Origin of the sequence: Chryseobacterium sp. S90, from assembly GCF_047444895.1 — a bacterium.
Lineage (GTDB): Bacteria > Bacteroidota > Bacteroidia > Flavobacteriales > Weeksellaceae > Chryseobacterium.
The window spans coordinates 1-57,671 of sequence record NZ_JBLGCX010000011.1; the positions used below are offsets into that span (position 1 = coordinate 1).

A 57,671-nucleotide genomic window follows, 5' to 3' on the forward strand; every position below is an offset into this window, starting at 1 on the left:
TTCAGTGGGGCAAAGATAGAAACTTATACTACACCCTGCAACTTTATTTAACATAAATTTTACCGTTTCGTAATATTTAACCCTAAACTACTGAAACAAAGGAGCAAAAATTTTAAACATTTGTTTGGAAGGGAAGGAAAGTTGGAGAATGGTAGAGTTTGAGAGTTGGAGAGGGTTGTAAGGGTACGGGATACGAGATGCGGGGTGTGAGTCAGAGGGTGAGATGTGGGGTTTTAGGGTTTAGAATGATCAAAATAAGATATACATAATTATTATATAGAATAGCTTTTTAAAAGTTTTGGCTTCGCTATAGTCTTTATAATCATTATTATTCTATATCCCCAGATAGCATTGTCACTCCGTAGGAGTCTGGATAAAACTCTTCCGTAAAATTAAAATAGCAGAAATATAATTCACCTTAATTAAAATGCTTCGACTCAGCTTAGCATGACACTGCTAATACTAACTGCTAAAAAAAACCTTAAACATTATCCTGTCAGCTTACTTCCTTTAAAGGCTGTTTGGATTCCTGCGGAATGACACAATGGGAACAGAGGTTTATACTCACTAGCCTCCTTCCATAAAAATCAGGAAGGTGAAAATTCAACACCAATGTTCCTTTTCTACATAGAAACCTGAAACCCGAAAATCAATACCCCGAACAACTGTATCCTTCTACCCCGAAACTCATCATTCATCATTTATCATTTATCATTCATAATTTATAATTCATCATTCGTCTTCCTAGCCCTGATAGGAATGGTTACCCCGCAGCTTAGATTGGAGAGTTGGAGGGTTTGAGTGTAGGAAAGTATCGGCGCGAGGAGTATGAATGGATAGCAGGAATTAGCTCCTAATTAAGTTTGAGAGTTTGAAGGTGTAAAAGTTTGAGAAAACTTTAATGTTATTGTGTAGAAGGAAAAGTTTGGGAAGGAAGACCCTCCTTTTTTAAGAGTGGAATTAAAAAAAGCGTTTGATTACTATCTTATATATATAGTATCCAAATAGACATCCGATAGTATCTGCTACAATATCTAATGTTTCCATTGATCTGCCTAATCCCATTTCTTCCTGGAGAATTTCGGTAAGAAAAGCATAGATAAGGATGATCTGAAAAAAGTATGAGAATTTTATTTTAGGAAATGTAGCAATGAAAGAGAAACCCAAGGCTGCGAATATGCTTAGATGTAAAATTTTATCAATCCCGCTGAACATGAACCAATATTCATGATTCTCTTCTCCGGGCTTGAGAAGCATATAAGTAAGAAATGCCCAATAAATGGGCAATATCTTACTAAATATTTTTGAAATCTTATCCAATGATAGCTTTGTAATCATCTGCAGAAAGTAACTCAGACTGATCTGCCCCATCAGCAATTTCCAATTTGATAATCCATCCGTCTCCATAAGGATCTGTATTTAACAGTTCAGGCTGAGATTCTAATTCTGAATTGAACTCAATAACCTTTCCAGCAATAGGTAAGAATAGATCTGAAACAGTCTTTACCGCTTCTACACTTCCGAAAACATCTCCTCCATTAAGATCATCATCTACAGTATCGATGTCTACGTATACGATGTCTCCAAGTTCTCCCTGAGCGAAGTCTGTAATACCGATTGTAGCAACGTTACCCTCGATCTTGATCCATTCGTGATCTTTGGTGTACTTTAATTCTGATGGTGTGTTCATTTTTTAATTTTTATTTTGTACAAATGTATTCAAAAATATAGTAGCTTCAAATATTGGATATAAAAAAAGTCCTTCAAAACTGAAGGACTTTTAAGTTTGTATCATTTTTAGAACCCACCTCCGGATTCACCAAATGTAAATGTGGCAGAAATACCTGCTCTTACTGTAGACAGTGGGAATGCTGTAGAGATCTTGTACTTTGAGGTCATCTGTTCATAGAATACTCTCAGGTTCAGATTCTCGGAAACATTATAGTCTGCGGAAAGTTTGATGTTCATCAGTCTTTGTCCTCCTGTTACCTGTGCATCATTCAGCAGAATATTCATAATGGAAGTCTTGCTGTCTCTTAATGAAATATCTCCTCTGATGTTAAGGTCGCTTCCTTTTCCTCTTGTTCCTCTACCTCTGATGTTGGCTGTTCCCAATCTGAAGTTTCTGACAATATATCCAAGTCTTACTACATATTCTGTATTAGCATCTTCGGTAAGAGTCTGGTTGACTAATCCCAGTACCATCATTCTTGTTCTGTTGTATTGTATCCCGAACTGCATATTGTTTCTCATTGTAACATCTACCCCGATAAGTGGTGAGAAAGATTCTACGTATCCAACCTGTGCGAATGTATATGGGTTAATCTTGTCTCCATCATTCTTTTTCACATTACCAGCATCATCCACCGTTTGATAATATCCATTTGGGTTACCATGATAATCAACATTGCTTTGGATACCTGTTGCTGTATAGGTCGCTGTATAACCATGTAAGATATCAAACTTTGTGAACTGTCCACTGATTATAGGGATATTTTTTAATCCCGAGTACGTAATTCTCCAGTTTGGTAACGGGAATCCTGTTTTCTTAGGACTACCCATAGGAGCCACTGATTTTCCTTCCATAGCTGCTTTAAAGGCAGGAATCAATACATAGGCATTTCCAATGCTGTAATGCTTCGCAAATCCATTGTTATCCAATACCGCTCCCGGGCCACCCAACTGTTGTGAAAGTGCTCTTGCATTTTCTCTGATCGCCTGGTAAACTGCCTGCCCATCTTTAAATGATGTATTAAGAAGTACTGCAGAGTTGGAATACGTTATCATTTCGCTGGCAAATGTAAAGTCAGGATCTGCAACGCCATTATTTGTATAATTAAATCCTGTATGTGAAAAATTACTATTGTAATTGTGCAACACATTAAGATCAATTCTTAAATCATTCATTGGCATCATCTGTAAGTCTGCTCTCAATTCTTTGGTAGACATTCTTACATATGGATCTGTCATATAGTTGGAGTCGCTCACCCATCCGTTTTCCATTACTGTTCTTCTGATGTCAGCCTGTGATCCAAAAAGGAATCCTAGTGTTGGACCACCCAATGTCTGTCCGTATCCATAAAAGTTTGGAGCTGATATTAGACCTGGAAGTACTGTTCCATTCGTTTCGTTATAGCTTACGTTTAACTGTTTGAAAGAAGTAAGGAAGAATGCTGCACTTTGAAGTGGAGTAAGTTTATTTTTAAACTTATACTTTTTGTATCTGTATCTGTTTTTCTCCCATTGCTTTGTATACACATTGTTTAGAGAATCCATCTCCTGTCTGCGTTTTTGCAGTTTTGCGTTGATGTTTTTAAAGTAATTAAACTGTCCAAAGAACTTAGGTAAATCCGCTGAAGCTGTTGCCTGGATAACATTGGTATTCTGTCCTACGGATCCCAAACTTGCAGTCTGGTTTGTATTAGGATCTACAAATCCAGTCAAAGAAGTAGATCTTGCCGCCCAATTATAGGTAAATCCGTATCCAACTTCTGCATCAATGAAATCCAGGTAAGGCAGATACTGGAATGGCAGTTTATAATTCAACTGCGCTCTGTGGTTATACAATACCGGCCTTCCTGCTCTGAATACATTTCCGAAGATCGATTTATTATCCATTGAATTTACATCCAGATTATCATTAAGAGTTCTGGTTGCTGAATTGATTTCCAGTTTTAATGATTTTGTGAAATTGAATCCTAACCCATACTGCCATCCAAAGAAGAAGTTTCTGTTTCTGATCGCATCAAAGTCACTATTCATATTTCCGTTCAGGATCGCTTCAACATTTCTGAATTCAAGTTCGTTGTAATTTCTGTCGATTTCAGTTCTGAAAGATATTCTTGTAGGAATCGGATTAAAGTTGAATTCTTTAACCCATCTTAAATATTTCGTAGACTTTGCAGTATCACTGATCATTTTATTGAAAGGCTTGACTACCCACGGCTTAAACGTATAGTTATAATCAACATATCCTCTCAGATACTGTCTGTAATTTCTCTTGGTATAAATATCTCTGAAATAGTCATCGTTATAAACCGCCGTTACCGAAACGTTTTCGATATCATAAAACTTAGGCTTTTTATTCGGATTTACTCTTTCCTTATGCATATTCACAACTCCTATACTTCTTTGCTGAGTATAGGTTCTCGCTACTTTTTTCAATTGCTCCCTGTTTGGCGCCTTACTGAATTCTACGTCGGTATCCAGAGGATTGTATTTCGGATCTTCAATAGTCTGTGAGTAAGAATAGTTTAAAGGAATCTTCACCCCTGTTTTTTCAGGAAGGAATTTATCTACATTGATCGCCGTATTAATACTAAACGCTGATTGAGTAGACTGAGTTCTTTCCGCAGGTTTTGAATCTATATTTCCGAAACCGACAGATGTATAAGAAGCATTGGCGTTAACTGTTGCCAAATCTCCCATATTAAAGTTCAAACTGGCATTTCCTGCATATCCTCCATCATTCTCAATTTCAGAAAGTCGGATTTCATTTACCCAAAGAACCCTTGTTATAGTGGATGCATCTCTTGGATCCGAATTTCTTACCCCAATCATAATTGTAGTAATATTTCCTAAACTAGGTCTACCTTTGATATAAATATTTTTAAAAGGTTGCTGATATCCCGGGTCAACCGTTCTATTGGTGATAACAACACCTGATTTGTCTCTTCTGATTTTAGCATCTACAAAGTTCTGAACATCAAAATCGACCTCATTTTCCATTGGCCAGATTTCCATAGGAGCTGTAGCTGTAGTAGGAGTCAAGTTTAATGACGATTCATACTCGTAATAGTTATCAGTAGCATCACTTCCGAAACGGATAAAGAATTTAGTTTTCTCATCCATTCCTATTACTCTGTTCAATGGATCATGAGCGTGTACAAATAACTTAAGCTTTTTGTACCTTCTCATATCCAAAGTCGTGTTTTTGAAAACTCCTCTTGCCTCAGTTTTAAGGTTTGTTACTTTCATGTAAAGTGAAGCTTCATTCTGTCTTTGCGCCCCTGCATTTCCACTTAATACCTGTCTGTCAATTCCCGGTGGCAATACATATGGAGGTTGGTTCAATGCATTTTCTTCAATGTTTACACTTCCTACTTCAAAATTTGGATCTGTCACAGAACCTACTCCTTCGTCAGAACCAGGAACATCATTACTGGCAATTTTACTATCATACTTTCTCCAGTCTGATCTTACAAGATCCATTGTTCCGAATCTTAGAGTAGAGGTCTGATCAAATCCAGCCAACATTAATCTTGCAAACCTTACATTGTTCAATACAGATGGATCTGCAGTACCTTCAGCTAGATCATAATTCGCCACAGGAATTCTGAACAAGTACCATTTTACATCTGCAGATTGCCCGTTCTGGAAACTTGCTTTTACTGTTTTTACATCTACAATATTATTTGATCCAAGTGATAAACTTGGCTGGTCAAGCTTAATCACATACTGATTATAGTTTTCAGTCTGATCAAGGTTGTAATCTTTATTGATATCTTCGGCATCCGGGGTTTGTGAAGCCACATTCAGAGAATTTGCTTCTGAGTTTCCTTCCGGGTTTCTGAAATACTTGTATCGTTCCACCACTGAAGCAGCCTGGCTTCCTGTAAATTTATCTGAAAGATAGAATACGAAGTCATCCACTGCAGGGTCAGCAATATTGGTAACCGGATTTACAAAAGTATTCCCGAATCTCATCGCTTCCTGATCAGAAGTAAGACCATCATATCCGGCATCCTGTACTTTTCTGTCTTCTCCTTCCGTAGAGAATGCATAGAGAATTGGGGGTTGTTTTGGCTGTATTCCCCAGTTTGAATTCGTGGTAGAAGATGGTGTACCCGGAGTTGGCAATCCGTTTTCATACTGCATTTTCCCATCCTTCAATACATCTTCAGAAACGTTTCCTAAGTGAAGTAATAATTTTGGATCAGTACCCAGTGTTTTACCATCTGCGTATGGGTCCATCATCCAGAATTCCACATATTCAATGTTTGAAGTAACAAAGTTTGGAACGCTGATTGACCTCATGATCCCTGCCCATCTGCTTTGTGCCTGTTCTGTTACTGGGTTTACGTTGTATGGCCCCTTTTCTTTAGGGAAATAAGAGATATCGAAAGTATTGGTGAAAGTTTGTTCACCTGCTACAAAATCTCTGTTGTTATAAATCTCAGAATATTGTACTCTTCTGGAAGCGTGGTTGGATACAGACTGCGGTGTAATTCCTGCAGGTGCTTTACCTCCAACACCCCAGAATCTAGGGTCGATATTATACCATGTTAATAGTCCTCTTCCATATCCACTTGTTATATCGTCATTTCCTGGTACTGTATTAAATGGCGGCAATTTATTTTTTTCCGGTTTTGAAGCTAAGCTCCATGCTGCCGGTTCTTTTAATGATATTTTGGAAGTTGTCTGTTCAAAATCGTCAATGTATGACTGATTATTTGTTCCCTTATTTAATCCAGGCATCAGATACGCAGCTTCCATCTTGAAGTTCAAGTTGGATGGCGCTTCAGTTTTTACCATCGGAAGTTTATTGGTAAGCCTTGTCAGATAAGGAGCCTGATTGTTGTACATCAAGTTGATCCCTGCCATGGTATTGTTTACCGCTTCCTGTCCGAAGTTTACTTTTTGGGTAAGCGGCGACTCTGAATAGTTGATCACCGTTCCTCCTAAAATAAAGTTCTCACTGAATCTTCTTTCTAAATTTAATCCTAAGAATCTTTTTCTTTGGGTATTAAATGTCAATTGGTTTTCCAGTGAAATATTGATAGCCTGTCCGGACTGTTTTACATTTTCATTGATAATGGTAACGGTCCCCAGCATATAATCTACCGTATAGTCTACCCCTTCTGTAAGCTGTACTCCGTTTGCCGCCACTTTTACTGATCCTTGAGGTACATTTACTGCGCCTAAAGATATACCCTGCCCCTGAACACCTTTATAACGGCCTTCCATTGTATACCTCTGTGCAAGATTACTGGAGAGAGCCTGTTGTTTTTGCTTGGTATAAAGATCCTGGAAAACGTATTGAGGATCAAATGTTCCTCCTAAAACCTTTTGCATATAGCTACCAAAAGGCTGTACTTTGGTAAAGATTATTCTTCCGGTTTCCGGTCTGATGGTAATTCCGTTGACAAAGTCAAAAATACCATCTCCTTTGCTTCCGTCTTTATTATTCTGGATATCTCCGTTCATGTTAAGACGATCCCAGTTAAATAATTTCAGTAAGTTCTGATCTTTTACAGGAGTATCCGGAAGGTAATTTACTTTACCTCCTGTTTTCGGGTCTCTATAGTAGGCATTAAGTATAAACCCGTCCTGTGCTACCTGTCCTGCATCTATCGAATAGATATTCTTCATCATCAGGTCCCACATCGGAGATTGAGTGTTCACTTTATTGTTTACTCTCAATACTTTAGTAACCAATACAGGACTTTCTTCAGAAAATTCCCCTACTTTGTATACTTTGTTACTTCCGTTAACGGTGTAGGAATATGAAACTGCTAAAAGCTGTTGGTCATTAAGCTTTTGGTTTAATGAGATATATCCTAATTGCGGCTGAAAAGTAAATTCATTAGCATTCAGCTTTCTGGCTTTTGTATTGTATATGAATTGTTCTCCATTATCATATGGAGTTGGATCTGTACCAATTACTTGTCCCTGGAAAATAGTACCATAGTTTTTCCCGGCTTCTCTGGTTCCGGCTACTGTTGATACAGCATCATATAATCCGTTCAGAGAGTTATCCGGTAAAGTAGCTCCTCCTGCCGCTTCCCCCAAATCTCTGATCCCGATAATACTTTTCTGATAAGCCAGGTTACTGTTCCCTTGATCCAATACCCATACCTCTAATCTGGTAATATTAATGGTTGAATTGATCTGTGGATAGTTAAGTAACGCATCATCATACTTGTTCAGGAAATAGTGTCCTAAAAAGTAGTGCTGGTTTTCTTCATAGTCAATAGCGTTGACTTTAAAGTTATTCATAACACCACCACCCTGTACTACAATATTACGGGCCTCCCCTTGTTGTTGTGAAAGGACAACGGTTCCAAAAGTTTTTCCAAGCTGGAATTCTGTTTTCACCCCAAACAGTGATTGTGAACCACGGATCAGACTGGTTGAAAGCGGCATATTTACATTACCAAATTCAACTCTTTTGATGATTTTATCTTCTCCTCCTTCGTTAGGCTTATCTACATTTCCAAGGCCTTTGCTCTGAAGATCTTTCCAGCTTCCTTTTGCCTGCCAAACGAGATTCATTCGGTTTTCAAAGGCAAAACCACTCTGAGTATCATAATTAGCTTTCAGCTGAAGGTTTTCTCCTACTTTACCCAATAGTCCCAACTGAATTCTCTGATCAATATCAAAAGTAAAACTGGTCCTGTTTTGTGGCAGGATCATCGGGTTGTCTATTTTCTGGTAAAGTCCGGCAAAATCCAGAGATGCATATCCTGAAGGAATGATTTCAATTTTATTACCTCCGAAAATCGTTTCAAAGAGCCTGTTATTAATCAACAATGAAGGGATAAGTCCCTTCTTCCTTGCATCTGATCTGTCTTTTCTGAAAAGGAGATTGTATTTATCAGATTTCTCCTTGTAGTAGGCTTTAGTCTGGGTAGCGAGCATATATTCTTTATACTCTTCCGGAGACATGGCTGTAGGAGGGCCTGTGATGGTATTTCCGATTTTGGGATACACATAGTACATCCCGGTTTTTATATCGTAATAGGCTTCATACCTCGTAGGGTCTGCCACTTCGTATTTTTTTCTTATGATCGCCGTATCTTTCTGTACCTGCGCAAAAGCACTGACAGACATACACAGGAACGACAGGAACAAAAATATGTTAAGATGCTTAATATTCGCCACCAAATGTTAAATGTTTTTTAAGATTTGTTTAACCAATTCTTCTACCGAGATGCTTGGATTTTGTTTTATAATTTTATCCGCAATCTTCTCGCTCGCTCGTTTAGGAATCCCTAAAACTTCTAATGCAGATAACGATTCTTCCTTAATTTTATTATCCACTATCATAGAAATATTCGCGTTCGGATCACTGTATTTCTGTACTTTATCTTTAAGATCTACGATAATTCTTTCAGCAGTTTTTGCACCAATTCCTTTTGCTTTTTGAATCAATGCACTGTTTCCGGAAAGGATTGCAGAAGCGATCTCATCAAGGCTCAACGTAGACAGCAGAATCAATGCTGAAACAGCCCCTACTCCGTTAACGCTTATTAACAGATTAAACATTTCTTTTTCTGAACGTGTGTTAAATCCGAAGAGAAGATGGGCGTCTTCACGGATGATCTGTTGGATAAATAAAAAAGTCGGCTGATTCAAAACCAGCGTCTGTGAGGTCATCAAACTGATTCCCACGTAGTAACCAACACCTTGTACATTGATGACAGCGTAGGTAGGCGTAAGTTCTTGAACGTTGCCTTGTAAAGAAAATATCATTATTAATTTTTAAAACTCCCAAATATAGCAATTTAAACTAATTAATGTTTTCATTTAACGTGCGAATGATTTTTAACTTAAATTTTGACTCAATATTCAATCTTTTAATTATAAAGGTAAAAGATTTTAAAAATCAGAAGTTTTGCATTCTATAGTTTGGGAATTGATCTCAATTTTAACTATTTTTTCTTTTTCTTACCACCATATTTCAAGCTGAAGACCAAATGATATTCCATTATTTTTCTTTAGAAGCCTTGTATTAAAATCTGAGCCCCCAATCAGCCCGCTAAAATTTTGAGACCAATGGGCATAGGTTATAAAAGGTCTTAAAACAGGTCTTGAGTAATAGCCATAATCCCAGGAAATCTGAGGTGAAAATGTAATTTTCTGCAGACTGCCTTCTATTCCTGATCTATTATTTTTCATATAATCATTTCCTGCCTCCAGAGCCAGATTAAAATGTTTATCAAGGTAATACAGGTATCGAAATCCTATACTAAACCAGTTTCTTGAAATATTATTCAATAGTATGTTACTTCCATCTGTATTTTTCACACCTAAGTTTCTGTATTGATAAGTGAGAGCTACCTGTATGGCATGTTTCCTTTTATCGTCATAAACAAAGTTATTGATAACATCAAACGAACTGGAATTATCAAGCTGATAAATTGATGTACCATCTATGTTTTCAGGCATTGTTTTTCCGGTATATGCACTTTCTGTAATTGAACTTCCCTTCCTAAATATTACAGTTGAAGTATGAGTAATGTTCTTCTTAGAATACGTCCACCAACCACCAAGTGAATATCCTGAAGATTTGGGTGTTACTTTTATATTATTACGATTTTTAAAACTAAACTGACCCAGAAAATTAAGTTTAGAATATTCTGAAAGTGGTAGGTCAAGATACCTGAAATCGGTCACATATGAATGGGCATCATTATTCCCATATTTAAATCTCATCAAAGCAAGATTCAGATTACCGGAATTTTTAACCTGATAATTCTCTATTCCAATTCCCAACTGGGAGTTTTGCCCAGAGTTAAGCCAAAAATAATCCAGCATTTCTACGTTTCTGCGATCATAATATCTTTTACCCACCCATAGATTAGCATTTTTAATGACTTTATTTATTTTTCCATATAGCTGTGCCGTTTCCGGAAATTGCTTATAATCATTACTCCCGTAGGGAATAAATTTTGACATCATGTAAGAGACTTCATAGAGATTGACAGAGTCTCTATTTTTATACCTGTAATTAAACTGAAGTTCACCATAGTGATTAGCCTCATTGCCCAATCTGAACTTATGTATACTCTCCGGGGCATTAAAATTTACCATCTGTCCTCCACCGGACCATCCAATGCCCGTTCTCAGATAACCATTCACTGAAAGTTCATGAGAATGCAAATTGATTTTTTGTGACTTAAACAAGACTCCTGTTATAGCAAACAAAGAGAATCCGATCTTTGTAAATATATTGTTTTTCAATAGTTTTATTTCTAAAAGAATCAACTAAAAAACAATACAAATCCTTAACAGATATTTACCTGTTATTGATGAAAGAATAAAATATTACTGCAGTTTTTTATTTAAAGACTTTTCCTTTTGTTCTATCCTTCATTTTATCATAAGGAGGCAAACAATAAGCTTATGGAGTTAATGTCTATATATTTGAATATTTTTTCATGCATTTGTATTTCTGTGTTCTAGTATATCTTGTGTTTTTACAGTGTCTAAGATATCAAATAATCCTATTGACATTAAAAAAAACAACACTATTACATTAAAAACACAACACTATTGTAAATTTTACACCTTTATTCATAAATCTTAAATAACAACTAAAAAAACAACGTATAAAAAGTAAAAAGATAAAGCGCTATTTCTTTAGAAAATAGCACAAAAACAATCTAAAAGACTTGTTTTTTACCAGCAAGTAATAAAAAAGCCAGATGAAAATATTCATCTGGCTGTGATCCAGTCCTTAGACCGTTATAATTTATGATTTCTTTTCTCTTCTTTGAGCATCAAGAACAGCAATCGTAGCAAGGTTTACGATCTCATCTACGCTTGAACGCATTTGAAGAACGTGTACCGGCTGTTTTAATCCCATTAAGATAGGTCCGATAACCTGTGCTACTTTCATTCCTCTTAGAATTTTGTAAGAAAGGTTCGCGCTTTCCAGATTCGGGAAGATGAAGGTGTTTGCCGGAGTTGTTCCTAATTTTGAGAATGGATAATCGCTCAGGTGATCTGCATTCATTGCAAAATCCGGTTGAATTTCACCATCTACAACCATTTTAGGATATTTCTCATGAAGGATGCTCACTGCTTTAGCAACTTTCTTGGAAGTTTCAGAAATGGCAGCGAAGTTTTCAAATCCAAGCATCGCAATTCTTGGTTCTATAGCAAACGATTTTACTGTAAATTCTGCCATTTTAGCAATATTCACAAGATCTTCTGAAGTAGGATTCTGATTGATGGAAGTATCTGCGAAGAAAATAGGTTTCTTTTCAGACAGAATCATCATCATTGCCGCTACTTTGTCTACTCCTTTATCTTTTTCAATAACTTCTAAAACAGGACGTAAAACTGAAGTATAGTTTTTAGAGAATCCTACGATAAGACCATCGGTATCGCCATGTTTCAGCATAAGAGGTCCGAAATAATCTCTCTGACGAACATATCTTTTCGCTTTGTACTCGTTCATTCCTTTTCTCTGACGAAGTTTCCAAAGGGTTTCTCTGTATTTTTTTCTGTTTTCTTTCTGATCGTCATCACTTGGATCAATGATTGGAACATCCAGAGTAATTCCGTAACGTTCCATCTGCTCCTTGATGTATTTTTTATCTCCTAAAAGGCTTGGGAAAGCAATTCCTTCCTCGTAAAGGATCTGAGCTGCTTTCAATACATTATATTCTTCAGCATTTCCAAGAGTGATTCTTTTCGGATTAGATTTAGCACGGCTCTGCATCATTCTTACCAGTCTCTCATCTCTTCCCATTCTGTCTAAAAGCTGGTGCTCATATTCCTCAAAATCCGTAATGGTTTTTCTGGCAACACCACTTTCAATAGCCGCTTTTGCTACAGCACTTGATACTTTTGTGATCAGTCTGTTATCAAACGGCTTCGGAATGAAGTAATCTCTTCCGAACTGCAGATTCTGAACATTGTATGCTAAAATTACAGCTTCCGGTACCGGTTCTTTTGCTAAATCAGCAATCGCGTGTACGGCAGCCAGTTTCATTTCTTCATTAATTCCTGTAGACTGTACATCCAATGCTCCACGGAAGATATAAGGGAATCCTAATACGTTGTTTACCTGGTTAGGATAATCACTTCTTCCTGTTGCTAAAATCACATCTTTACGAGTTTCAATGGCAAGATCATAAGCAATTTCAGGATCAGGGTTAGCCAAAGCAAATACGATAGGATTTTCGTTCATGCTTAACAACATTTCCGGAGTCATTACATTTCCTTTAGACAATCCAACGAAAACATCAGATCCTTTTACAGCATCTTCTAATGTTTCAATATCAGTCTGAGCGATGAAGTCTAATTTTTCAGGAGTAAGGTTTTCTCTTTTATGGTTGATAACCCCTTTACTGTCACACATCAGGACGTTTTCTTTTTTCAATCCCAATGAAATATAAAGCTTGGTACATGCAATAGCTGCTGCACCTGCTCCATTGACAACCATTTTCACTTTATCAATATCTTTATTGGCAATCTGCAGAGAGTTGATCAATGCCGCTGCTGAGATAATTGCAGTTCCGTGCTGGTCGTCATGCATCAAAGGAATATTCAATTCCTCTTTCAGCCTTTGTTCTATATAAAAAGCTTCAGGAGCTTTAATATCTTCAAGGTTGATTCCTCCGAAAGTAGGAGCAATTCCTTTTACGATTTCAATAAATTTATCAGGATCTTTCTCATCGATCTCAATATCAAATACGTTGATATCTGCAAAGATCTTGAACAAAAGTCCTTTCCCCTCCATTACCGGTTTTGAAGCTTCAGCCCCGATATCTCCCAGTCCAAGTACGGCAGTACCGTTAGAAATTACTGCTACCAGGTTTCCTTTTCCTGTATAATCATAAACAGTTTCCGGTTTATCATGAATTTCCATACAAGGAACTGCTACTCCCGGAGAATATGCCAATGATAAGTCTCTTTGAGAAGAGTGTGGCTTTGATGGGATTACTTCAATTTTTCCCTTTGGTTCTGCTTTATGATAATCCAGCGCTGCCTGGCTAAAGTTCTTTTCGTCACGATTGTTGTTACTTGACATAAAATTTGGTTTTTTGTTAAAGTATGTATTTAATGTGGTAATCTACTAAGCTTTCAATTGGTTTCTGCACAACATGTCCCACATTTAAATTAAGTTCTGTAGCTACAGAACGTAGTATATTTTCATAATAATAAGCAATAGAGCCAATGAAATTGATCTCGGCATCTTTTGCTTCCTCATAAGGGAGAACCTGATATTCAAAGAAACTTTTCATTTCTTCAAACACCATATCTCTGAAATAAGGATGATCTTTTCTCTCGATCACAAATTTGGTAAAGTTTGCCAAATATGCATTTGGTCTTGGGGTATGATACATGTTTTTCAATGCATCTTCTACGGTAAGCTGATAGTTGGCTTCAAATTCTGTATGAAGGTCTGAAGGCAGTTTTTTCATGAAATATCTGCGCACCAATTGCTTTCCGATAGCACTGCCGCTTCCTTCATCTCCGATCAGGAATCCCAGTGAAGGCAATTCTATCTTCAGATTGTCACCGTCAAAAAAACAGGAATTTGATCCTGTGCCAAGAATGCACACGATTGCAGGTTTTCCGCTGTATGCTGCATAGGCTGCAGCCATCAGATCTTCCTTCACAATAATTTCCGCTTTTCCAAAAACTTTTGTCAGTTCTTCTTCTATGGTTTCACAGTTTTTTTTCACACCGCATCCGGAACCATAAAAAAAGACCTTGGTAATTGAATTTTTAACCGACACCAGATTGCTATTTTTCTGTATCTCAGGAGCGATAAGTTCTCTGTTGATAAAATTCGGATTGAAACCGATTGTTTCTGTTTTCAGAAAAACCTTCTTAAAGTCATCAAGTATTACCCAATCTGATTTAGTAGAACCACTATCTACAATAGCAACCATATTTTAGATTTTAATTTAAGGGTGCTAAATTAGGAATTTATCTTCAATTAGCGTTTAAAAACAACCTGGAAGCTGTCTAAAATCATTAATGTTTAATTTGTGTTTTTTTTTCGTTGAATTGCAAAAGCCAATCTTCTATTTCATCTTCCAGATAGGAAGTCTGTAATACCATAGCATTGATAAAATCGTCAGGCACTGGTTCTCCGCTGGAGTTTTCAAGATTCCACAATTCATCTGACATATTTTCATATTCTGAATACACTCTTTTGAAGCGGGAATTTTCTTTCTCAAGAGCCTCAATATTTTTCTGTTGAAGCTGGAATTTTCTGTATTTGTTTTGACTTTTCATACAAATATTATTAATAATTGGGTCATAAAATGTAGGGGTATATGCTCTTAATCGCGCACTACAAGATAGAAAAAACCATCAACACAAGAAGTTGAAAATGAATTTATTATCAGGTCATTATTACATCATTCTGAATATTAAAATTAGAAATAATTTTTATTAAAAAAAATATTTTAACAACTTTTTTCAGTGTTTAACATATAGTTATAAATTTGCATATTCATATTGTGAAGGTTCGGTATTATTGACCAACTAAAACGTTTATTAACAGCCGGAATGCAGTAAGACCTTTATATTCTGAGATATAAATCACTTCAGTCATTATACAATATGTATTTATATATTTAGTTTTATAATCATTAAATGAAAGAAATACTCATACGCCAGAAACAGGTTCTGTTCTTCGTTATTGCAGGAGGACTGAGTGCCGTTGTAGAAATAGGCAGCTTTAAAATTTTCAGCACTTATCTTCCACATTTCTTTGCAAAGGAAATCAACTTCCATGGTGTACATTATCCTTTAAGTAATATTTTTTCTACAAGCTGCGGGATTATTACCAATTATTTCCTGAGTATCTGGTTTGTGTTTGAAAGAGGAAAACACTCGAAGAAAAAAGAGTTTGTTTATTTTATGGTGGTCTCCTTCTTTTCAACGTTACTGAGCTTAGGTTTTTTCCAGATATTTTACAGTTTCATATTTAAAGATAATATCAATTTATTTTTTTATACCTTGAGCCCGGAAATGATCAGCAAAATTGCAGCAATATTGCTGGTTTCCATTCTGAATTATTCGGTAAAAAAGAAAGTAATTTTTAACGGTTAAGCTGTGACAAAAATTTTAAATTATCTCTGGAGATTCTGGCTGCTGCTGTTAGCATTTTTTCTGACAGTTACTATTGGGATCCCTGTTTATATTTTATCTTTTAACAAAAAACATTATAAATACGGTTATAAACTCGTCAGGCTCTGGTGTTTCGGAATGTTTTACGGAATGGGTTTCAGATATGACCTCATTAAACTTTCAGAACAGGAGAAAGACAAAAGTATACCTTATGTTTTTATCTCCAATCATACATCCATCATGGATATTATGCTTACCTGCATTGTATTTCCCGATCATCCGATATGTTTTGTAGGGAAGAAAGAACTGGTAAAGATTCCTATTTTCGGAACCATTTATAAAAGGATATGTGTGATGGTAGACAGAACGAGCGCTAAAAGCCGTGCGGATGTATACCGCAGATGTGCTGAAAAGATGGAGGAAGGCAACAGTATTGCCATTTTTCCTGAAGGCGGTGTCCCGGACGACACCTCTATCATCCTGGATGACTTTAAGGACGGAGCATTTATGCTGTCCTCAAAACATAACTCTCCTATCGCTGTTTATACCTTTATCGGACTGAAAGAAATGTTCCCTTTTGAAAACTCAAAAGGCTATCCCGGAAGAGTAAAGGTGTATTTCAACGGAATCATTGAGCCTACCGATTCGCCAAAAGACTTAAAGACAGAGGCTTACGAAGAAATAAAAAAAACCTTAATCAGGTATTCCGTTGAAAGGAAATAGTTATATTTGTTTGTGAAATCTATAATAAATATGTCAAATTATTCTAAACAAACCAATTGGGCCCAATTCATTCCATTGGTTACTGTATTCTTCTTTTGGGGATTTGTAGCAGCCAGTAATGATATTCTGATCCCCGTTTTTCAAAAAGCCTTCAATCTATCTCAAACTGAAAGTATGCTGGTACAGATATGCTTTTATGTAGCGTATACTGTAGGTTCTTTAATTTATATGATTGTATCAAGGAGCCTGAAACAGGATTTGATCAATAAAATCGGGTACAAAAACGGCCTTATTGTTGGGCTTCTTATTTCCGCATTGGGAACCCTGTTGTTTTATCCGGCAGCCAATATGCATTCTTTCCCTTTAATGATCTCCGGATTATTTATTGTAGGTTTAGGATTCTCTCTTCAGCAGATTGTTGCCAACCCGCTTGCTATTGAAGTAGGTCCTACAGAAACAGGATCTCAGAGGTTAACAATGGCTGGAGGAATCAATAACTTAGGGACTACAATAGGACCGCTTATTGTTGCATTTGCCATTTTTGGTTCTGCAAGCGCAGGCAACACGGAAGCGAGTATAGAAAGTGTAAAAACTCCTTATCTGATATTAGGAGCAGCTTTTGCTCTTGTAGCTTTAATGCTTAAATTTTCTTCTCTTCCTGCTGTAACTCCAACGAATACTGAAAACACTGATGATTCAACTCCTGGAGAGCACAGAAAATCAGCATTTCAGTATCCTCAACTGGTGATGGGAATGATCGCGATCTTCGTGTATGTAGGGGTAGAAGTTTCCACTGCCAGTAACCTTCCGGCTTATATGGAAAAAAACTTAGGATTTGAAACCAAAGATGTAGCTCCTTATATTTCTTTATACTGGGCATCATTGATGATTGGCCGGTGGACAGGTGCTGTAGAAGCATTTGATGTAAATGCCGGATTCAAAAAGATTTTAAGGTTCTTAGCTCCTTATCTTGCATTTGGTGTATTTCTATTCGTGAATGCTATTGCGAAGCATGATTTGTCTCCATTCTATGTATATGGATTCATTATTATTGCAATGATTATCTGTGATATCTTAAGTAAAGGAAACCCGGCAAGAATGCTTTTGATCTTCTCATTGGCAGGGATTACCGCTTTATTGGTAGGAATGTTCACTACAGGAATGGTATCTGTATATGCATTTACCAGTGTAGGTCTTTTCTGCTCTACTTTATGGCCATGTATTTTTGCACTTGCCATCAACGGACTTGGAAAACATACCAATCAAGGTTCCGGATATCTTATTATGATGATTATGGGTGGAGGTATCGTAAGTTTTATCCAGGGGTATATTGCTGATATTACAAATATTCATTTCAGTTATATCGTAGGGGTTATTTGTTTTGCTTATCTTGCATTCTATGCGATCCGTGTGAGTGGGATTCTAAAAGCCCAGGGCATTGATCTTGATAAAGTATCTAAAGGTAATGGTCATTAATATAACGAAAACAATATATAAAAAGAAAAGGTTTTGGGCAGGTGTATTACTTGCCCAATTTCTTTTGTTTTATGTCTGCTCAAAATCCGGGGTGATGATCTCGTTTTTTGAAAGCTTTTTTGAACTTCAAAAAGGAACACATCAGGTATTGTTCAGCTGGATTCCATTTTCTATGGGAGATCTTATATATATTGTATTGGGTGCTTTCCTGTTGTATTATTTCATCATGCTATTCAGAAAGCAGCGAAGAAATGATTCTATGCTCAGAATTCTGATCATCATCAATATTTTTTACTTTATCTATCAGATCTTTTGGGGAATGCTGTATTTTCAGACACCTATCATCAAGAAACTTTCAAGCCAGAAAGAGCCGGATGTGGAAAAAGCCAAGAAACTGGCTCTTGCTTATCTTGAAAAATGCAAAGTAACCAGACAATCTGTTCATGAAGATAACAAAGGTGTATTCATCATTACGAACCTTAGTTCTATACAACAGAAAATTCTGCATCAACAGGCAAAATTACCTTCTTATATTTCCAATAAAAAAGCACCTCAGATTTTGGATATTAAACCCAGCTTATTCAAAAATGTAATGAGTTTTACGGGTATTTTGGGATACTACAACCCTTTTACTGCAGAAGCTCAATATAATGCTGAATTACCTTCTACCTTCATCCCTTTCACAACGGCGCATGAAAGTTCCCATCAGCTTGGTTTTGCCAGAGAACAGGAGGCTAATTTCGTGGGATATTTAATAGGAGTTCATTCCAGTAATAAGGAATTGAGATACAGCACTGAGTTTTTTACTTTAAAAAGCCTTTTAAGGTTTATTGTGGAAGAAGATCCGGAGTTCGTCAAGAATGTTCTTCATCGATATTCTCCTGCCATGAAAAGAGACCGCATGTATGAAAAGAATTTTGTACTCAGTCATCAGGGCTGGCTGGATGATTTTTTTGGATACACCAATAACCTCTTCCTGAAAAGCAATCAGCAGGAAGGTTCTGTCACCTATTCTTACTTTATAGATCTTCTCTTAAACTATGAAAAATAAATAAAAAAAGAATCGTATCAGGCGATACGATTCTAAAAACACAAATGATGAAAAAAAATTTATTACCTTGACTTGTTCCCTCATTCAAGGCGATGTAAAAGTACGACATATTTTATAAATACAAAAACATTTACCTCCTTTTTTAAAACTTTATGAAAATTTTATGATTTTTTAAGTTTTTTTGAGTTTACACCACATCATTACAAATCGCAATCAACACGGGCATTCAATACAAAAAACATCATTTAAACTCTTATAGCCTATTAAATCACCATAGAATCAAACATTTGTTTAGATAAAAAACATTCGGTTTTCACCCTATTTTCATCGTTTTAAAAATTGGAGTTATCCGCTGTATTTCATGGTATATTTCTACTATTTATATTCAAAAATTTCAGGATATTTTGATCAGAAAATAATAGACTTATTATTTCAGTTTGTCTATTTTTTCAAAAACAGGAATTTCCAGATAACTGTCATTATATCGTTTTATTTCAATGGGCTTTCCGCATCGAATATCTTTCCAATAACATCCTAATGCAGCTTTATTACATGTAAAAACTAAATATACTTTGTTACAAAGCAAGGCTCCATTGTTTCCCGCATGTGAAATTTTATGTAAACTATAACCATGAAAATTTTAAAATACCTGCCTGCGGGAACCGGCCTTCTTCTTTTAAAGCAACTCACTTGAAAATTCAGTTTTCCCAGCTAAAACTCTTGTTTTATCAAATAATTCTATGAATAAATTCTACGCCGATGCAGCAATAAAATCATAGAATTGTATTAGAATATCATATTTTAGAATCGAATTTGGAACCCCGATTTTGTGAAATAAAATATTGAAAGTCAAATCAAATCTACCAACAGCCGTTTATATCTCACTAATAAAAGAAAAAAATTTTTGTATATTTAAAACATCTGTGTATTTTAGATAAAAATATTAACATGATTTTTGACAAACTAATTAACCACCTAAAACTCGATAAACAGGAATTCATTTTCCAGTTCAACTCACATCCCAACTATCCATCTGCGTTGGCTTTCAGTGATACGCTTAACTTTATGGGGGTGAAAAATGATGCTTATGAGCTTGACAAAGAATATTGGGACGAACTTCCGGAAGAATTTATTGCCATTGTTGAAAATTCATTCTCTCTCGTAAAAAAGTCAGGCAGCAATTATTCAGTATACTCAGAAAAAGCAAAAACCTTCGGTAAAGAAGAACTTTATACCAAATCAACTGATTTTGTACTGTTGTTTGAAAAAACAGAAAATGCAGAGAATAAACTGGCTTTCAATTTCAAACCGGTTCTTTATTTAATTTTTGCAGCTGTTCTTGCCTATTCATTTATAAGCCAAACCATTTACGAAGCCTTATTCAATCTTCTTTCTTTGGCTGGAGTATATATTTCACTGGAAATCTTCAATCAGAAATTCGGAAATACATCTACTGTAATCGGAAGTATCTGTGGTGGCGGAAGTGCTGCTGCCAACCAGACAGCCAACTCATGTGATAAAATCATAAAGCAGGATAAAACCAGTATTCTGGGTTTAAAATTTGCAGACTTTTCTCTGATTTATTTTGCGGGGCTTGCAGTGCTGGGGTTATTTTTACCGGCTACAGCTTATATTGTAAAAGGATTTACTTTTGTTTCTGTTCTTGCCATAGGATATTCTCTATACATTCAGGCATTTGTAGAAAAAACGTTTTGCAGAATTTGCCTTTTGATTATTTCAATACTTGTTGCACAGATAGTAGTAAGCAGTTTATTTTTTGAGAACCTCTCTTTCAGTGTGGGAACACTCTTATTAACTGTCATTCTGTGGGCTTTGGTATTCTCTGCTGTTATTTATTTCAATACTCTTCTTGAGCAAAAAGAAGCACTTCAAAAGTCTAATGCAAAAAACCTTAGATTCAAAAGAAATTATGAGCTTTTCAAAAATCAGATGGAACAGAATCCAAAAATTGAATTCCAGAACACAGAAACTTTTGCTGTTGGAAAAAAAGATGCAAAGCTTCGTATCTCTATCGTTTCCAATCCCTATTGCGGTTTCTGTAAAGATGCTCATAAACTGGCAGAAAGTCTCTTGGAAAAATATCCTGATAATATCTCTTTACAGATGAGATTCAATTACAGCCCTGAAAGAGCTCCTGAAAAGTATACACAACTTATTTCAGACTTAACTTATATTTACCACAACAAGCCTGAAAAAGAATTTCTACACGCTGTAGAAGAATGGTTTGAAACTAAGGACGAAAGCAAAATCAATGCGCTTTCCGGAGGAAATGTCACCTCGGAAAACCTGAATCCATTGGTAGAGATGTCTAATGAAAACAGCAATGCAGGATTAAACTTCACCCCTATTTTTATCATCAATGGATACCAATTCCCTGACAAGTATGATCGTGAAGATATTTTGTTTTTTATTGATGAATTAATAGAAGATGATGAGATTTAGTAAATAATATCATTCATTTGAAAATTTCACTATCTTAGGAAAAACAAAAACAACATCTGAGAAGGTGTAAAAGAGCAGAAAAACAGTGACCAATGGGACTATTTGCGGTTTACCATTTCATTGAATTATAATTGAATTAAAGTAAATGTCGTCACGCGCTGACGGCATTTTATAATGAGTAGTAGTTTTGAAAAAAAAGTTTCCTTTTTATAAGCAACCAGATACCAAAGACTGCGGCCCTACATGTCTCAGGATCGTAAGTAAGTATTATGGTAAAAGTATATCCCTGCAGCAGATTCGCAACCTTTCCGAAACAACACGTGAAGGAAGCAGCCTTCTTGGACTAAGCGATGCAGCAGAAAATCTCGGATTCCGGTCGATGGGAGTCCAGATTGATTTCAATACCCTCACAGAAGAGGTTCCTTTCCCTTGTGTAGCACACTGGAATAAAAACCATTTTGTTGTTGTATACAAGATTGACAAAAATAACAAAGTATATATTTCGGACCCCAGTTATGGACTGATCACTTATACAAGAGAAGAATTCATCAAATCCTGGATCGGAGAAAATGCAAATGAAAATACAGAAGAAGGAATCGTCCTGATTCTTGAAACAACACCGGCTTTTTTCCAGACTGAATTTGATGCTGAAGAAAGTAAAGCCAGCTTTACATTTCTTTCCAAATATCTCCTTAAGTATAAAACACTTGTGATCCAGTTGGCCATAGGTCTTTTGGGAGGAAGTTTATTATCTCTGATATTCCCGTTTCTTACCCAAAGTATTGTAGACGTCGGGATCCAGAACCAGGATATTAATTTTATCTATGTAGTTTTACTTGCACAGATTATGCTGTTCCTTGGAAGAATGGGAATTGAAACCATACGAAGCTGGATTCTTCTCCATCTTTCGGCAAGGATTAACATTTCCATCATCTCCGATTTCTTTATCAAGCTTATGAGGCTTCCGATAAGTTTCTTTGATACGAGAATGACCGGAGATATCATGCAGAGAATAAATGACCACCACAGAATCGAGCAGCTGCTTACAAGTTCATCTTTAAATACCCTGTTCTCACTGGTGAATCTTATCATCTTCAGTATTGTTTTGCTGTTTTATGATTACAGATTATTCATTGTTTACCTTGTTGGGGCTGTATTGTATATTGGCTGGATCAGTTTCTTCCTGAAAAAAAGAAAAGAACTTGACTACAAAAGGTTCTCTCAGGTTTCTCAGGAACAAAGTAAAGTGATTGAGCTTATCAACGGTATGCAGGAAATTAAAATGCATAATGCTGAAAAACAAAAACGATGGGACTGGGAATTTCTCCAGGTAAAACTGTTTAAGATCAGAATAAAATCTCTTTCATTAGAACAATGGCAGTCTGTTGGAGGTAACTTTATCAACCAGATGAAAGATATTCTGGTAAGTTTCCTTTCTGCAAAACTGGTTTTAAGTGGTAACCTGACTTTAGGGATGATGCTTTCTGTACAATATATCATTGGACAGTTGAACAGCCCTCTTCTTCAGCTCATCGACTTTATCAAGCAGACTCAGGATGCTAAGATTTCCCTTGAAAGATTAGGAGAAATTCATGATAAAGATGATGAGGAAGATAAAAATGAACAGTACGTCACAGATGTTCCAAAGAAAGATATCGAGATCAGGGATATGTCATTCCGTTATATTGGTTCCGATGTTCCGGTTTTTGAAAACTTAAGCCTTACGATTCCTTATCAGCAGACTACAGCTATTGTTGGAGCCAGTGGAAGTGGAAAAACGACCTTGTTGAAACTCTTAATGAAGTTTTATGATCCTGATCAGGGTGAAATCAGAATCGGGAGCACCAATATGAAGAATATTTCGCCAAGATACTGGAGAGATCATTGCGGAGTAGTAATGCAGGAAGGCTATGTATTCAACGATACTATTGCTAATAACATTGCTGTAGGTGAAGACCATATTGACAAACAAAAACTGAGACGTGCTGTAGAAATAGCCAATATCAAAGAATTTATTGAAAGCCTTCCGTTAAGTTATAATACGAAAATCGGAAATGAAGGTGTTGGAGTCAGCGGTGGTCAGAAACAAAGACTCTTCATTGCAAGAGCCGTTTACAAATCTCCTGAATATATTTTGTTTGATGAAGCTACATCAGCACTGGATGCCAATAATGAGAAAGTGATCATGGAAAACCTTGAGCAGTTCTTCAAAGGAAAAACAGCAGTGGTTATTGCCCACAGACTTTCTACAGTAAGACATGCGGATAAAATTATCGTACTGGATCAGGGGAAAGTTGTAGAAGAAGGCAGTCATGCAGACCTTGTAGATTTAAGAGGAGAATATTACAGACTTGTAAGAAACCAGCTTGAACTAGGAAGTTAGTAAACATATAGCGTAACCGAAAAGCTTATAGAGTAGGAAAAACAAAAACTAATTTTAATCATGAAAAATCTAAAAAAACTTTCGAGAAAAGATCTGGCATTTGTCAGCGGAGGTGTAGTTATTCCGGACAACAATTGTTGTGGTTCTTGGTGTCTTGGCAGCTGGATGCCATGCCGTATCCATCATATTGCATGTCCACCGGATGCTGATACTTCACCACCATCGTGGTACGACGGGAATTGCCCATTTGGTTAAATTATATTCCCCCTGAAATATTGGGGGAAATTTTATCTTAGAAAAATGAAAGAAGACGTTTTAGACAATATTGAACTTCGCTCAGAAAGCGTTCAGGATATTCTTACCCAGCCTCCTCATTGGATGATACGCTGGGGAAATACCGTTATATTTATTATTCTCCTGTTGATTCTCCTAATGAGTTACATTATAAAATATCCGGAATTTGTACCGGCACCTATTATTGTAACTTCACAGAATCCTCCGGAGAAGATCGAAGCAAGGACAAGTTCCAAAATTGAAAAAATATTCATAAAAGACCATCAGGAAGTTAAAAAGAATGATGTTCTGATGGTAATGCAGTCTGCGGCCAATTATAAGGACATTCTAGAGCTTAAAAAGCTGATAGACTCTATTACTCCTGATAATTTATATAACTTCCCTCTGGCCCAGGCTTCAAGGTTCAAATTGGGGGAATTACAGGGTGAATACAACAGTTTTGCAAAAGCATTTCAGGATGAGGCCCTTTTTACAAGATTACAGCCTTACGCTCCGGAAAACCTGGCAGCCAATCAGAGTATTTCTGAATACCGCATAAGAATAGCTACCTTAAAACAACAGAAAAACCTGGAATCTATAAAATATGATCTGACCAAGAAAAACTTCAACAGATCTCAGGAACTTTTCAATCAGGGAGTTATTTCAGCTATGGAACTTGAAAATGAAAAGATCAAATATCTTCAGGCCCAGCAAAATCTTGAAAATCTTAACATTACCATTTCACAAATGGATGAGGGTATTTCCAATCTTAACAAGACTAAAAGCGGAACTGCCATTAATACAGAAAAAGACAGAATTACATATTCTTCACAAACTTTACAGCTTCTTGAGCAACTGAGAAAATCTTTAAAACAGTGGGAGCTGAATTACCTTGTCATATCATCTACGGATGGTATTGCCAGTTTCCAGCAGTTTTTTGGTGAAAATCAGTTTGTAAAGGTGAGTGAACCTATCGTTTCTATTCTTCCTAAAAATAAAGAGCAGCTGGTAGGCAGAATGTCTGTTCCTACAACCAACTCAGGAAAAATAATTCCGGGCGAAAAAGTATTGATTAAGCTTGATAACTACCGATTCCAGGAATACGGAATCATCGAAGGAGAAGTACAGAATATCTCTCTTATTCCTGATGATAAAGGAAATTATTACGTAGATGTTATTTTGCCAAAAGGATTAAAAACCAGCTATAACAAAACGCTTACATTCGATAAAGAACTCAGAGGCAGCGCAGAGATCGTAACACAAGATCTCCGATTGATTGAAAGATTCTTCTATCAAATCAGAAAGCTTCTTGGATATCAGGTCTGATAAAGAATTTAGATAAAAAATAAAAGCCGTTGTACAGATTGTAGAACGGCTTTTTTATAATGATATCCGAGATTAGTCACACTTTCAACATATCCAATTAGTAAAATTCATTGATTACAGCCTTTACTCTGCAAAAAGAGAATTAAGATCATAAATAAACAGATCCATCAAAAAAAACCTGTAAGAAAGCGAATACATGGGAAATAATAACCTTCTATCTTAAAAAAAATTTCGATAAAGAGTAGGATAAGCTCAAAAGCCGGATCATTCCCTTAATTTTCTATTGAAAGACAATAATGAAAAAATTGGGAGGAAATAAAAAGATAGATTTTTAGTTATTCTAAAAAATGAAAACCGCAATCATTAAATCAATGATTGCGGTTTTTTGTAGCGAAGACGGGAATTGAACCCGTGACCTCAGGGTTATGAATCCTGCGCTCTAACCAACTGAGCTACCTCGCCTTTTTGGTGGTGCAAATATAGAAAATATTTCTTTACCTCCAAAATTATTTTAACTTAAAATATTCCAAAACATCTCCCACATGATCTGGTTTGTTGATAATCTTATTGTTAGCATCTAAAATAAAATACGTCGGAGTTGCATGAATATTGTACATATCCGTGTAACTGCTGTTCCATCCTCTCAATTCTGAGTCATTCACCCAAGGAAATGCAGCAATCTTTTTAGTATAAGAATTTTTGTCAACATCTAAAGAAAACCCTACAACCTGAATATTCTTTGATTTCAGCTCATTGTATTTTTCCAGAAGTTTCGGAAGTTCGCTTTCACAGTGTGAGCATGTGGATGACCAAAACACAATAACCTTTTTATCAGCCTTTATATCGTATAACGATTTCGCTGTAGTATTTACAGGCGACTGGAATTTATAATTAGGGAAAGCAGCTCCCATTTCAATATTAGCGTTCGATTTCAGTGTAGAAGCAAGTCTGTCATTGATGGTACACTTAAGATTTTTGGCAAGCGACAAATATTTGCTCTTATATTCATCCATCTCATATACATCAAAAATATCGATCAGTTCTGATAAAACAGTCTGGCCTCTTGGAGTTTCTACTTTTAATCGGTCTAATAGTTTGTCAACAGAAGCAGTAACATTAGTATTCCCCCCGGAATTCAGGTAAGATACTAATACTGGTCTTAGTAATGATGAAGTTTCCAGCATATCATTTGACTTGTCCAGAAAGTTGATTATTTCCTCCTGATCTACTTTTTTGGCAGCATCTTGTGAAGGGGAAATAAATTTACTGTAATTCGTGTTATAATAGGTAATAAATGGATGTTGAGCAGCATCAATAGAGCTGGAAGTACCGGAAAGTCTGTCGATCTCTATTTTCAGTGCTTTTCCAAAGTCTGTATTATCTTTATAATATTCTTTGATCTGTGCTAAAGCCGGCAAAATAAGCTCTTTCTTTTGTGAACCTTCCTGCTGCTTGCTCATCAGGTTATTCGCTTCATCCAGATAGGTAACATCTTTAACTTTATTATTCTGGATATCCAGTTTAATATTGACATTTTTATTTTCAGAAATAAAGCTTACGGTATTATTAGAGCCTGGGAAATAGATTTTCATCATTCCCATATAGCTGCTTGGGTATTTAAAAGTCCACGTACTATTCTTACTCTGTTCCTTCGTAACAATAATATCTTTTGAACCGTTTAATGTATATAGAATAGCGTCCTGATCTTTAAAGTCTGCCGGAGTCTGAATGGTAACTGTAAATTGTGCCTGCAGAGCAAATGCGGCCAAAACCGCAGATAGCGTATAAATCTTTTTCATAGAGTAAAAATAAAAAAACTCTCTGATTAATCAGAGAGTTTAATATTATTTTAATAAAATTTTATGCTTTTACGCTCTTGTACTTTTTTGTAAAGTAAACAATAAATGCAATTGCTACAATACCAAGTACATATACGTACATATCAATGGGTGCAGGTGCTCCGGTACCATTCCCTCCATTTCCGGTTCCTGTTGGAGCTGGTTGTGGTGGGGCTGCATTTGCTAAAGTTATAGCAAAAAGAAAAAGAGCTAATACTAGTTTATTAATAGTTTTCATGTGGTTTATTTTAAGATTTTAGTGTTAACAGTTTCTCCCTTATCAGAAACGATTTTTACAACGTATGAATTTTTAACTGAGCCATCAAGCTCGATTACAAAATCTCTGGATGCATCAACCGCCTTTTTAGAGATTACTAGTTTACCGCTCATATCATAAACTTGAATATCTGCTTTTTTCCATTTTGGATCAAATCTTACAATGTAATTTGTAATAGATGGATCATACACTACAAGTGTTCTTGATGCAGTAGGTTTATTTTCTACTGCTAAAGTAATATTGCTTGGTTCACCATAATACAAATTAGCTTCCTCATTTGTTACCGCTACAACATCTCCTTGTTTAGCTTCTATTAAGTTTCCGTTTTCGGCTTTATAATAGAATCCAACTCCTGAAGATAACTGGTGTGCACCAGCTGGGATTAGCGCTGCATTTTCTCTGATCTCGAATTTATAAGATTTCACCTGATCAAGGTAATAGTTAACTAACTTAACATTTTTACCCTGGAAGTTATTTTCATTAGCTTCGTTAATATATAACCAATAGTTAGTATTATTATTATCATACCCACCATTCAATGACTCTTCAAAAGTACCGATGATGTTTTTACCAGCTGAAGACTGAACTGAAGTTGCTGCAGAAATCTGGTGTCCTGTTGTTAATCCTGGAGAAACAACATAGTATGTTCTGGAAAGTTCTTTTCCATTAGCATCAAGACCAATTACACCAAGCTGTTTTACAGTATTGGTTGTATTCTTACCAGTAGACATTTTAGCTGCTGTTACATCATAGTTGATACCTGCTGTTCTTGCAGTTGACTTGAATCTTCTCAGTGTATTAAAATTTAAAGTCTGAGCTGTATTGTCTCTCAACTTTATTTTAAATGACTGCATAGGTTTGATTACAAGTAAGTCTACGTCACCAATAGCTGGAGCTACTCCATCACCAGTAGGTAAGAAAGTAACTACCTTAGCAGCTGTAGCATAAGTAGAACCACTTGGAAGAGTAACGATGGTACCTGGATCATATTCAATACCCCAGATATTTCTCACTGCATTTCCGTCAGATCCTGTAACACTTTCAGTATATCCAATATTAGCTAAATCTAAATTGGTAAGGAAAGGGTTTCCGAATTGGTAGAAATTTTGACCGAATGTAGCAGCCCATGGATTTGTAGTAAACTCAAAACTATCATCAAGATAAGTATTGTACTTCTCATTGTATTGGTTCAGAGCATTACCATTCGTTCCGAATACAACATTAGAGGTTCCCAAATTAGATTTCCCTGCGTTCTGTAATGTTACAGCACCCGCATATGGAGCATATGGTTTCCCGTTAATATTGAATACGTTTCCTGATGCAGGAGTACTTGGATTCCAGTCGTTATTTTTAACCTTAAGCATATAATAACCTGAAGCATCCCAAGTAGTCGAGGTAGGAGCTAGATTCAAAGTAGTAATAGAAACAGCATTAGCATTATCCCACTTAAGAATTGGATTGTCATATCTTCCAGTATTGAAAGTTTTACCAACCTCAGTAGATAATGAATTATAAGCTTTACCAGAGAAAGGCAAAGCAACTTGCTGGAAATAATTACCGCTACCGTTACTTGTAGTTCTGTATTCTTTGGTTACGATACCTGAAATGTTGGATTGGGATAGTCCGTCAATGTACAGCTGACCGTACGTGGAAGTAGCAAAAGAAGCAGGAGTATTAAGCCTTAAGATGATATTTCCACCGTCTGTTTTATCAGCTCCGGCACCATCAATTGTCTTAAAACTATCTGTAGCAGATCCTACCACCATAATATTTCCATGTACATCCAAAAGACCATTACCTTTTGTCTGTACACCTCCACCACTATAAACTAGGGTGCCTTCGCTCACATACATATTAGCATTAGTGTCAACATGACATAGTATCTGCGCCTGAACAGAGTAACTAATTGCTAAAAGACCTATAGCAAATAAACTTTTTCTCATTGTATAAATTATTTGTGTGTTAATACAATCTTCACCCGCAAAGGTATTATTATTTTTCTTAAAAAAAAAATATTTTATCTATTAATCAAAACATTATCTTCCGTCAAAACGATCTCTTTGTCCTCTCCTATTGAAAACATATAGTCTTCTAGAACTTTTTCGGTGGTACCTCTCAACCCTCTTGCGCCTAATCCTTTTTCAATAGTTTCCTCTACGATTTTTTCAATTGCACCATCTGTTATTACCAAATCCGTACCATCCATCTTGAAAAGTTCCACAAATTGATTCACAATTGAATTTTTTGGCTCTTTCATAATTCTTACCAGCGTCTCTTTCGTGAGTTTATCGAGGTAAGTGATGATTGGAAATCTTCCTAAAAGTTCCGGAATTAATCCGAAAGTACGAAGATCAATTGCATTAATATTTGTTAATATATATTCGTCTTCGTCTGTTTTATTGATTTTCTCAGAACTGAAACCTATCGCCTGCTTGTTCATTCTTCTTTCGATAATCTCTTTAATTCCGTCAAAAGCACCACCAGCAATAAACAGGATGTTCTGAGTATTCACCTGGATATATTTCTGATCCGGATGTTTTCTACCTCCCTGCGGCGGAACATTCACGATACTTCCTTCCAGCAGTTTCAGTAATCCCTGCTGTACTCCTTCTCCTGAAACGTCTCTTGTAATACTTGGATTGTCTGATTTTCTTGCAATCTTATCAATCTCATCGATGAAAACAATTCCTTTCTCCGCTTTTTCCACATCATAATCTGCTACCATCAGAAGTCTGGACAGAATACTTTCAACATCTTCTCCTACATATCCTGCTTCCGTTAAAATAGTAGCATCTACGATACAGAAAGGAACATTTAATTCTCTGGCGATAGTTTTTGCCAAAAGAGTTTTACCTGTTCCCGTCTCCCCAATCATGATGATATTTGACTTTTCAAGTTCCACTTCTCTGTTTTCATCCTGAGCGTGAAGCAATCTCTTATAATGATTATATACAGCAATAGAAAGCTGTTTTTTTGCCTGATCCTGCCCGATCACATACTGATCAAGAAATTCTTTGATCTCTTTCGGCTTTTTAAGTTCAGCCATACTGTCGGCAGGTGAATATCCTGTTTTGGATGCACCATCTTTTACAATTGCGTGCGCCTGCTCTATACAATTTTCACAAATAAAACCATTCTGGCCAGAAATCAGCATCTGTACTTCATTTCTTTTTCTGCCACAGAAAGAACATTGGTTTGAGTTCATATGATATAATATATATGTATATGTTAAAGAAAATCGTAAAAAATTACTTTTTTACGATTTTCTGATTGTTAAGAATTAATAATTGAGTGTTGAATCTCTGTATATTCTTCGTTCGTTAATTTTAATCTTTCATTTCTAAAATTCATGTCTTCCATCTTGTTTAAAGGAATCAGATGGATGTGTGCATGAGGAACTTCGAGTCCTACTACCGCTACTCCTACTCTTACACATGGAACTGCAGTTTTGATCTTCTTGGCTACCTCTTGGGCAAATCCCCAAAGGTTTTTGTATTCTTCACTTTCAAGATCAAAAATCAAATCCACTTCTTTTTTCGGAACTACTAAAGTATGTCCTTTCACCAAAGGCATTGCATCTAAGAATGCAATAAAGTTTTCATTTTCTGCAATCTTATAAGAGGGAATCTCGCCGTTGATGATCTTTGTGAATATAGTGCTCATTTTATCAGAAGTTAGGGTTAGATATTTAGAAGTTTAGAAATAGAAACCGTATCAGACTATAAAGAAATGTCTAATACTTCAAAAGACAGTTTGTTTCCGTTCGGTAAAGTAATTTCGGCAGTTTCGCCAACCGCTTTCCCCAACAGACCTTTTGCGATAGGCGTGTTTACAGAAATTCTTCCTGTCTTCAGGTCACTTTCGTTATCTGGTACCAATGTAAATACCTGCTCTTGCTTGGTAGCATTATTTTTAAGTTTCACTGTTGTTAAGATGGAAACTTTTGAAGTATCTAATTGGCTTTCGTCTATAATTTTAGAAGTAGAGATAACGTCTTTCAGCTTAGAAATTCTCATTTCAAGCATCCCCTGAGCCTCTTTAGCCGCATCGTATTCCGCATTTTCAGACAAATCTCCTTTGTCTCTTGCTTCCGCGATCTGCTGAGTGATTTTTGGTCTCTCTACAGTTTCCAACTGTTCCAGCTCAGCTTTCATTTTCTCTAGGCCCTCCTTAGTTACATAGCTTGCCATAATTTTCAAAATTTAGTTTTAGTATAAAAAAATAATCCGACATTTGCCGGACAATGTTTTCGTGTTGTAATCGTTTAATTTTTACAAATATATAAAAATTTAAATTGAAATGAAAAAAACTTTTTCAATCATATCTATTTTCAGCTTATTGATTTTCAGCAACTTAACTATAAGCTCTTGTGGAAGCAGAGAAGATACTGTGAGCTGCTTCCCCAATACTCCCATTAATGTATCTCTTAATCTAAACCTGCCTGCCTACTACGCTTTGAACAATATTAACGGTTGGATTTATGTGAATGAACAGCAATCCGGAACCAGAGGACTGATTATTGTGCGAACTGCAAGCGGATTTAAGGTATACGACAGAAACGCTCCCCACATATGTCCTGATAACAATACAACCCTTGAAGTAAAGGACAATATTGCTATTATTTGCCCGCAGGATAACACAAGATGGATATTAAGTACAGGACAGCCAGAGGCCGGAGCCAAAACATCTCTGCCACCTAAAACCTACCCTTATAACTATGATGCACCAAGTAAAACTTTAAATGTTTATTTTTAGAATATAAAATGAAGATCGTTATACAAAGAGTCTCTGAAGCCAGTGTAAAAGTAGACGGAAAAATTGTTGGTGAAATCGGGAAAGGATTAATGCTGCTGGCAGGTGTGGACGAAAATGATGAAAAAACAGATGCAGACTGGCTTGTACAGAAGGTTTTAAACCTAAGAATCTTTGGAGATGAAGAGGGTAAACTTAATCTTTCTGTGAAGGATATTTCAGGGGAAATCCTTTGCATCAGCCAGTTTACATTGATTGCTGATTACAAAAAAGGCAATCGCCCATCTTTCATAAAAGCAGCAAAGCCTGATAAGGCTATTCCTCTTTTTGATTATTTTAAAGAAGAAATAGCTAAATCTGGATTAAAGACAGAAAGCGGAATTTTCGGAGCGGATATGAAGGTCTCCCTGATCAACGACGGACCTGTCACAATCGTAATGGATTCAGTTACCAAAAGCTAAATTATAGAAGATGAATAACAAAAATATAGTCATTGCTTATCTGGCAGTGACTTTAGTTTTTCTGTTTGGAATAATTTCAAGCCTTAATAATTATAGTTTCGCCGGATATTACATTGATAAAATAATTAACTGGCTCTGGCTGTTGATGACCATTTTTATCATTATCCGGTTTTGGAAGAAAAAAGTGATAAAAGTATACTTTGGTCTTTTGATATCAGGAATTATCCTTAGTATTTTGCCCATGATGATTCCATTTTTTGGAATTATTCATTATTTTTCAACCATTGGCTGTGAGCAAAGAATTCAGCTGGATGATACTTACAGAATAGAAAGAGGTCGTCCGGGAGCACTTTACAGACCGCTTATTACGATTTACAAGAAAGAAGGTATTTTTGAAAAACAAATCTCAAGATTTCCTTATTCAGACATCATAGAAAAAACAGTACAGCCATCTAAGGATACTTATTTAGATGATAAAAAACTTCCAATCCAGGAAGCAAAACTCATTAATGTCAATCAGGACAGTATTGGTATTGAATATGGGATCATGAATAAGCAGAAAGTAATCTACCATAAGAACAAATTAAACTGGTTTGATGATCTTTAAAAATTAAAACCTGTATACCTCAACAAAACCATTCAGTGATCCTGGATGGTTTTTGTAATCATACAAAGTATATTTTCCAAACCCCACAGCTTTTTTAAAACCAGTGCAGTTTATTATAAAGAATTGATGAAGTCTTTCTACATAAGGAAGGAATAAAAAAACAAAAAATAAATTCACAAAAATGTGATTTGTTTTCATTTTATTATTATTTTTGGTAGAAATCAAAACTGATTTACAACCATTTAACAAAATCGTATGAAAACAAAAATCAACCTTTTCGCATTGTTTGCGTTCTGCTCTTCCCTGTCTTTTGGTCAGGACAGTCAGCCCAAACAGAATCAGGATCAAAATTCCATCATCTATGTATGCTTTTCAAAGGGCATTAATTCAGAAAAAACCGCATTCAGTAGAAATGCTGATCTGGAGAGATTTTCAAGAGAAAACAACATTTCATTCAAGTACGATCTGGATTTTACAGATAATAAACTTGATGAAATGGCCAGAAGCAGCAAAGCAATCGGAAACTCTTCAGAATCTGTAGAAAAACTGAAAAGAATTTATAAGGCAGATCTGCCCCTTCAAAATGAGGAAGCCACTCAGAAAATCATTCATAGCCTTGAAAGGTTCCCTGAAATAGAATATGTATCTGTGATGAGTGCAACTCCTATTGAACCTCCTTTGGTTAATGCTTTTGTAGCAACACCTGATCTGGAAAGCATTCAGACTTATCTGAATGACAACCCGGGAATCAATGCAAAATATGCCTGGTCAAGAGGAATCACCGGACAGAATATTCGTGTAAGGGATGTAGAATATGGTTTTTACAAAACTCATGAGATGCTTAGCAACCAAAACTCTATACAGCTGGAGGCAGGATATTCTCCGAATGCGGGATTAGCCAATAATAACTACCGTGACCACGGAACTGCAGTAGTAAGTATTTTAGGTTCAATAAAAGATAATATCGGCCTTACAGGAGCGGCTTACAGTACTTCTGAAATAAAAGGATATATGGAGTGGACCACTGTGGGATACAACAGAGCTTCTGCCGTGAGCAGGTCTATTAATGCTTCTCAGGCAGGTGATATTATTCTATATGAAATGCAGACCGGAGGAAAAGATGGCCAATATTGTCCTGCAGAGTATGACAAAGTAATCTGGGATCTTACGAAAGCAGCTACTGATTCAGGAATTATTATCATTGCAGCTGCGGGTAACGGAAATCAGAATCTGGATGATCCGTTTTATGCAACTTATCTTGCCAGAGGAAATAGCGGAGCTATCATTGTAGGAGCAGGATCTCCCAATACAACCCATTCAAAATTAAGTTTCAGTACTTATGGAAACAGGGTTGACGTTCAGGGTTGGGGAAGCAGTGTTCTTGCTGCTGGCTATGGTTCTTATGCCAAATATGACAATGATAACAACAGAACCTATAATTATTTCAGCGGCACAAGTTCTGCAACGCCTGTAGTATCATCTGCAGCTATTTTAATTCAGTCTTTCTATCGTCAGACTACGGGTCAGAACCTGACACCGTCTGCGATGAAAAACCTTTTAATTTCTACGGGAATTCCTCAGGGAGGTACTGTTACGGGGCAGAAAATCGGGCCTCTTCCTAATGTAAAAAATGCGATACTGCAACTGGAAAGTAAATTTGCAAACCCTGTAAAAACATTATCTCCACTGGAGGTTAAAATCTACCCTAATCCATCCAGCAGTACTATTGCGATTCAAAGTACAGAAAACAAAAAACTGGATTTTGAAATCATCAACCTTCAGGGACGCACTGTGATCAAAAGTTCTGTTTTGTCTGATGAAAAAATTGATATTTCACAACTGCCAACGGGTCAATATATCATCAATATCAATGAAGGCCAAAGAAGAGTTGTTGAGAAATTCACAAAACTTTAAAACGATTTTTATACATTTTACTTCACATCAAACCCTCTTTCAAACTACTGGAAGAGGGTTTTTAATATTAATTTTTATCCGGTTATTTCGCAGGAACGCTGCTGAAATTCAGGGCTACTTTAATGTTCATGTCTGAAGAAGTCTGATTCTTCAGTTCATACACTGTTCTTATCGTCAATCCTGAGCTTTTTACAATTTCATCAAGGAATCCGGTATCATTCAGGTCCAGATTTAAGCTGGAAGAGTTGGTAGATATATTGGATCGTGATGCGATCAGTCTTTCTCCTGTTCCGTTGGATGAAACGTATATTTTAACGGTTTTGAATGCACTCAGATTTCCTCCGGAAGGAGATGCGACAGAAATTTTAGCATCTGAAATTCTTACGTCTTTAATCTTTGCATTGTTATTTCCTCCGAACCATGTCTGTACATTGGTAGCGGTTGCAGTGGAAGAAACTTCTTTATCTGCAGGAACACCTGTGGAAACTAAAACATTCGTGGTGTATGGAAATGTATTCTGAACCAGCGACTGTACGGTTCCGCAACTTACGAGTACAGCTGAAGCGGCCATTGCTGTTAGAACTATATTTTTCATAATTGTAAATTTTTAAACTTAGAGTTTAGTTTGCAGAAATTGTACCAAATTGATTTGAACTTATTCTACCGTTATGGTAAAGCTTCCCTTAGTATTTCCTGAAGCCATATTACTTTTACCGATAATCAGCCATACTTCACCTTTCCCGGGGGTATCGTAAGTAATCTCTCTTCCGAAAGGCCCGTCATAGTCTCCGTTGGCAAGTTTGATCTGATTGAAACGGATATTGAAATCTTTCTCTTTGGTTGAAATTTTTGCTTTGATATTCGGGCGGTCGTAATGGGTTAGTTTTAAAACCAACTCCTGATCATCTTTTTTAAATTCTTCTCCCAAAGTAAAAGGAAGCTGGGTAGCATCAGCTATTCTAATGATCTGCCCTTCTTTTTCACTCCTCATTACGCCTTTTCGCAGAACTTCTTTAGTGGCAGGAGCATTGTTAATGATTGAATCTCTTTCTTTCAATGCTACAGAATCTGCTTTTACAACAGAATCCGGCATTTCTGTAACCACTGTAGAATCCTTGTCCTGCACGCTTGTCACGGCAGGTTCTTTTTTACATGAAATAATAATCAATGGAATCAACAATAAGCTTTTTTTCATAATAATTAAGTTTAAGAATGTACCAATATGTCATTCTGGTGAGCTCTATTAAATGCTAAAACTGTTCCAATCCTTTTAACGATTTATTTTTCCAGCTTCAATTCTCTATCATTATTTGTTTCAACCCATTTAAATGTAAAATACATAAAGTTGAGCATAATTCCCATCAAAACAGTGACACCCCACGTCTTGGTATATTCCAGCGGATAGATAAACCGTACCACAATATCAGAGAACAGACCGAAAGGATTATTAAGCACATCCCAGCTGTTCCATCTTAAAAATCTTCCAAGATACACTCCAAAACTGCTCATGAAAAGAAAAAAAATAATTACCGCATTGATACTGTTTCTTTTACCATATTCGGAAAGGCTTTTTTCAATATCATTAAGGCTTATAAAACCACAGATCAGTCCTGTCCAGGCATAGGAAAGAATAACAATCAGGTCATACCATATCGGTACTGAATTTCTCGCTCTCAGATGAAAAAGGTCTGTGAGAATATAAGGTGAATTGGGAAAGAACAAAATCCAGACGATAATAATAAAGATCAGTGAGATTTTGCTTTTGATATTAAAGGCAAGAATGAAAGAACTTAGTAATAAAGGAATCCATGCCAGAAAAAGATTCCAGTTGAGAAACAAAAATACCTTTGTATCACTGATATAGTATCTGAAAGCTGAGAGACTGAAACAAAATACTGTCATCAATATCAGCAGCATATTGATTTTAAACCTTGAAGATGCAACGATTGTTTTCATGACCGGCTATTGAATGGTTTGAAAGTAAATAATCTTTGAAAGGAGTGTTTTAGACTTTTCTCTTTTCACTTCCGTCTGCAAAGTGTTTTTGAGTTTCTGATCATTTTTTTCGCCCGCATACCTCAACAGGGCTTTTTCACTGAAATTAATTGAAGTTAAATGATAGTTGACTGCAAAATCTTTTCTTTTCATATTCTGAGAGGTAATGAAGCCGCCCCAATTGAAATAACTGCATACTAAAATGGTTCCATAGAAATACCAGACCATTGTATTGACAAGGAATATGTTTCTTTTCTGTTTTTGAATTTTAATAAACGTCAAAGCCAGACCAACCAATGATAAAAGCAGGAAAGCAAAAACTCCTAATCTTTTATAAGTGAATGCATAATTGACAATATATTCGTAATTTTTAACAGCTGCTGATATGACAAGTATTGCATTGAGGAAAATCCAGATTTTGGCTAAGATTTTCAGTAGTCCCGCTTTCGGATCAAAATTAAATCCAGATTTAAAATAAAACATGATGACGAGAATTGCCATAATGATAGACATGATGACGGCATTCACTCTTTCATGGGTTTCTTCGGAAAGCTGAACGGGAGTTTTCACGGCTTCATAAAACTGTTCATAATTGTAGGTAATGATAAAGAAGATCAGTAAAATATTCAGCAAGACAAAAGAGATCACTCCGCTCATTCTTTCGGCATTGAGATCAAGAAAGGAATAGGTAGCTTTTGGCATCCGGGAATCTTTTTGAAACTCATTATCCAAAAAATGATTGTTTTTATAGATGAGTTTTTCCACAGCATAATTCCAGTAGTTAAAGGCAATAAAAAACCCTAATACAAAGAGACAGAATACCTGCCATAGATTAATATCCAGTTCATAATCTGTGAAAAGAGCGGCAAAATGATTACTTCCAACAGAATAAATTCCAAAGAAAACGGAAACCAGCACCAGCGGAATTAAAATGAAAGCTAATGTCTTTTGCCATAATCCAGGAACATTCTTTTTGGGCAGCCATTCATCAAAACTGAAAAAGCGGCAGAATGAAGTGCAACAGTTTACAATAAAAACCGGAATCAAAAAGAGGATTTTTAACCTTCTGTTCTTTGATTTATACCCCAGCAAAAGTAATGAGCTTACTACTGCAATAAATGAAGGAAAATCTCCATACCATGCAAATGCAATACTTGATAAAATGCTTGTTCCCAAAAGAACATATAGGGTTTTGGTTTTATTCTTTTCCGTAGTTTTAAACAGGGTCAATACTGCATAAATGATTCCCAGAATTCCAAGGTTCAGTCCAATATCCTGATCGTAGAAGACAATGACAAACAGGATGGCGGTAAGAAATATATAGTGATGTGTTTTCATGAGATTTGAATATTTAAAATATTGAAAATTAAAAGATTGAAGGAATTAAATTTTGAGAACCTCGTCGATCCAGGTGAACTGTGTCATTATATAGAGGTATAAGGCTGTTATCGGAATATTGACAAGCAAAAGGAGAACTGAATTACCGGATGCCTTCTGGTCTGAAACGTCAGTAAGATAGATAATAAGTTCATGCAGAAGGATAAACATATTAATCACGGCGGTTACAAGTACATAATAAAAGCCAAGTTCAATAAAAAATTCTGCTCTTATGAACCAAAATGCGACCAACAGAAGCGTTCCCAACAGAAACGAAAGGAAGAAAGACCTTTTTCCAAGCGGAATGAATTTTATTTTTCCCATCAGATAAATGTTTTTAATGAAGAACAATGGTTTCTTTCTGCTGAATAAAGTCCATTATATGTTCATACTTCTGGCTCAGCAGTTCTTCAAAATCCCAATGATGGAAAGCACGCATATTCTGACCTTTTTTATAGGCTTTGATATAAATTTTCGCATATTCAGGCAGAATAATTGTTCCTAAAATGATTGCTGCCAAAAGATGTGCATTGAGCTTACCGTTTCCTAAAAGAAGATACTGCATGGCAATTTCATCCTCGAAGTTGGTTCCACAGCCGGTGATCAAATGGTGTACATCATGATTTTCCATTTTGGGAATCATTGAAAACCCATGCTTTCTGTAGAATTCTCCCAGTTTTCTTCCAAGAGAATCTTCCTGAAATTCCAGCAGCTGTTTTTCATTGAACTGCCATTGTCTTTTTTTCTTTTTAAAGTATTTTCTGTATAATTTCTGAGTTTTATCGTACACAAAAAGCAGAAACTGAACGCGGATTTTTTTCATAATAGTATTGGTATATTTATGGATATTAATGGAAAAGACTAAGACCTACAATAGTGTAAATGAATGCAATAGGAATGTTGGCTATCAAAATGAGTATGGCTATCATACATTCTTTGAATTTTGATGTATTTATAACACCATATGTCAAAAAACCAAGTATGCATAATATGTTGACTGGTACTCCAAAAATGATTAACAAATAGCCAGCTCCAGCAAACCAATCATCCTTTGTAACGAGTGCTCCTAAAAGGCAAAGAGTTCCCATTGAAAAAAAAAAAAACCAAATACAGCCTTGCCTAGATCTATTATTTCTGAATCTTTTATCATTATTATTTAGAATTAATTAAAAACCAATTTTAGCTTCCCGCAAACGGACTTCCAAAAACCCCTACTGCCAGCTCCATCCAGATCAGTGCAAGAGCAAGCAAAATGAAAATGCAGATCAAAACTTTCTGACTTTGTTTTTTGATTTTGTTTCTGACCAGGTTGACCAAAAAAGCTGTTGTAAAGAGTAAAGCTGCTGCTATCAGAAAATCTGAAACGGACCAGTTCACTTCTTTAGAAAATAGATTTCCCAGCAATGGAATACACAGTAAAACCAATGGAAGGGCATACATTGTAACTGTTTTTTGTTTTTGTGTTATCATTTTATTTAAGTTTTAAATTATAAAGTACTTTGTAATTCAAAGTTAATTTTCAAAAAAATATAAGACTATCGTCCCAGTAGTTTTTCAAGAGCATCCAAATGTTCTGTAAATGCCTGTCGTCCATTCTGCGTAACACGGTAAGATGTCTTGGGCTTTTTCCCGACAAATTCTTTTTTCACTTCAATATATCCTGCTTTTTCCAACGCATTGCTGTGACTGGCCAGATTTCCATCTGTAATTCCAAGCAAGCCTTTCATTTCAGAAAAATCAACCCAGTCGTTGACCATAAGAACGGACATAATGCCCAGTCTTACACGGCTTTCGAATTCTTTGTTGAGTTGATTTATTTTGATCATAATTTTTAATTTTTATTGGGAAAACATTGATTTCCGATTGCTCCTCCTCCATATTGAAAAGCTAAATTTCTGTTTACCAATATATATTCACAACCGTCATTATATTTACTTCGGTCAGTATTTATTTCTTGAAAAACATTAAAAGAAAACATTCCCAAGCCACTTCTTTTAAAGCCTATTTTTAAAGGTTCTCCATCTTCTACAGAAATACAGTTTGCTTTATCTAATTTATTTTTTAAAACTGCAATCTGTTCTTCGTTCCACCCTGCTATACCTTTAAGCTTTTCTGTAAATAAAACATTAGAATTTACATTCCAGTTTTGATAAACCACATTGGACGAATCTTTATATATTATTCTTAGTCTTTCAAGTATTTTATCATTTTTAAATTCTATATCTACAGAATAATTTTCAGGCTTGATTTTGTTGTAATAATTTATTAAATCTTTAATTTCAGCTTCTTTTGAATAATATTCATCCTTTAATTCAGTTACCGAATAACTTTTGTCAAAACTTCCAAAGGCGCAACCAATCATTAAAACTGTTACAATAGAACCAATCAAGAATACTACTCCAATTACAGAAATGATTATCAGAAGATATTTGAAAAATCTATTCACTTTATTATTTATACTTCTTATGCATAATCAATCCATATACAATATGCAAAACTCCAAAACCAATTGCCCAAAACAATAATCCCCATCCTAAAAAGAATAAAGAAATAAGTCCTAAAATGATCTCAAGATATCCTAAATACTTTACATCCGTTAATGTATAACGTTCTGCCGATACTAGTGCCAATCCGTAAAAAATCAATGTTGCCGGAGCTATGAAAACAAAAAGATGATGATAAAGAAGTGCAAGGCAAAAAACTCCTCCTGCTACCAAAGGAACTGCAAAGGTAATCAAAAGCCGTTTTGTAGTGGCATCCCAGATCTTCAATCCTTTCTTTTTACTTTTATGGGCGGTAAAAATGTAACCACTAAGAATAGCAACCACTAAAATAACTATCCCAATTAGAACAAGTTCTTTAACCAAGGCTGGTCCCAGAACATTTCTGTCTCCATCAAAATAACTGATTCCTTCCCTCTGAAAAACAAAAAAAACATATATAGCTCCAATAATTGCTGTTAATCCGGCAACAACTCCTGACAGACCACTTAAAGAAATGAATCTGGAAGAGCGCTCCATCATGGAACGGATATGGGATAAGTCTTCGTGATAGTTTTTTGTCTCCATAAAAAGAACTTTGAATTACAAAGTTATAATTTATTTTTAATCTGCCAATTATTTATTTTAAATTTTGAAAATAATTTTCATGATTACTTATATGTCAAAAAGAAAACCCCGCTAGAAGCGAGGCTCTCAGAATATATTAAAATTTGTTTTTTTATAACGGATTCTGAACAATCAATGGATTGGCATTGATCTCAGTTCTTGGAATTAGGAACTCCCAACGTAGATCTGTATTGGCTACTGTCATTAAGTTATTGGTAACTACCGAAGAATGATTGGCTCCTGTTCTGTCCAAGCCTTGGTTTAGTCTTTTCAGATCAAGGAATCTAAAACCTTCTCCCCAAAACTCTAGTCTTCTGCTGTTAAGAATTTCTGTAATATAGGCTGCCCCTGTTGTAGTAGCTCCAGTATAAAAAGGATTTCTGTTTTTTGCAAATATATTGAACACTGCTTTTGAACCAGTTTCATCTCCTGACCTTGCTAAAGCTTCCGCTTCAATAAGATACATTTCTGCAGATCTCATATAAGGTACATCTACTCTACTATCAGCCTGACTCGCAGCAATAAACTTCTGGCTTGTATATGGAAATTTAGAATACGTTGAAGGTAGACCAAGAGCGGTGTGCGCTCCGGTTGGATCAAAATTCTGGGTTCTAACATCTGTATTCGGGAATGATTGAAACAATTTACTGTTAATAGCTTTCGGAGCCTGACGAATATTAGTTGAGTTAAAGTTTCTTGACATATAAGCTCCAAAATTCGAAAATGTATCTCCTTGATCTGCTATGATTGTAGCCCCCCACATCCACTCACCATTTCCTGCAAGATTATTAAATCCAGCAGTATAAGTAGCATTATCCATCAATGGAAACCCTGTACGAGCTGATTGAGCAGCAGTAATAGCGGCAGCATAATTCCCTTGTGTCAATGCAATTCTGGCTTTTAATCCTAAAATAACTTTATCATTGAAATGTGATTTTGTAGCTCTGGTAATTCCTGTAAGTCTGGTTGATGCTTCATTAAGATCTTTGTTGACTTGAGTATACACTTCTTCTACTGTATTTCTTGCTAAAGGTATTTCATTCGCTACCAATCTGATGGGAACACCAAGTTGAGTATTATTAGCCCCGGGAACATATCTTTTACCATAAATCTGAACCAGCATATAATAACAGAAAGCTCTGAATGCGTATGCTTCGCCAATTGCTGTTTTAATAGTTGTCGCATCAGCTGCGGTAGGTGCAGGAACCGAAGGACCATTAGCAATAACAAGATTTGCATTTCTGATCAGGGCATAATAAAACTGATAAGGATAAAGATCATTGGATGCATTATCATTTACCTGATCCTGCCATCTTACAGCTGAGACGTACCAGCCATTTCCTGTAGATGGAAAAACAAGGTCGTCTGCTAAAGCATCCATTATAATCATTATTCCACCCTGGCCATTCTGCCCTTGATCACTTTGTCTGTAATACATATCTCTATGCATCCCATTTACAATGGCCATAAGGTTAGCAGAACTTGAATAAGCGGCTTCCTCAGAAGCAGCAGTAGTAGGATCTGTTTCCAGATAATCACTTTCACATGAAACCATCCCTGTAAAGATTGAGAGCATAACAGCCCATTTTATATATTGTTTTGCGATATTTTTCATTACTTAATTATTTAAAAAGATACATTAAATCCTATTGTTACTACTCTTGCCGGAGTATATCTGTTTGATGCAGTACCGTTGAATGCCTGAGCAGGTTCCAGTCCTTTTCTTGCTGTTTTACTCCATAAGTTTTCACCGGAAACAAGAATTCTTAATCCTGAAATTCCAAGCTGAGATAAAGTTTCCGGAGTAAAGCTATAACTTAAAGTAGCTTGTCTGAACGTAAGAAAATCTGAGCTTACCAACCACCTTGATGAAGCAGCATTTGAACTTGTATATGTTGAAGAGTTCAATGCAGGAACATCTGTGATCTGTCCGGGAGTTGTCCATCTATCCAGAATATCGGTACTTAAAGCTCCTCCTTGTGAATAGCTTGACATCAAAGCAGCATAGTTTGAATCATACGTTTTTCCTCCTAACTGATAGGTGAACATTGCAGATAATGACCATTGTTTATAGGTAATTGTAGTTCCGAAACTTCCGAACAAATCAGGAATTGCTGTACCAGAATAGTCATATTTTGCTTTATTGAAATTGGTAGTAACCTTTTCACCATTCACCGTTCTGATATCAGCAGCTGTTGTATTGGCATAGGCATCAGCAACAAGGAATAAAGGAGAACCGTCTGTCGGATCTACACCGTACCACTGTCTCAACCAATAATCATATACTGAGTGTCCTACAGAAATCTTTTTAGTTCCGTTAATAATTTCCGTTATCCCGTTGGAAAGTTCTGTAACCTGATTTTTAAGTGTTGATGCATTTGCATTTAGATTCCATGTAAAGTTTTGGGTTTTAATAACGTCTGCATTAATACTGAATTCAAATCCGCGGTTATACATTGTCCCGACATTTCTGCTGATCGTGTTATCCGGAACACCTGCAGAAACCGGAAGAGGAACAGGGAAAATCAGATCTTCAGTAACTCTGTTATAATATTCTACAGACCCTGTAATTCTATTACTTAAGAATCCAAAATCGATCCCCACATCCGTTTGTTTGTTTGCCTCCCAGGTAATTGAAGGATCTGCTAAAAATCCAAATAAAATCCCCGGTTCCTGAGCATTATTATATCCCAAGGTATAAGTACTTTTGTACATATAATAACTGTCAGTTCTGTCATTCCCTACTTCACCATAAGAACCTCTCAATTTCAATTCACTGATAAGGTTAGAATTGCTTAAGAACTCTTCTCCTTTTAACCTCCATCCTGCACCAACAGACCAGAATGAATCCCATCTTACATCTTTGGCAAATCTGGAAGATCCATCCCAACGAATAGATCCTGAAAGTAAATATTTTGATTTGTAGTCATAATTCAATCTTGAAAAGACTCCTTCTTTTCTGTAATTGTCTGTACGTGAAGTAAGCGTTGATGGAGTAACAAAATTTACCAGTTCGTCATTATCATCTACGATCTGACCTTTTTTGTATCCATATAGATACTCGTACATGAATTTATAGTTTTCATGTCCTAAAAGGAATTCAAAATTATGATCTCCAAATTTTCTTTTATAATTCAAGAGTTGATTCCATGTAAAGGTTTGCTCAGTAAAACTATATTTTTCTGCTGAACCTCCAGGAGCGGCATCACCAATAATTTTATTGCCATAGGTACTTCTTCTGTTGTTTCTGATATCATACCCTGCATTAGTAGACAAAGTAAGATACGGATCTACTTTAATCTCAGCATATGCTCTGGAAATGATGTAATAATTTTTAGAAAGATCTTTATTTAAGAGGGTTTCCTGAATTACGTTTCTTCCCGCCGCTGCATCAGCACCCCTGGCACTTCCAGCATCATACACAATATTCCCCGCAGCATCATAAAGTGTAGCAAATGTATTAGGGTCATGAGCATAAGGACTGTAGATTGGCCCCATCGTTCTTGTCCATCTGTATGGATTAATATAAGCAGAATTATTATCCACACCTTCTACAGAATTGTTTCCGTTTGAAGATACTCCACTGATACTTGTTCCCAGTTTCAACCAACTTTTAACTTGTGAATCTACTTTTAATCTTGCTGTAAATCTTTCAAAATCAGATTTGATAAGATATCCTGTTTCATTGGTATATCCAACTGAAGAAAAGTAGGTTGTTGTATTGCTTCCTCCACTGTAATTCAATTCATAATTCTGTCTGAATCCTGTATTCATCAAAGGCTTCTGCCAGTCTAAATCTGTATATTTCAATTTAGCGTTTGGATTTAATACCCCATCAATGACTAACTGATGAGGATCAACGTCAAATACATTTGTTTTTAGAACCCCTGCTCCGAATGTAGGGTTTCCAGAAACTAAAACTATAGAAGCATAATTATTCGCAGCAGCCAGCCCTAATCCCGGATTAGATGCAAATCTCCCATTTCTGATAGCTTCCCAGATAAGAGGATAATATTGATACACATCTACCCTGTCATATTCCGGAATTGATCTCCCTACCGCTCCGGTACTCATACTAAAATTAAAAGCATCCTTTCCTTTTCTTCCTGATTTTGTGGTAATTAAAACAACACCATTAGCTGCTGCAGAACCATACAAAGAGGTAGAAGCAGCATCTTTCAGAATATTGAATGATGCGATATCATTGGGATTAATTGCCGCAAGAGATCCGGTATATATGGTTCCATCCACGACATATAAAGGGTTGGTTGTAATACCATAAGAACCTATTCCACGGATCTGAATACTTGGTGAACTTCCCGGCTGCCCTGTTCCGGTACTCACTTTCACCCCGGCACTGGCTCCGTCCAAAGCTTGTCCGATACTTGTTATAGGTCGGTCTGCAAATTGTTTTGCCTTAACTTCTGTATTGGAGCCCACCATAGTCTCCCTTTTTTGGCTTCCGTAAGCCACTACAACGATTTCATCAATCTTAGTATCCTGTGGTATTGTGTCACGTTTAGTCTTTTGGGCTTCCACCAGAGCCCCTCCTACGAAGAACAGCACAGCAGTACTCAATATTAATTTCATTTTCATATTTAACATATTTTAACAGTATGAATGCAAATATATACAATAAAAATGATCAAAAAATTAACAAAATAAGCATTTTAATTAATTAAATTTAATTGATTAAAAAAATTAATAAATATTTTAGTTTTCGTTGAAAAAATAAGTTAAAATTGAGTTAAATAAGTTTATTAAAAAGCAATAAATATGTTAAAATATGTTAAAACAATAGTAATAAACAAATAAAAACACATATTAATTAATAAAAACACACGTAAAAATCAAATAACAAGACAAATAAATTTAATCATTCATAAAAATTATTTTTTTGAAAAATGCTATGTTGACACACCATAAAACATAAAAAAATCCGGAGAAACATCTTTTTCTCCGGATGATATTTAGATTAAAATCCTATTTTAAGAGTAAAGAAAAAATTATTTCGCTCTCAACTTTTCTTTAATGGACTCAATATTTTTCTTGGCAGAATCTTCCAGGATAAGACTTGCACTCATATGAATTCTCGCTGGCATCAATTCATTGAAATGATCTGTTCCTTCCCAAGAAACTTTTTTAATTAAAGCTAAAGCATCACTACTTCTTGACGCCAAGGTCTGTAAAAATTTCTCCAGTTTCGCATCCATCTCCTGAATAGAATCTGATACAGAATGATAAACATTATGCTGCTCAGCCCACTCAGCAGATCTGAAGTCTGCATCAATTGCCATAGCAGAGAATTGTGACTTCCCGATTTTTCTTTCTACATAAGGTCCAATTACAAAAGGTCCGATTCCAAGATTGATCTCAGTAAGTGCTAAAGCTGAATCTTTTGTTGCAAAACAGTAGTCTGCTCCACAAGCAATTCCAACTCCTCCACCGGTAGTTTTTCCCTGCACTCTTACCACTACGATTTTCCCGCAATTTCTCATAGCATTCAAAACTTTTGCAAAACCACCAAAGAATTGGGTGGAAGCTTCCAGTTCTTCAATAGCTAAAAGCTCATCAAAGCTAGCTCCTGCACAGAAAGCCTTTTCACCTGCACTTTTTACCAAAATAGCTTTCACCTCATCTTTCGCACCTTCTTCAAGGATAGTTTCTGCCAGCTTTTCTAAAATTGCTCCCGGAAGAGAATTACTTTTGAGTGTTCCGAAACTGATCTCGGCAATATTATTTTTAATTTCTGATGCTACAAATTCGCTCATTTTTATTTTTATTGGATTCTTACAAAAATACGAAATACAGCTCTTTCAGAGAAACTTAAAGATAATAATTTCCATGATAGAGTTACCTTTTATAAGATTCCCTTTACGTAGAAATACGGAATCTTTAATTTGGTATTTTCTACTCTAGTACTCCCTCATTATTAGTCGTTCCTTTGGCCTAGAAATAATAACTAAAGGCGGAATCTGAAAAGCCCACAACAGAGTAAGAGATTTAAAACTAAATATCATTATCATGGAAGAGTACATTGGAATTGTAAAATTATTTGCAGGAAATTTCGCGCCTAGAGGCTGGATGTTTTGTGACGGAAGTTTAATAGCTATTTCAAGAAATTCAGCTTTATTTTCTATTTTAGGAACAACTTATGGTGGAGACGGTATTACAACTTTCGCTTTACCTAACTTAAAAGGACGTATGGCTTTGGGAGCTGGAAATGTAAATGCTAACCAGTTTTATCCTTTGGGAGTGGTAGCCGGTACTACACAAAATACCCTTTTAACTTCAAATCTTCCAAGCATTGGTGGTGGATTTCAATTGAAAGTTGCTAATAAGAATGCCAACTCATCAACCCCTAATGCAGCGGCATCTATTGCTATCTCAGGAACACAGGTAGGAAGAGATTTCAATGTGGTGTCCAGCTTTATAAATGATACTAACCCTGACACCGTGATTAACGGACAAAGTATTTCTTTTGTAGGACAAAATTTACCAGTGAATAATATGCCTCCTTATCTGGGCTTAAATTATATCATCTGTGTTGAAGGTATTTATCCTCCAAGAGATTAATATTCACAATAACCTAATATTTAAAACAAAAAAATCATGAAAAGCACTACTTTTTTAACAATTTGTAGTCTGCTCATTTCAATTTTCTCATTCGGGCAGACCAGTACAGAACAATTTGAAACGGAATCGCACGGAAGTACAAGCTTCACCGACAATGGAGTCATTTTCAATATCATTTCGCATGTAAGTGTCTTTGATATTCAAGGGAATTACCCGGGAACAGGCTGGAGTGGAACAGCGAATGACAACAGATATATTGATAATTCAAATGATACTCAATTTCCGCCGTCATTCAGCATTAAAACTACTTCAAATTTATTTAAAGTAAACAGATTCTGGATGTATCTTTCAGCATTAAATCTGGATCTCAATGTAGCGGGAACACTTACCGTAACAGGAAAACTAAGCGGAGTAACAAAATTTACCCAAACAAAATCTACTGGATTTGCAACAAGTTTAGGTTCTACAAACGGATATACTCTGATTGATCTTACCAACTTAAACGGCCAAAATTACTCTAATATCATTATTGATGAACTGCAACTAACGGTCAGCGGAGCATTCAGATATGTAGGCCTGGATGCTTTCACCTGGGTAAAAGACAGCAACCTGGTATTGGGTACTTCTGAAGCTAAAAGCATTAAAAAAGACCTGACAGTTTATCCTAACCCAACCAACGGACCTCTTTCAATTGCAACAGAGAAAGCGAGTGAAGCTAAAATTTACAGTGTAGACGGTAAAATGCTGAAAACAATACAAACCCAGAGAGGAAATAATGAAATCAATATTTCAGACCTTCCAAAAGGAGTTTATATTATCAAAACACCAACAGAATCAACGAAGGTAATTAAAAATTAATTTCAGAAATTATATATAAGTTCCATATCCCATAAAGATTCTAATTCATAAATGACAAAACCCTTAATACAAACATTAAGGGTTTTGTTTTTTCAATGCCATAATATATTTATCTATATACAGCTGTTTTTCTTTTGATTTGTACTGCTGAATGTATCTGGGATGTTCCAGAACAGTCATGGTATCAAACAGCTTTGCTTCTATGTTTAATTTTGAAATAAAGTCAGCATTTTTTTTACCTAGAATAAAGACCTCCGAGGTATCCAGATTGAGACTGATATGTTTCTTCAGAGATTCAATCATAAAACTCTTCACAGCCTCGAACAGTTCTTTATCATCATAATAATTGGCATTAAGCCATCCGTTTTTTGTTTTTCTTACAATAGCCAGCGGAAACGGAGAGTTAATATAAACATCTTCATAAAAAAGATCTGCACCGCCATATTCTTCAATCATATCGTAGATAAAAACAGAAGACACTTCATGAGTACGGGCGGTCTCCATTTTTATACCACAAATACTTTCGAGTCTTTTGGTATCAGTAAACGGAACGCCTGTTACTCCTGCTCCATGACGGCTTGGATTGATTCCAATGATGAATTTTCTCTGGGCTGAATCATTATAATATTTGTGATAAAACTTCTGCATAACCGTCAATGTTTCCGGATTATCCAGATAGGGGTTCAGAACTTCAAAGCCGTCGGGAAGATTTCCTCTATAGCTAAGGTTTTTATTGAACTCGATGACATGATCTGCAAAAGTTGTATTCATACCTAATTTTTAAGGAAAACAAAATTTTCAGGTTGATCGTCCTCACCATCCTCGTCTTCGTCCTCATCTTCATCACTTAAAGCCAATTCAATATCGATGAATTGAATGTATAGACCACAAATTTCTTCGTTAGTATCATAAGCAAAGTAAACAGGATAAGTACCATCACCAAAACCACTTGCAAACATTGGAATCTGATAATTTGTATCAGGAATCGTCCAATTGATCCAGTCTCCTGCCTCTCTCTGATTGTTGGGATGAGCTTTATAGCTTTGTGAGAAAAGCTCAGCGAAATAATCATCATAAATATTACTGACATCCATTTCATCTATAAATTTATCTACAAAAGGGAGTACTTCTTTATCAGCAATACACCCTAAACCAGCATCCACGGCAAAACCAAAATAATCATCTTCAGCAACGCCCTCCAATTCTTCAATTCCAACTAAAGCTTCCCTGTAAACAACAGGCTTTTCTTTGGTAAATTCTACTTTTACAACAGCATATCTGTCTCCCCAATCTTCAGATTTTACTACGGCAATAGTCACAGGAAAATTACCTTTCGGAGCCTGAATAAAATAAGGTGATTGATTCGCATTCAGAAAAACCAGCGGATCTCTTACCACCACTTTTCCAGAAGGAAGGGAAACGTTTCCAATTTCCATCGTCTCCATTTTCTTTCCCAAAATTTCATCCGAAGTAAAATAGGTTTCCAGATCTGTAGGACAAACCATAATATTCTTCACTTCTTCCCATTTTTGCATCCAGCTTTGGTCCATAGTTTATTTTTTTGAATTAAAAGATTGAAAATAATGAATAAATCCAAGGACATCAAACAGGATAGGATTTTTAACAAAAGATTATAAAAATAAAGCTACAAATCACAGGTAATTGCAGCTTTATGTATTGTTTTAAGTTTAAAAAAATCTAAGAATCGGCACATATGTAACATGCTCTTGCAATATCAGGCCATCTTCCAGGGAGGCAACAGCTTCCGGGAGGACAAGGATTAAGGGCACAAGACCAGTTTGGCCCGGCTCCTTTAAGAGATCTCAACTCGTGTCTTGAAAGTTTTTTTAAGTTTTCCATAGTAATCAGTTTTGATATTCTCTCCTACTCTGTATGCTTTTCGGATTTCGCCTATTAAAGTTAATCATTTTTAAGCAAAAAGAATATAACTAACTGAAATAATGTACATTCCCATCTATGTAAAATAAACCTAATTAATATTCTAAAGGTTTGTAGTTTCTAAAAACTTTATAAAGATCATCATCATTTCCTTTGAACAGTTTTTCTTCAATAATTTTAAACTTACCTGTAGAATCTTTTTCTTCCACCACTATTTTATCAGAAACATCTACTCGTGCAAATTCATCCAGGGAATCTTTTTTAATTTTTAAAAATGCCGTTGTGGTAGAACCTGTTAAAATTACAGAATTGATACAATTTAGTTTTGAATTAAAACTTAGGTTCGGATAATTATCTGAATTTTTGATGTGGATAAAATCTTTATTTTTCGGATTATATACAAACAAAGTCATCACTGTATTTCCTCCTCTTCCAGCAATTCCGCTTTGATAAGTCATATCATTGAAGCCATCATTATTAAAGTCACTTATCTGAACATCTAAACCGGTTACTCCATCTTTGATAAATTTAAAACTGTTCTTTAATTCCCAGGTATGAAACATTGAACCTTTAGCTTCCACCCAGATATCTTTTAGATCATAAAAATTCAAGGTAACAAACACATCACCATTATTGACATGCCGAAATTTTTCAATCTCGACTTTAGTTTTACCCTTCCTTCCAACATTCAGGCTATCAACAAATTTCTCTTCAGAAAAATAACCTTTTTTATCAGGTTTCGGATTTCCAGAACAAGAAAAAAAGAGTAAAAGTAAAAAAGAACCAAAGACAAGGGAAATTTTTAAAGATTTCATTATTAAAAAATATTCCTGAATTTATATATTTCCGATCACATTTAAAATAAAAATCCCTTTCAATTACTGGAAGGGACTATAATTTATTTTTATTTTGAATTAAATCAATCCAAACTGCTGGAAATGATGAGTAAAATGCTTTCTGTGCATCAGTTCCCACATTTCTTTATTCAGTTTTCCGAATACATAATTCATGTGTTCTGCCTGTGGATTTTCTTTGTAATAGATTACAAATTTCTTCAGGTTATCCATAAACGATTGTTTTGCGGCTTCCAGATTTCTGTGTGTTGATTCCGGAAGTGAGCCATCCTGCGGAAGGAATGGAGCCGTAAATTCTTTTGGCATTGCTCTGTGGTTATAAAGGGAATCCTGCCATTTTTCAAGATTTTCCTCCGGAGTGAAACATTTCTCTGCTTCAGGTTCTCCGAAACTTACCAGAACTGCTTGTTCCAAATGCTCAATCATCTGCTGTGGAGACATTTTTCCCCAAAGTGCAGGAGTGCTTTCTGTTAATCCATTCAACATTTTCTGAACATTTTTCACATTCAGATCAATGAATGGAGACTGCTTTGCAACCAATGTTAAGATTGTTGCCACGCAAACTACCTCATCTCTTTGGTTTACAACTTCAACCAGCCATTTTACAACACCTGAAGGAATGTTTCTGCCTTTTACTCCTCTGTTGATTTTTTCTTTTGCTGTTAAATAAACAGTGATGGTATCTCCGGCATATACAGGTTTGAAGAAGCTGCAGTCTTCCAATCCATAATTCGCAATAACAGGTCCTTTTTTACCTGAAACAAACAATCCTGCTGCTGCTGAAAGGATGAAATATCCGTGAGCTACAGTTTTATCGAAGATAGTTCCTGATAAACTAGTTGCGTCGGTATGAGCATAGAAATGATCCCATGAAACATTGGAGAAGTTGACGATATCTGCATCAGTAACTGTTCTTCCTGCTGTTTCTAAAGAGTCTCCTACTTCCACTTCCTCAAAATACTTTTGGAAAGGGTGTTTGTCTGAGAATTTTTTCTCTGCGCCCTGCTGATAAATCTTAGTAATTGCTTTCAGTACATCCGGTGATCCCTGAATAGCTGTTTTCTGTAAGAAGAAATGAAGACCGCTTAGTCCGCCCATTTCTTCACCACCGCCTGCTCTACCAGGACCTCCGTGCATTAATGTAGGAAGTGGAGAGCCGTGACCTGTACTTTCTTTGGCATTATCTCTGTTCAGAACAAAGATTCTTCCGTGCTGGGAAGCCATTTTCCATGAAGTTTCTGCGATAAAGTTCTCATCGTGAGAAACAATAGATCCTACCAAACTTCCTTTTCCTCTTTTTGCCAGTGCGGCTGCTTCTTCAGCATCTTTATACGGCATCAATGTAGATACCGGCCCGAAAGCTTCTACATCATGAGAGATATTTTTTTCAAAAGGCTTGTCGTTCAGGAATAGTTTCGGGCTCATAAATGCACCGTTTTCATAGTCTGCATCTACCAGCTCATGCTTTCCGTCATAGACAAGTTCTGTTTCTGATTTTAATAGATTTACTTTTCTTACTACTTCTTCATACTGCTGTCTTCCCACTAAAGATCCCATTTTGGTTTCTCTGCTTAATGGGTTTCCGATTTTAGTCTGATCTAAAGCTTTAGACAAAGCATTCTGAACGTCACCAATTAAATGTTCCGGAACGATGATTCTTCTGATCGCTGTACATTTCTGTCCTGCTTTTGTTGTCATTTCGTTACGAACTTCTTTGATGAATAAGTCAAATTCAGGAGTCCCCGGTTTGGCTTCCAATCCAAGGATTGAACAGTTCAGAGAATCTGCTTCCATATTGAAACGAACAGCATTACCAGCGATGGAAGGAAGTGATTTTAATTTTCTTCCTGTATTGGCTGAACCTGTAAATAACACAGAGTCTCCATCCTGTACATAATCCAGAATATTTCCCGGTTCTCCGCAGACTAACTGAACAGCACCTTCAGGTAAAACTCCGCTTTCAATCATATCCTGGAATACAGCATTCGTAAGATAAGACCCGAAAGGAGATGGCTTCACAATAGAAGGAACACCCGCTAATAATGAAGTAGAAAGCTTTTCCAACATTCCCCACACTGGAAAGTTATAAGCATTGATCTGTACAGAAACCCCTTCACTAGGTGTTAAAATATGGGTTCCTAAAAAAGTTCCGTTAGCAGAAATTTTCTGAGTATCTCCGTCTACCCAAAATGAAGTATTGGGAAGCATTCTTTTTGCCAATCCGGAATAGGTAAAGAAAGTCCCGAAACCTCCTTCGATATCCACCCATGAATCAACATGTGTAGCTCCTGTTTTATATGATAAGTCATAGTATTTTTTCTTTCTTTCTAACAGATAAAGTGCTACTTTTTTCAACATTTCTCCACGGTCGTAGAAAGTCATTGAAGAAAGGTTTTTGTATCCTACTGTTCTTCCGTAATCAAGAGCCTGCTCAAAATTAAGCCCTTCTGTATCAGAAACAGCTACCTGTTCTCCTGTAACGGCGTTGTACAAAGGGACTCCGCTTCCGGTACCTTCTACCCATTGTCCGTAGATATAGTTTTTTAACTTTTCCATATAGTTTTTTACTTTTTGCTTAGATTAATCTTTTTAATAAAGTTGCTAATAATCAAATAAGGGATAAATAGTATCAGCCAGCCGTCTAAAATGATGACAATTTCAACAAACAACATGTAAAAATTGTCTTTCTGCTTTAATTTAGCAATTACCTCATCTGATTCAACATGTTCCAAAGCATCTGAAATTCCTATTGACTCTTTTACCAGATAAAGCCCTAGAGCATTCATAATGATTATAAAAATCAATATTACGATCCAATATTTTTTCAGAATGCTCATCAACTGGAACTGATTTATTTGGGTTCCTGATAGGGAAACATTTTCACCAATCCTTCGTATAAGCTTCTGTGAAGAATGGTTGCATGATTATCTGTTTCCATCATTTTATATTCCAATGTCCAGTTTTTCTTTCCTGCTTTTGTCAAAACATCGTAGAAAGCCTCGGCATCTTTTACCATCACCGGATGTTCTCCTTTCCCTACAGAAACATAGACAAACTTTTTAGTATCTGAAGATTTTGAAAGTAATTGAGGAGCCTGCTTTAAAAGACTTTCATCATCCCACCATAAACTTGGACTGATAATAAAATAGTTGTTGAACATTTCCGGCTTTTTCAGAAGTATTTCTGCTGCCAGAAGCCCTCCCAAAGATTGACCGAACAAATATTTGTCTGTGGTTTTAAACTGACTTTCAACATAAGGTTTTAATTCTTTTTCAAGGAAAGCAATAAACTTATCAGAATGTCCTGTCGTAGGATAATCTTTCTGTAAATCTTTTAAATCCGTATGAAAGGTAAAATCCCTTTTCCTGTCTATATTAGCAATTCCCACAACAATAGATTCCGGCATGGAATACATTTGATTAAAGAATTGGACTAATCCTGTCACGTGAATAAAATCTTCATTCATACTTCCATCCAACAGATAAATCACAGGGTATGATTTTGTTTTATCATAGCCTTGTGGAAGATAAATATTCAACGTTCTGTCTTCATTTAACGTTTTGGACTTAATAGTCCTCACTTCTCCGATTGTAAGCGGTTTTGTCGTAACAGTTTGTGCTGATACTACACTATTCATCGCCAACACCATGCTGCATACAAGTGCAATTTTTTTAATCATATTTAATTTTAAATGGTCATTATTTTATATCATCCCAAATGCTGTAATCAACAATTTTGGTTGGGATTTGCTGAACATATTCTGTAAAAGGCTCACAAGGCAGAATAGCTTCTTTCCCTTCTCTTGCCAGTTCCTGATAGAGTTTTGTTCCTTCTGTTTTCCAGTGAATCATTTCGTCAGATACGTCACGGATAATTTTTGCTGGGCTTCCCACCACTAATTTTCTTGGTTCGCATCTGAAATTGGCCGGTACAAAAGCCAATGCTCCAACGATACTTTCGTCGCCGATATACGCTTTGTCCATCACAACGGAATTCATCCCGATCAGACAGTTTTTCCCGATGTGTCCTGAATGAATAATTGCGCCATGCCCGATGTGTGCAGATTCTTCCAGTATGGTTTCTATATTCGGGAAAACATGAAGGGTACAGTTTTCCTGTACATTGGCTCCGTCTTTAATAATAATTTTCCCCCAGTCTCCACGAATTACCGCATTGGGACCAATATATACTTCCTCCCCTATTTCTACATTCCCGATAATGACTGCCTGCGGATGAATGTAGGCAGAAGGTTTTATAATGGGACGAATCCCGTGGTATGAGTAGATGTTCATATTTATTAGAGATCAGATAATAGATTTCAGAGGCCAGACATTTTTCTTACTCTACTATCTTTATCTTTTTTAATTGATTACACTTTTTCGATTACCATTGCATATCCTTGTCCTACGCCGATACAAAGGGTACACAATGCATATTTTTTATCCTGTTTCTGAAGTTCCATTGCCGCAGAACCTACAATTCTTGCCCCGGAAACTCCCAGTGGGTGACCAATTGCAATAGCTCCACCATTAGGATTTATTCTTGCGTCATCATCTTTTAATCCTAAACTTCTTGTCACAGCAAGTGCCTGTGCTGCGAATGCTTCGTTGAGTTCAATGATGTCCATATCTTCAAGAGAAAGATTTAATCTCTTCAATAACTTTTGAGTGGCTTCTACCGGACCGATTCCCATAATTCTTGGCTCTACACCGGCTACGGAAGAACCTAAAATTCTGGCTTTTGGTTTTAATCCATATTTTTTCACCGCTTCTTCACTTGCTAAAATCAAAGCTGCGGCACCGTCATTCATTCCTGAAGCATTTCCTGCAGTTACCGTTCCTTCTTTTCTGAAAGCAGGACGAAGTTTTGCAAGACCTTCCATAGAAGACGTTGGTTTAATGAATTCATCTTTTTCAAAAACAACAGAATCTCCTTTTCTCTGAGGAATCTCAACTTTTACAATTTCTTCTGCCAGTCTTCCGCTTTCCTGAGCTTTTGTAGCTTTCTGCTGAGACCAAAGGGCAAATTTATCCTGATCCTCTCTATTGATCTGGTGGATATCTGCTAAATTCTCTGCGGTCTCTCCCATTCCGTCAACACCATATAATTCTTTCATTTTAGGGTTGATAAAACGCCATCCGAAAGTGGTATCAAACATCTGACTGTCTCTTCCGAAAGCTGCACTTGGTTTTGACATCACATAAGGAGAACGTGTCATATGCTCTACTCCACCGGCAATATAAATTTCTCCTTCTCCGGCAGCAATAGAACGGAATGCATTCGCTACTGCAGACATTCCCGAAGCACAAAGTCTGTTTACCGTCTCACCTCCAATTTTATATGGAAGACCAGCCAATAAAAGTCCCATTCTTGCTATGTTTCTGTTATCTTCACCCGCCTGATTGGCACATCCGAAAATAACATCTTCAATTTCCTCTACAGGAACTTCAGGATTTCTCGCAACTACTTCTTTGATCACAATAGCAGCTAAATCATCTGCTCTTACTTCTGATAATCCCCCTTGTAATTTTGAGATGGGAGTTCTGACATAGTCTATGATGTATACGTTGTTCATAATTTTACTTTGAAAATAGGATAATGCATAATTTGAAATTATCAAACTTCCTTTTTCTATTTAT

General features: G+C 36.1%; 51 protein-coding genes and 1 tRNA gene (1 of these 52 running past the window's edge). 14 read left to right on the forward strand and 38 right to left on the reverse strand.

Annotation, left to right across the window (positions count from 1 at the left end):
- Positions 1 to 960: 960 nt before the first annotated feature.
- The 8 genes from ACLMCG_RS21445 to ACLMCG_RS21480 form a co-directional block, all read right to left on the reverse strand.
- Complete coding sequence (locus ACLMCG_RS21445) at positions 961 to 1,257, reverse strand: VanZ family protein (protein ID WP_413961198.1); 297 nt, start codon at positions 1,255 to 1,257, stop codon at positions 961 to 963.
- A 55-nt stretch (positions 1,258 to 1,312) separates the two neighbouring features.
- Positions 1,313 to 1,690, reverse strand: a complete 378-nt coding sequence (gene gcvH / locus ACLMCG_RS21450) for a glycine cleavage system protein GcvH (RefSeq protein ID WP_047383072.1) — start codon at positions 1,688 to 1,690, stop codon at positions 1,313 to 1,315.
- A 107-nt stretch (positions 1,691 to 1,797) separates the two neighbouring features.
- Entirely contained in the window at positions 1,798 to 8,832 is a 7,035-nt protein-coding gene (gene sprA / locus ACLMCG_RS21455; RefSeq protein WP_413961271.1) for a cell surface protein SprA, read from the reverse strand.
- A gap of 57 nt (positions 8,833 to 8,889) precedes the next feature.
- The gene (gene ruvA, locus ACLMCG_RS21460; protein ID WP_413961199.1) at positions 8,890 to 9,474 is read right to left on the reverse strand and encodes a Holliday junction branch migration protein RuvA; all 585 of its coding nucleotides are present in this window, start codon (positions 9,472 to 9,474) and stop codon (positions 8,890 to 8,892) included.
- 195 nt (positions 9,475 to 9,669) lie between these two features.
- Entirely contained in the window at positions 9,670 to 10,965 is a 1,296-nt protein-coding gene (locus tag ACLMCG_RS21465; protein ID WP_413961200.1) for a carbohydrate porin, read from the reverse strand.
- A 511-nt stretch (positions 10,966 to 11,476) separates the two neighbouring features.
- Positions 11,477 to 13,765, reverse strand: a complete 2,289-nt coding sequence (locus ACLMCG_RS21470; RefSeq protein WP_223601795.1) for an NADP-dependent malic enzyme — start codon at positions 13,763 to 13,765, stop codon at positions 11,477 to 11,479.
- 16 nt (positions 13,766 to 13,781) lie between these two features.
- Entirely contained in the window at positions 13,782 to 14,633 is an 852-nt protein-coding gene (locus tag ACLMCG_RS21475) for a BadF/BadG/BcrA/BcrD ATPase family protein (RefSeq protein ID WP_149835750.1), read from the reverse strand.
- A gap of 85 nt (positions 14,634 to 14,718) precedes the next feature.
- Positions 14,719 to 14,982: a hypothetical protein gene (locus ACLMCG_RS21480; RefSeq protein WP_413961201.1), complete on the reverse strand. Its 264-nt coding sequence runs from the start codon at positions 14,980 to 14,982 to the stop codon at positions 14,719 to 14,721.
- A 363-nt stretch (positions 14,983 to 15,345) separates the two neighbouring features.
- On the opposite strand from ACLMCG_RS21480, the gene ACLMCG_RS21485 reads away from it, so the two are divergent.
- The 8 genes from ACLMCG_RS21485 to ACLMCG_RS21520 all read left to right on the forward strand — a co-directional run bounded on the left by ACLMCG_RS21485 (position 15,346) and on the right by ACLMCG_RS21520 (position 25,517).
- Positions 15,346 to 15,804, forward strand: a complete 459-nt coding sequence (locus tag ACLMCG_RS21485) for a GtrA family protein (RefSeq protein ID WP_413961202.1) — start codon at positions 15,346 to 15,348, stop codon at positions 15,802 to 15,804.
- A gap of 3 nt (positions 15,805 to 15,807) precedes the next feature.
- Positions 15,808 to 16,545, forward strand: coding sequence for a lysophospholipid acyltransferase family protein (locus ACLMCG_RS21490; protein ID WP_413961203.1), 738 nt, complete (start codon positions 15,808 to 15,810; stop codon positions 16,543 to 16,545).
- A gap of 30 nt (positions 16,546 to 16,575) precedes the next feature.
- Entirely contained in the window at positions 16,576 to 18,021 is a 1,446-nt protein-coding gene (locus ACLMCG_RS21495) for an MFS transporter (RefSeq protein ID WP_223601800.1), read from the forward strand.
- Between the two features lie 94 nt (positions 18,022 to 18,115).
- Positions 18,116 to 19,072: a DUF3810 domain-containing protein gene (locus tag ACLMCG_RS21500; protein WP_413961204.1), complete on the forward strand. Its 957-nt coding sequence runs from the start codon at positions 18,116 to 18,118 to the stop codon at positions 19,070 to 19,072.
- Between the two features lie 948 nt (positions 19,073 to 20,020).
- Positions 20,021 to 21,535, forward strand: a complete 1,515-nt coding sequence (locus ACLMCG_RS21505; protein ID WP_413961205.1) for a thioredoxin domain-containing protein — start codon at positions 20,021 to 20,023, stop codon at positions 21,533 to 21,535.
- A 187-nt stretch (positions 21,536 to 21,722) separates the two neighbouring features.
- Positions 21,723 to 23,918 (forward strand): peptidase domain-containing ABC transporter, encoded by a 2,196-nt coding sequence (locus ACLMCG_RS21510; RefSeq protein ID WP_047420135.1) that lies wholly within the window; start codon positions 21,723 to 21,725, stop codon positions 23,916 to 23,918.
- Between the two features lie 60 nt (positions 23,919 to 23,978).
- Positions 23,979 to 24,173: a hypothetical protein gene (locus ACLMCG_RS21515; RefSeq protein ID WP_156118338.1), complete on the forward strand. Its 195-nt coding sequence runs from the start codon at positions 23,979 to 23,981 to the stop codon at positions 24,171 to 24,173.
- 45 nt (positions 24,174 to 24,218) lie between these two features.
- A complete protein-coding gene (locus tag ACLMCG_RS21520; RefSeq protein ID WP_413961206.1) occupies positions 24,219 to 25,517 on the forward strand; it encodes an HlyD family secretion protein in 1,299 nt (432 codons plus the stop codon).
- Between the two features lie 388 nt (positions 25,518 to 25,905).
- Here ACLMCG_RS21520 and ACLMCG_RS21525 read toward each other — a convergent pair.
- The 7 genes from ACLMCG_RS21525 to greA all read right to left on the reverse strand — a co-directional run bounded on the left by ACLMCG_RS21525 (position 25,906) and on the right by greA (position 31,822).
- Positions 25,906 to 25,979 (reverse strand) — tRNA-Met (locus tag ACLMCG_RS21525).
- 44 nt (positions 25,980 to 26,023) lie between these two features.
- On the reverse strand, positions 26,024 to 27,316 hold the full coding sequence (locus tag ACLMCG_RS21530; RefSeq protein ID WP_413961207.1) for a TlpA family protein disulfide reductase: 1,293 nt from the start codon (positions 27,314 to 27,316) through the stop codon (positions 26,024 to 26,026).
- A gap of 61 nt (positions 27,317 to 27,377) precedes the next feature.
- Positions 27,378 to 27,593 carry a signal peptidase gene (locus ACLMCG_RS21535; protein WP_413961208.1) on the reverse strand — a complete coding sequence of 72 codons (216 nt, stop codon included), beginning with the start codon at positions 27,591 to 27,593 and terminating at the stop codon, positions 27,378 to 27,380.
- Between the two features lie 5 nt (positions 27,594 to 27,598).
- Complete coding sequence (locus tag ACLMCG_RS21540) at positions 27,599 to 29,575, reverse strand: T9SS type A sorting domain-containing protein (RefSeq protein WP_413961209.1); 1,977 nt, start codon at positions 29,573 to 29,575, stop codon at positions 27,599 to 27,601.
- 74 nt (positions 29,576 to 29,649) lie between these two features.
- Positions 29,650 to 30,837, reverse strand: coding sequence for an ATP-dependent Clp protease ATP-binding subunit ClpX (clpX, locus tag ACLMCG_RS21545; protein ID WP_047420145.1), 1,188 nt, complete (start codon positions 30,835 to 30,837; stop codon positions 29,650 to 29,652).
- A 68-nt stretch (positions 30,838 to 30,905) separates the two neighbouring features.
- A complete protein-coding gene (locus tag ACLMCG_RS21550) occupies positions 30,906 to 31,295 on the reverse strand; it encodes an HIT family protein (RefSeq protein WP_047429226.1) in 390 nt (129 codons plus the stop codon).
- Between the two features lie 56 nt (positions 31,296 to 31,351).
- Positions 31,352 to 31,822, reverse strand: a complete 471-nt coding sequence (gene greA / locus ACLMCG_RS21555; RefSeq protein WP_047420150.1) for a transcription elongation factor GreA — start codon at positions 31,820 to 31,822, stop codon at positions 31,352 to 31,354.
- A gap of 109 nt (positions 31,823 to 31,931) precedes the next feature.
- Between greA and ACLMCG_RS21560 the strand changes: the two genes are divergently transcribed.
- From ACLMCG_RS21560 to ACLMCG_RS21575, 4 genes are all read left to right on the forward strand, one after another.
- The gene (locus ACLMCG_RS21560) at positions 31,932 to 32,387 is read left to right on the forward strand and encodes a hypothetical protein (protein WP_413961210.1); all 456 of its coding nucleotides are present in this window, start codon (positions 31,932 to 31,934) and stop codon (positions 32,385 to 32,387) included.
- An 8-nt stretch (positions 32,388 to 32,395) separates the two neighbouring features.
- Positions 32,396 to 32,845 carry a D-aminoacyl-tRNA deacylase gene (dtd, locus tag ACLMCG_RS21565; RefSeq protein ID WP_223601808.1) on the forward strand — a complete coding sequence of 150 codons (450 nt, stop codon included), beginning with the start codon at positions 32,396 to 32,398 and terminating at the stop codon, positions 32,843 to 32,845.
- A gap of 10 nt (positions 32,846 to 32,855) precedes the next feature.
- Positions 32,856 to 33,452 carry a hypothetical protein gene (locus ACLMCG_RS21570; protein WP_413961211.1) on the forward strand — a complete coding sequence of 199 codons (597 nt, stop codon included), beginning with the start codon at positions 32,856 to 32,858 and terminating at the stop codon, positions 33,450 to 33,452.
- 255 nt (positions 33,453 to 33,707) lie between these two features.
- On the forward strand, positions 33,708 to 35,366 hold the full coding sequence (locus ACLMCG_RS21575; RefSeq protein WP_413961212.1) for a S8 family peptidase: 1,659 nt from the start codon (positions 33,708 to 33,710) through the stop codon (positions 35,364 to 35,366).
- Between the two features lie 82 nt (positions 35,367 to 35,448).
- Here the strand turns inward: ACLMCG_RS21575 and ACLMCG_RS21580 are convergent, their stop codons facing one another.
- The 13 genes from ACLMCG_RS21580 to ACLMCG_RS21640 all read right to left on the reverse strand — a co-directional run bounded on the left by ACLMCG_RS21580 (position 35,449) and on the right by ACLMCG_RS21640 (position 47,616).
- The gene (locus tag ACLMCG_RS21580; RefSeq protein ID WP_223601811.1) at positions 35,449 to 35,961 is read right to left on the reverse strand and encodes a hypothetical protein; all 513 of its coding nucleotides are present in this window, start codon (positions 35,959 to 35,961) and stop codon (positions 35,449 to 35,451) included.
- A gap of 60 nt (positions 35,962 to 36,021) precedes the next feature.
- A complete protein-coding gene (locus ACLMCG_RS21585) occupies positions 36,022 to 36,561 on the reverse strand; it encodes a hypothetical protein (protein ID WP_413961213.1) in 540 nt (179 codons plus the stop codon).
- A gap of 83 nt (positions 36,562 to 36,644) precedes the next feature.
- Positions 36,645 to 37,322, reverse strand: a complete 678-nt coding sequence (locus ACLMCG_RS21590; RefSeq protein ID WP_413961214.1) for a DUF1361 domain-containing protein — start codon at positions 37,320 to 37,322, stop codon at positions 36,645 to 36,647.
- 6 nt (positions 37,323 to 37,328) lie between these two features.
- Positions 37,329 to 38,699, reverse strand: coding sequence for a DUF4153 domain-containing protein (locus tag ACLMCG_RS21595; protein WP_413961215.1), 1,371 nt, complete (start codon positions 38,697 to 38,699; stop codon positions 37,329 to 37,331).
- Between the two features lie 45 nt (positions 38,700 to 38,744).
- Positions 38,745 to 39,062 (reverse strand): hypothetical protein, encoded by a 318-nt coding sequence (locus tag ACLMCG_RS21600; RefSeq protein ID WP_413961216.1) that lies wholly within the window; start codon positions 39,060 to 39,062, stop codon positions 38,745 to 38,747.
- 13 nt (positions 39,063 to 39,075) lie between these two features.
- Positions 39,076 to 39,561 carry a Coq4 family protein gene (locus tag ACLMCG_RS21605; protein WP_413961217.1) on the reverse strand — a complete coding sequence of 162 codons (486 nt, stop codon included), beginning with the start codon at positions 39,559 to 39,561 and terminating at the stop codon, positions 39,076 to 39,078.
- Positions 39,562 to 39,917: 356 nt separating this feature from the next.
- Positions 39,918 to 40,208, reverse strand: a complete 291-nt coding sequence (locus ACLMCG_RS21610; RefSeq protein WP_223601816.1) for a hypothetical protein — start codon at positions 40,206 to 40,208, stop codon at positions 39,918 to 39,920.
- Between the two features lie 65 nt (positions 40,209 to 40,273).
- On the reverse strand, positions 40,274 to 40,564 hold the full coding sequence (locus tag ACLMCG_RS21615; RefSeq protein WP_047420173.1) for a winged helix-turn-helix domain-containing protein: 291 nt from the start codon (positions 40,562 to 40,564) through the stop codon (positions 40,274 to 40,276).
- 5 nt (positions 40,565 to 40,569) lie between these two features.
- Complete coding sequence (locus tag ACLMCG_RS21620; protein ID WP_413961218.1) at positions 40,570 to 41,184, reverse strand: hypothetical protein; 615 nt, start codon at positions 41,182 to 41,184, stop codon at positions 40,570 to 40,572.
- A 4-nt stretch (positions 41,185 to 41,188) separates the two neighbouring features.
- On the reverse strand, positions 41,189 to 41,806 hold the full coding sequence (locus ACLMCG_RS21625; protein WP_413961219.1) for a hypothetical protein: 618 nt from the start codon (positions 41,804 to 41,806) through the stop codon (positions 41,189 to 41,191).
- 151 nt (positions 41,807 to 41,957) lie between these two features.
- Positions 41,958 to 43,460 (reverse strand): RagB/SusD family nutrient uptake outer membrane protein, encoded by a 1,503-nt coding sequence (locus ACLMCG_RS21630; RefSeq protein ID WP_413961220.1) that lies wholly within the window; start codon positions 43,458 to 43,460, stop codon positions 41,958 to 41,960.
- A gap of 11 nt (positions 43,461 to 43,471) precedes the next feature.
- Positions 43,472 to 46,441 (reverse strand): SusC/RagA family TonB-linked outer membrane protein, encoded by a 2,970-nt coding sequence (locus ACLMCG_RS21635; RefSeq protein WP_413961221.1) that lies wholly within the window; start codon positions 46,439 to 46,441, stop codon positions 43,472 to 43,474.
- Positions 46,442 to 46,851: 410 nt separating this feature from the next.
- Positions 46,852 to 47,616 carry an enoyl-CoA hydratase/isomerase family protein gene (locus ACLMCG_RS21640; protein WP_223601818.1) on the reverse strand — a complete coding sequence of 255 codons (765 nt, stop codon included), beginning with the start codon at positions 47,614 to 47,616 and terminating at the stop codon, positions 46,852 to 46,854.
- A 253-nt stretch (positions 47,617 to 47,869) separates the two neighbouring features.
- Here ACLMCG_RS21640 and ACLMCG_RS21645 point away from each other — a divergent pair, with 253 nt between their 5' ends.
- Both ACLMCG_RS21645 and ACLMCG_RS21650 read left to right on the forward strand, forming a co-directional pair.
- Positions 47,870 to 48,421 (forward strand): phage tail protein, encoded by a 552-nt coding sequence (locus ACLMCG_RS21645; protein WP_223601819.1) that lies wholly within the window; start codon positions 47,870 to 47,872, stop codon positions 48,419 to 48,421.
- Between the two features lie 36 nt (positions 48,422 to 48,457).
- Positions 48,458 to 49,279 carry a T9SS type A sorting domain-containing protein gene (locus ACLMCG_RS21650; protein WP_413961222.1) on the forward strand — a complete coding sequence of 274 codons (822 nt, stop codon included), beginning with the start codon at positions 48,458 to 48,460 and terminating at the stop codon, positions 49,277 to 49,279.
- Positions 49,280 to 49,354: 75 nt separating this feature from the next.
- Here the strand turns inward: ACLMCG_RS21650 and ACLMCG_RS21655 are convergent, their stop codons facing one another.
- The 10 genes from ACLMCG_RS21655 to ACLMCG_RS21700 all read right to left on the reverse strand — a co-directional run.
- Positions 49,355 to 50,050, reverse strand: a complete 696-nt coding sequence (locus tag ACLMCG_RS21655; protein WP_413961223.1) for an SMUG2 DNA glycosylase family protein — start codon at positions 50,048 to 50,050, stop codon at positions 49,355 to 49,357.
- Between the two features lie 2 nt (positions 50,051 to 50,052).
- Positions 50,053 to 50,829, reverse strand: coding sequence for a DUF4241 domain-containing protein (locus tag ACLMCG_RS21660; protein WP_413961224.1), 777 nt, complete (start codon positions 50,827 to 50,829; stop codon positions 50,053 to 50,055).
- Positions 50,830 to 50,977: 148 nt separating this feature from the next.
- Positions 50,978 to 51,139 carry a bacteriocin-like protein gene (locus ACLMCG_RS21665; protein ID WP_223601823.1) on the reverse strand — a complete coding sequence of 54 codons (162 nt, stop codon included), beginning with the start codon at positions 51,137 to 51,139 and terminating at the stop codon, positions 50,978 to 50,980.
- Between the two features lie 134 nt (positions 51,140 to 51,273).
- Positions 51,274 to 51,993, reverse strand: coding sequence for an XAC2610-related protein (locus ACLMCG_RS21670; protein ID WP_413961225.1), 720 nt, complete (start codon positions 51,991 to 51,993; stop codon positions 51,274 to 51,276).
- 99 nt (positions 51,994 to 52,092) lie between these two features.
- A complete protein-coding gene (gene paaZ / locus ACLMCG_RS21675; protein ID WP_413961226.1) occupies positions 52,093 to 54,588 on the reverse strand; it encodes a phenylacetic acid degradation bifunctional protein PaaZ in 2,496 nt (831 codons plus the stop codon).
- Positions 54,589 to 54,596: 8 nt separating this feature from the next.
- Positions 54,597 to 54,869 carry a hypothetical protein gene (locus tag ACLMCG_RS21680; protein WP_413961227.1) on the reverse strand — a complete coding sequence of 91 codons (273 nt, stop codon included), beginning with the start codon at positions 54,867 to 54,869 and terminating at the stop codon, positions 54,597 to 54,599.
- Positions 54,870 to 54,883: 14 nt separating this feature from the next.
- Positions 54,884 to 55,711 (reverse strand): alpha/beta hydrolase, encoded by an 828-nt coding sequence (locus ACLMCG_RS21685; protein WP_413961228.1) that lies wholly within the window; start codon positions 55,709 to 55,711, stop codon positions 54,884 to 54,886.
- A 19-nt stretch (positions 55,712 to 55,730) separates the two neighbouring features.
- Positions 55,731 to 56,324: a transferase hexapeptide repeat family protein gene (locus ACLMCG_RS21690; RefSeq protein ID WP_047429267.1), complete on the reverse strand. Its 594-nt coding sequence runs from the start codon at positions 56,322 to 56,324 to the stop codon at positions 55,731 to 55,733.
- Between the two features lie 77 nt (positions 56,325 to 56,401).
- Complete coding sequence (gene pcaF / locus ACLMCG_RS21695; RefSeq protein WP_413961229.1) at positions 56,402 to 57,607, reverse strand: 3-oxoadipyl-CoA thiolase; 1,206 nt, start codon at positions 57,605 to 57,607, stop codon at positions 56,402 to 56,404.
- Between the two features lie 60 nt (positions 57,608 to 57,667).
- Positions 57,668 to 57,671 carry the final stretch of a DUF6624 domain-containing protein gene (locus ACLMCG_RS21700; RefSeq protein WP_413961230.1) on the reverse strand. 692 nt of this gene lie beyond the right edge of the window, so 4 of the gene's 696 nt are visible here — the last part of the coding sequence; its start codon lies beyond the right edge, outside the window — the gene reads right to left on this strand; the stop codon is at positions 57,668 to 57,670.

Excerpts from the sequence above, each read along its gene's own strand:
- ACLMCG_RS21645 (WP_223601819.1), top strand. The coding sequence starts at position 47,870 with ATGGAAGAGTACATTGGAATTGTAAAATTATTTGCAGGAAATTTCGCG.
- ACLMCG_RS21575 (WP_413961212.1), top strand. The coding sequence starts at position 33,708 with ATGAAAACAAAAATCAACCTTTTCGCATTGTTTGCGTTCTGCTCTTCC.
- ACLMCG_RS21485 (WP_413961202.1), top strand. The coding sequence starts at position 15,346 with ATGAAAGAAATACTCATACGCCAGAAACAGGTTCTGTTCTTCGTTATT.
- ACLMCG_RS21530 (WP_413961207.1), bottom strand. The coding sequence starts at position 27,316 with ATGAAAAAGATTTATACGCTATCTGCGGTTTTGGCCGCATTTGCTCTG.
- ACLMCG_RS21570 (WP_413961211.1), top strand. The coding sequence starts at position 32,856 with ATGAATAACAAAAATATAGTCATTGCTTATCTGGCAGTGACTTTAGTT.
- ACLMCG_RS21660 (WP_413961224.1), bottom strand. The coding sequence starts at position 50,829 with ATGGACCAAAGCTGGATGCAAAAATGGGAAGAAGTGAAGAATATTATG.
- gcvH (WP_047383072.1), bottom strand. The coding sequence starts at position 1,690 with ATGAACACACCATCAGAATTAAAGTACACCAAAGATCACGAATGGATC.
- ACLMCG_RS21670 (WP_413961225.1), bottom strand. The coding sequence starts at position 51,993 with ATGAAATCTTTAAAAATTTCCCTTGTCTTTGGTTCTTTTTTACTTTTA.
- ACLMCG_RS21550 (WP_047429226.1), bottom strand. The coding sequence starts at position 31,295 with ATGAGCACTATATTCACAAAGATCATCAACGGCGAGATTCCCTCTTAT.
- pcaF (WP_413961229.1), bottom strand. The coding sequence starts at position 57,607 with ATGAACAACGTATACATCATAGACTATGTCAGAACTCCCATCTCAAAA.
- sprA (WP_413961271.1), bottom strand. The coding sequence starts at position 8,832 with ATGTCTGTCAGTGCTTTTGCGCAGGTACAGAAAGATACGGCGATCATA.
- ACLMCG_RS21600 (WP_413961216.1), bottom strand. The coding sequence starts at position 39,062 with ATGGGAAAAATAAAATTCATTCCGCTTGGAAAAAGGTCTTTCTTCCTT.
- ACLMCG_RS21495 (WP_223601800.1), top strand. The coding sequence starts at position 16,576 with ATGTCAAATTATTCTAAACAAACCAATTGGGCCCAATTCATTCCATTG.
- ACLMCG_RS21500 (WP_413961204.1), top strand. The coding sequence starts at position 18,116 with ATGATCTCGTTTTTTGAAAGCTTTTTTGAACTTCAAAAAGGAACACAT.
- ACLMCG_RS21445 (WP_413961198.1), bottom strand. The coding sequence starts at position 1,257 with ATGCTTCTCAAGCCCGGAGAAGAGAATCATGAATATTGGTTCATGTTC.
- ACLMCG_RS21560 (WP_413961210.1), top strand. The coding sequence starts at position 31,932 with ATGAAAAAAACTTTTTCAATCATATCTATTTTCAGCTTATTGATTTTC.
- ACLMCG_RS21540 (WP_413961209.1), bottom strand. The coding sequence starts at position 29,575 with ATGAGAAAAAGTTTATTTGCTATAGGTCTTTTAGCAATTAGTTACTCT.
- ACLMCG_RS21590 (WP_413961214.1), bottom strand. The coding sequence starts at position 37,322 with ATGAAAACAATCGTTGCATCTTCAAGGTTTAAAATCAATATGCTGCTG.
- ACLMCG_RS21635 (WP_413961221.1), bottom strand. The coding sequence starts at position 46,441 with ATGAAAATGAAATTAATATTGAGTACTGCTGTGCTGTTCTTCGTAGGA.
- greA (WP_047420150.1), bottom strand. The coding sequence starts at position 31,822 with ATGGCAAGCTATGTAACTAAGGAGGGCCTAGAGAAAATGAAAGCTGAG.
- ACLMCG_RS21475 (WP_149835750.1), bottom strand. The coding sequence starts at position 14,633 with ATGGTTGCTATTGTAGATAGTGGTTCTACTAAATCAGATTGGGTAATA.
- ruvA (WP_413961199.1), bottom strand. The coding sequence starts at position 9,474 with ATGATATTTTCTTTACAAGGCAACGTTCAAGAACTTACGCCTACCTAC.
- ACLMCG_RS21655 (WP_413961223.1), bottom strand. The coding sequence starts at position 50,050 with ATGAATACAACTTTTGCAGATCATGTCATCGAGTTCAATAAAAACCTT.
- ACLMCG_RS21535 (WP_413961208.1), bottom strand. The coding sequence starts at position 27,593 with ATGAAAACTATTAATAAACTAGTATTAGCTCTTTTTCTTTTTGCTATA.
- ACLMCG_RS21615 (WP_047420173.1), bottom strand. The coding sequence starts at position 40,564 with ATGATCAAAATAAATCAACTCAACAAAGAATTCGAAAGCCGTGTAAGA.
- ACLMCG_RS21605 (WP_413961217.1), bottom strand. The coding sequence starts at position 39,561 with ATGAAAAAAATCCGCGTTCAGTTTCTGCTTTTTGTGTACGATAAAACT.
- ACLMCG_RS21665 (WP_223601823.1), bottom strand. The coding sequence starts at position 51,139 with ATGGAAAACTTAAAAAAACTTTCAAGACACGAGTTGAGATCTCTTAAA.
- ACLMCG_RS21580 (WP_223601811.1), bottom strand. The coding sequence starts at position 35,961 with ATGAAAAATATAGTTCTAACAGCAATGGCCGCTTCAGCTGTACTCGTA.
- ACLMCG_RS21640 (WP_223601818.1), bottom strand. The coding sequence starts at position 47,616 with ATGAGCGAATTTGTAGCATCAGAAATTAAAAATAATATTGCCGAGATC.
- ACLMCG_RS21630 (WP_413961220.1), bottom strand. The coding sequence starts at position 43,460 with ATGAAAAATATCGCAAAACAATATATAAAATGGGCTGTTATGCTCTCA.
- ACLMCG_RS21685 (WP_413961228.1), bottom strand. The coding sequence starts at position 55,711 with ATGATTAAAAAAATTGCACTTGTATGCAGCATGGTGTTGGCGATGAAT.
- clpX (WP_047420145.1), bottom strand. The coding sequence starts at position 30,837 with ATGAACTCAAACCAATGTTCTTTCTGTGGCAGAAAAAGAAATGAAGTA.
- paaZ (WP_413961226.1), bottom strand. The coding sequence starts at position 54,588 with ATGGAAAAGTTAAAAAACTATATCTACGGACAATGGGTAGAAGGTACC.
- ACLMCG_RS21595 (WP_413961215.1), bottom strand. The coding sequence starts at position 38,699 with ATGAAAACACATCACTATATATTTCTTACCGCCATCCTGTTTGTCATT.
- ACLMCG_RS21520 (WP_413961206.1), top strand. The coding sequence starts at position 24,219 with ATGAAAGAAGACGTTTTAGACAATATTGAACTTCGCTCAGAAAGCGTT.
- ACLMCG_RS21480 (WP_413961201.1), bottom strand. The coding sequence starts at position 14,982 with ATGAAAAGTCAAAACAAATACAGAAAATTCCAGCTTCAACAGAAAAAT.
- ACLMCG_RS21585 (WP_413961213.1), bottom strand. The coding sequence starts at position 36,561 with ATGAAAAAAAGCTTATTGTTGATTCCATTGATTATTATTTCATGTAAA.
- ACLMCG_RS21650 (WP_413961222.1), top strand. The coding sequence starts at position 48,458 with ATGAAAAGCACTACTTTTTTAACAATTTGTAGTCTGCTCATTTCAATT.
- ACLMCG_RS21515 (WP_156118338.1), top strand. The coding sequence starts at position 23,979 with ATGAAAAATCTAAAAAAACTTTCGAGAAAAGATCTGGCATTTGTCAGC.
- ACLMCG_RS21505 (WP_413961205.1), top strand. The coding sequence starts at position 20,021 with ATGATTTTTGACAAACTAATTAACCACCTAAAACTCGATAAACAGGAA.
- ACLMCG_RS21690 (WP_047429267.1), bottom strand. The coding sequence starts at position 56,324 with ATGAACATCTACTCATACCACGGGATTCGTCCCATTATAAAACCTTCT.
- ACLMCG_RS21625 (WP_413961219.1), bottom strand. The coding sequence starts at position 41,806 with ATGGAGACAAAAAACTATCACGAAGACTTATCCCATATCCGTTCCATG.
- ACLMCG_RS21470 (WP_223601795.1), bottom strand. The coding sequence starts at position 13,765 with ATGTCAAGTAACAACAATCGTGACGAAAAGAACTTTAGCCAGGCAGCG.
- ACLMCG_RS21680 (WP_413961227.1), bottom strand. The coding sequence starts at position 54,869 with ATGAGCATTCTGAAAAAATATTGGATCGTAATATTGATTTTTATAATC.
- ACLMCG_RS21610 (WP_223601816.1), bottom strand. The coding sequence starts at position 40,208 with ATGATAACACAAAAACAAAAAACAGTTACAATGTATGCCCTTCCATTG.
- dtd (WP_223601808.1), top strand. The coding sequence starts at position 32,396 with ATGAAGATCGTTATACAAAGAGTCTCTGAAGCCAGTGTAAAAGTAGAC.